The sequence below is a fragment of the Brevundimonas sp. MYb52 genome, from assembly GCF_002979535.1.
Taxonomy (GTDB): domain Bacteria; phylum Pseudomonadota; class Alphaproteobacteria; order Caulobacterales; family Caulobacteraceae; genus Brevundimonas.
In genome coordinates, this window is record NZ_PCPB01000003.1 from 220,553 (window position 1) to 273,866 (window position 53,314).

Sequence of the window (53,314 nt, forward strand, 5' to 3'; positions counted from 1 at the left end):
CTGGCCGACGGCATCCGCCGCTATGGCCATCGTCAGGTCGTCGCGCTGGAAAACGCCGCCGTCCTGCCGCGCGTCATCAAGGACGAGGCCAAGCCTGGCGATCTGGTCGTCCTGCTGGGCGCTGGCGACATCACCAGCTGGGCCTACGCCCTGCCGGCGCAACTGGAGGCCCTAGGCTAGGACTTAGCCTAGGTAGCGCGCGATCATCGCGCCAAAGAAAAAGCAGAACAGGCTGGTCATGGCGAAGGCTGTGACAAAGGCGCCCAGCCACTCGACGCGGCCCTGCAGCCGCAGGGTCTCGCTCGGCTCCAGCAGGCCTGAGCGGACCTTCTTCATGTCGCCTTCCAGCGCCAGCATGACCACGGCCATGCCGCCCAGCAGCGGCAGCCAGGCCGTCAGCAGGGCGGCCAAGGAGCCCGCCGAGGCGCGGCCGGAGCTGAAGCGGGCGATGAAGCCCTGTATGACTTCCTGATGGCCCAGCGGTAGATAGACGAAGAGCAGCAGGCCGATCGCCGCCAGATAGAGCAGGGCGTAAAGGGCCCGCTGGCCCGGGCTGATCGGCACGGCGGGCGGCGGTTCGGTTGGCTCGGAAAAGGCGTCCGGCATGGATGCGCCGCTTAGAAAGTGGCCGGCCTGCCGACGCTTCTCGATGTGCCAGAACCAGCGATAGGTCCCGGCGTGGGCCAGAGGCAGGAAGAAGCAGGCCATCAACACGGCCAGGACACCGTTGAGCGATTGCTCGAACGTCAGGTTGCGGCCCAGGCTTTCGGCGGCGAACAGCAGACCGATGCTCAGGGCGCCGATGCTGATGACGCTGGGCGGCGTGATCACGAGGATCAACAGGATGGAGCGCAGCGGCTCTTGCAGACCGGGGAGGAAGCGCTTCCTCTTGCTTGTCGATGTGGTTCGGGGCATCGCAGCCTTATCGCACACTGGACGCGCGCAAGAGATTTGAATGACGACCTGGACTGAAGCCCTTCCTGACGTGCGCGGCAAGCTGCTGCTGAACGAGCCGCTGGGGCCCTACACCTGGTTCCGCGTCGGCGGGGCGGCGGATGCTCTGTTCATTCCGGCGGACGCCGACGATCTGGCTGACTTCCTGAAGGCCCTGCCGGCGACCGTGCCGGTCACCATCATCGGCGTCGGCTCCAACCTGATCGTGCGCGACGGCGGGGTCGAGGGTGTGGTCATCCGTCTGGCGGGGCGTGCCTTTGCCGCCATCACGACTGAGGGCGAGATCATTACGGCCGGCGCGGGCGCGCTGGACTCGATGGTGGCCAAAGCATCCGCGAAAGCGGGCATCGCAGGGCTGGAGTTCTATGCCGGCATTCCCGGCACCATCGGCGGCGCCCTGACCATGAACGCGGGCTGCTATGGCGCGGAGACCAAGGACGTTCTGGTCTCGGCCTGGGGTCTGACGCGTCAGGGCGAGCGGGTCGAGTTGGCCCTGGCCGACTTCGGCTACACCTATCGCCATTCCAACGCTCCGGCTGACATCATCTGGATGGAGGCGACCTACCGCGGCGCGCCCGACGCGCCTGAAGCCGTCCTGGCGCGCATCAACGAGATCACCAGCCGCCGCGAAACGACACAGCCGATCCGCGAAAAGACCGGCGGCTCGACCTTCAAGAACCCCGAGGGTCATTCCTCGTGGAAGCTGGTCGACGAGGCGGGCTGGCGCGGCAAGCTGCACGCTGAAACCGGCGGTGGCGCCAAGTTCAGCGAGTTGCACTCCAACTTCATGATCAACCCCGGCGAAGCCACCGCCGCCGACATCGAGGGCCTTGGCGAGACGGTCCGCGCCGACGTCCTGAAGAAGACCGGCGTTCAACTGGACTGGGAAATCAAGCGCATCGGCCGGACGTAACCCGCTTCCGGCGGAGCGGAGGCAGTCAGGCCGGGCGGTTGCGCCCCGTCAGCCAGGCGACTACCCAGACGGCGAAGCCGCCCAGCGACAGGGCGACGCCGACCCAGCCAGTCGAGGTCCAGCCCCAGCCCGCCGCCACGGCCATGCCGCCCAGCAAGGGGCCGATGGCGTTGGCGGTGTTGAAGGCCGAATGGTTCAGGGCGGCGGCCAGGGTCTGGGCGTCGCCGGCCACGTCCATCAGTCGCGTCTGCAGGATGGACCCCAGTCCGCCCCCGCCGCCGATCAGGAAGACCACGATCAGCATGGCCCACAGGTGCGGGGCTGCGAAGGGATAGAGGGCCAGGGCCGCGGCGCTCCACAGCAGCAAGCCGCCCGCCGCCGCCATGCCGAACCGGTCGGCGGCCCAGGCCCCCAGCAGGTTGCCGCTCATCATGCCCAAACCGAACATGGCGAAGACCCAGGGCAGGACGTCCGGCCCCACGCCGGTCACGGCGGTCAGGGTCGAGGCCAGATAGGCATAGACCGCGAACATGCCGCCAAAGCCGATGGCCCCGACGCCGAGGGTCAGCCAGACCTGACCGCGTTTCAGGGCGCCCAGCTCGCGCATGGGGCTGGCGTCGGCGTGGGCAGGATCACGTGGCGCGAACAGGGCGACCAGGGCCATGGTGACGACCGCCAATACGCTGACGATGGCGAAGGTCCAGCGCCAGCCGAACTCGTGGCTGACGGCGGTGGCGACCGGCACGCCGATGACGGTGGCGACGGTCAGCCCCAGCAGGATGGTGGAGACGGCGCGGGTGCGCAGGCGCAGCGGCACCAACGAGGCCGCCACCAGGGCCGCCACGCCGAAATAGGCCCCATGCGGAATGCCGCTGAGGAAGCGGAAGGCCAGCATCCACTCATAGGTGGGGGCGAGCGCGCTGAGGCCGTTGCCGACGGCGAACAGGGCCATGAAGCCGATCAGCAGCAACCAGCGCGGCAGGCGGGCCCCCAGCACCGCCAGTATCGGCGCGCCGACGACGACGCCGGCGGCATAGGCGCTGATGACGTGGCCGGCGGTGGGCTCATCGACGCCGAGACCCGCCGCGAAATCGGGCAGGACGCTCATGGCGGCGAACTCGGTCACGCCGATGGCGAACCCGCCCATGGCCAGGGCCAGCAGGACCAGGGCCACCTTGCCGGGGGCGGCGACGGTGTCCAGCGCGGGCGATGCGCACAGATCGTCGTCGATACAGGAGGCGGCGTCGGTGGGGGCCATGAACTATCGCAATGCAACAAACTTTACGTTGCGTCGCAAAATAGGACCTGACCGCCGGGCTTCAACCTCGGGCGGGGCGCAAGTCGATCAACTCTTGTTTTCGTAGGTGGCCGTGATCGAGGCCTTGGCCAGGGTGTGGAAGTGCAGGTTGAAGCCGAAGACGGCGCCGGAATCGTCCGCTGTCACCGGCAGACGGTCCACGTCCACGGCGAAGACGGTGAAGATATAGCGGTGAGGGCCGTGTCCAGCCGGCGGGGCGGCGCCGCCATAGCCGGGCTCGCCGAAGTCGGTGCGCCCCTCGACCGCGCCCGAAGGCAGGGCGGCGCCCGCGGCCAGGTCGGTCAGGTCGGCGGGAATATTGGCGACCGTCCAGTGCCAGAAGCCCGAGCCGGTCGGGGCGTCGGGGTCGTAGCAGGTGATGGCGAAGCTCTTGGTTCCTTCGGGGGCGCCCGACCACGACAACTGCGGCGCGATATTGCCTAGGGCATAGACCTGGGCGTCGGGCAGGACGTCGCCGTCTCGGAAATCGGCGGAGGTCAGGGTGAAGGTCATCGGAGGCGCTCCCTTGCAACTGGTTCGCTGACGGAACGGTCCGGCTTCCACACCGTTGCGCTGCGACAGTCTGTTCCTAGCTAAGCTTGATCGACGTTCAAAGCGCGGAGAGCCGGATGCTGCAATCCCTTCTTGATCGGACGTTTCTGACACGCGCGATCCGCGTGCGTCTGCCGGATGGCCGCGAGTTGACGGCGGGGCCGGGGACGCCGGAACTGACGGCTGTGATTTCGGATGCGAAGACGGCCTTGGCCATCGCCGCCAATCCCGAGTTGGCCCTGGGCGAAGCCTTTATGGATGGACGCTTCCGGATCGAGCACGGCGACATCTACGACTTTCTGCAACTGACCACGTCGCAACTGGCGATGCGGCCGCGTGGAGGACGGCTGAATCTGCTGCAAAGGCTTCGACGGGGCGCCGAGCAGGCCAATGACAGGCTCCATGCGCGCGAGAACGTCCACCATCATTATGATCTGACGGTTGATTTCTACCGGCTGTTTCTGGACGAGGATCTCCAGTATTCCTGCGCCTTCTTCGAGACGCCGGACGCGACCCTGGATCAGGCCCAGGTCGCCAAGAAACGGCGGCTGATCGACAAGCTGGTGCTGTCGCCGGGCCAGACGGCGCTCGACATCGGCTGCGGCTGGGGCGGCCTGGGTCTGTCCATGGCCGAGCGCGGCGCGCGTGTCACCGGCGTCACCTTGTCCACCGAACAGCACCGCACGGCCAACGCGCGGGCATCGGCGCGCGGCCTGTCCGACCAGGCGGATTTCCGGCTGCAGGACTATCGCGATCTGAACCAGACCTACGACCGGATCATCTCGGTCGGCATGTTCGAACACGTCGGGGCGCCCAATTATCAGGAGTATTTCGACACGGTCGCCCGGTTGCTGGATGACGACGGGGTGGCGGTGATCCACGCCATCGGCCGCAAGTCGCCGCCTAGCCGCACCCAGCCCTTCATCCGCAAATACATCTTTCCGGGCGGCTATATCCCGGCCCTGTCAGAGGTTCTGCCCGCCATCGAACGCTCCGGCCTATGGGTCACGGACATGGAGGTGCTGCGCCTGCACTACGCCGAGACGCTGAAGCACTGGCGTCAGCGCTTCCTGGCGCGTCGCGATGAGGCGCTGACAATGTATGACGAACGCTTCTGCCGCATGTGGGAGTTCTACCTCGCGGCCAGCGAAGTCGCCTTTCGTGAACTGGGCCACATGGTCTTCCAGTTGCAACTGGCGAAGAAACAGACGGCCGTCCCGCTGAGCCGGGACTATCTGTGCGAGTAGGGCCTGAGCGCCCTTGAACGGCAAAGGCCGCTTCCGTGAAGGAAGCGGCCTTTATCCTTATCCTTGGGCCTATCGCGCTTTGTGCGACTTGAAGCCGGTCAGTCCCGGTAGCTCTGGATGCGCGTGGTGCGCAGCCCTTGCATGCCCCATTTGTCGATCGCCTGCTGCCAGGCGATGAATTCCTCGGCCGTCAGACGATACTTCGTCAGGGCGTCTTCCAGGCTGATCAGACCGCCGCGAACGGCGGCGACCACTTCGGCCTTGCGGCGGATCACCCAGCGGTTCGTTTCCGCCGGCGGGAGATCCCGCAGGGTCAGCGGCGTGCCCGTCGGGCCGACCACATATTGTTCGCCTCTACTATTTAGGCGTCGCTCTTGCAGCATGGGCTTAAGCCTCTTTCACCACCACCATCGACGCGTACCCTAGGCGCGCCCCCGCTAAGGGGCGTTTAAGCGTCGTGGTGAAGGAATGGCTAAGACGCATCCTCCGTCCCCGGCGCATGGACGGCGCCGGAAACGAAGGATTCATCGAGTCTAACGAAGGCTTACTCACGGATTCCCGTTAAGCGATCAGCGCTTGATGCTGAGCAGTTCGGCCAGCATCTCGTCCGCCGTCGTGATGATCTTGGACGAGGCCGAGTAGGCGCGCTGAGTGGTGATCAGGCTGGTGAACTCGGCCGACAGGTCGACGGTCGAGGATTCCAGTTGCTGGGCCGCGAGCATGCCCGCGCCGCCCGTGCCGGCCGACTTCAGGTTGAAGGTGCCGCTTTCCAGGCTGACGCGGAAGGCGTTGCCGGTCACCTGACGCAGGCTGTCGGGGCTGGGGAAGGTGGCGATGGCGACCTGGGCGATCCGGCGCATGACGCCGTTGTCGAAGATGGCGGTGACGAAGCCGCTTTCATCAATCTTGATCTCGGACAGGTTGCCGAAGGCCGTGCCGTTGGTGACCGTCGACTGCACGATCGAGGCCGTGTTCAACTGGCTGAGGCCGCCGGCCGAGGTGTTCAGGTCCAGGGTCAGGCTTTGGTCGGAAATGCCCAGGCCGTCCGCCCACTTGATTTTGTCGGCGTTGCCCGGAAGGCTCAGGTCGATGTTCGAATCCGAGGCGCCGAAGTCGAGCACGGCGTTGGTCGGGTCGCTGAACAGCGAGTTGGGCATGGTCTGCATCGCCGTGACGTCCAGGCGGCCCGACGGCGTGAAGGCGATCATGCCGGTCTTGATCTGACCATTGGAATAGGCGCCGCCGGTCTCCACGCTGTCGGCGGGTACGGCGACGATTTCAGCATACCACTGGTTAGCCACATCGCTCTTCAGCAGGCGAATTTCGATGTTCCGCTGGCCGCCCTTGGAGTCCGAGACCGGGATGTTGATCTTGAAGTCCGGCTTGATGCCCGTGGGGTTGTCGTCGTCGCCATTGTACATGGCCATCGAGTTCAGGCTGGGATCGTACTTGGTCTTGGCGACCGTGGCGGTGTCCATGGCCAGGTTGGCCAGAGGCACGGTGACGCCGCCGCCCAGGTCGAGCGTCGTCGTCGTCGAGCCTGGGCCGCCGCCGGTGACGCCGGTCAGGCCGGTCAGCGCGCCGGCGGCGTCATAGGTCGCGACGGCGGTGATCGTCTGATTGCCGGTCTTGATGGTGACGTCATACTGGTTCGGCGTGGCGGTGGGGGCGTAGCGGACCGAGAACTCCATCGGGCCCGATGTGGGGGGAACCACGGCGACGCTGGCGTATTTGCTGGGGCTTGCTCCGGCCTGGATGGTCTGACCCGAGAAGAGGTTGGCGTTGATCTGGGCGCGGGTGGTCTTTTCAGCGGTGCCGCCGACGGTGCCGATGTTGATCGAGCGCAGCCGCGTCAGGTCGGAGGGGTCCGTGGCGATGTCGCCGTTGGAATCGACCGGCCAGCCCTGCAGATAGAGGCCTGCGCTGTTCTTCAGATAGCCCAGATCGTCGATGCGGAAGGCGCCTGCGCGGGTGAACAGGCGGCTGTCGGTGGCGCCGACGCCCTCGGCCTTCTCGGTGGTGACGAAGAAGCCCTGACCGTCGATGGCCAGGTCAGTGCTCTCGGTCGTGCGCTGCAGTTGGCCTTCCTGGCTGATGAAGTGACGCGCCGCGGCGATGACGCCGCCGGCCGCGTAGCCGCCAGCGCCCTTGCTCTGGCTGTTCACCAGGGTCTGGAACTCGCCCTGGGTGCGCTTGTAGCCGATGGTGTTCACGTTCGCGATGTTCTGCGAGATCGCGGCCAGGGCGGCGGAGTTGGCGGAAAGACCGGAGACCCCGGCCTGCATGGCGCTGTTGATGCTCATTGTGTCGGCTCCTTAGGCGGAAACTGGGGAAAGGAGAGGGACGCCGTTCAGGCGTCGGTCTCTGGATCTGTGGGCAGCGGCGTCGGGGTCGGGTCCGGCGTCGGTGGGTTCACGCTGGCGTTCTTCTCGTCGAGCGCGATGATGCTGGAGAGCGGCATGACCGAGTTGCCGATCGTGACGTAAGGCTCGTCGGCGTACATCTCGACGCCGGTGATGCGGCCGCGCATCAGGACCTGGGCGTCGATCTTGCCGCCCGAGGCGTCCTTGGCTGTGACCTTCAGCGTATAGACGCTGCCGTCCTGACCTTCGGTCCAGTTGAAGTCGTGGACGCCGGCGCCGGCGTCCAGGGCGGGACCCTTCCAGACGACCTGACCGGTGGCGTTCAGGACCTGAAGCTCGACGTCGGTCGCATTCGACGCCAGTTCATAACTCCACGAGGCCTTGCCGTCGGCGGCCTTGGTGGCGTCCCAGACGGCGGTGGCGTCCTTGCCGATATAGTTCGAGGCCTGGGCCAGACCGTCGCCCTTTTGACCGTTCAGCAGGGCTGTCAGCAGTTGGTTGGACAGCAGTTGCTGCTCCACGCCGGCCATCTGGGTCAGCTGGGCGGTGAACTGGTTGGAGTCCATCGGCGACAAGGGGTCCTGGTTCTTCAACTGTGCGGTCAGCAGCGAAAGAAAGGTCTCGAAGTTCGACGCCAGCATGCCGGAGCTGGTGTTGATCTTGTCGGTTGCGGTGTTGGTATTGACGGCGGTGACCATCGATCAAACCTTCATATCGACGCGGTCGGGCGTCATCGAGAGGGACGCCCAGGCGCCGGGAGAGGGCAGGGCGGCGTCGGCCTCGGCAGCGAGGCGGGCTGCGCCAGCGAAGGCGCGGCGATCGGGGGCGCGGTCAAAAGCGCCGCCGCCGCCGAAGCCAGAGGACGGGTTGCGCTCCGAGAACTCGAGCGAGTCCTGGGTCAGTTGGAAACCGGCGTCCTGAAGCTGGCGACGCAGTTCATCGGCGCGGGCGCGCATGTCCGTGGCCGCCGCCGGATTATCGAAGGCCAGACGCGCGGCCAGGCGACCGTCGGAATCGATCTCCAGACTGACGTCGACACGCCCCAGACCTTCGGGCGAAAGGGCCATGTCGAAGCGGGTCGAGCGCCCTTCGAGCTTCTTGAGAATCTGCGCGGCCAGGTGCGCCGTGGTTTCAACGGTGGCGCGCGCAAGCTGGGACGGGTTTGGATCGCGCGAGGCGGTCGTGGCGGCGGCTTGCGTATCCAGAGTCTGTTGCGACGGAGCGACTTCAGCCGAGGCGTCCAGCGGAGCGGCGTCTGCAGGCAGAACGGGCGCGACGGCTTCGTTCAGGGCTGCTGGGGCCGGCGTCGAGGCCGACGAGGCGACTGTCGGAGCAGCGGCGGGGCCGCCCGAGCGAGCCAGGCTGTCGTTTCTGGCGTCGGTCGAGGTGTCTGTCGAGGTGCCCGTCGTTGGGTTCACTGGCGCGGCGTTGGACCGGCGCTCATCCAGACGGGTCGATCCGTTGCGGGCGGGCGTCGGCGTGGCCGGAGGTGGGGCTTCGGCCTTGGATTCGGCATGGTCGGCGGTCACAGCTGGCGCAGACTCGAGGTCCTGCTCCGGCGAATCCGACGCCTCGACGGGTTGGGCCGTCTGGCCGCTGGGAGCGGGCTGTGTCGCGACTGCCGCCGCAGGGCGGGGCGTCAGGGCGATCGAAACCGTGTCGGGGATCGCGGCCTGGAGGGGGACGGGCGCAGCAGTTGCTTTGACCTCAGCGGCGACCTGGATCGGCTGGGCCTGGACCGCAGGTTGATCGGGCGTATCTGAGGCGGAGGCGGCAGGCGTGATCGCAACGGGCGCCGGCGCCGTGGGCGTCATGATGAGCGGCGCATCCGTCTTGGCGGGGGCTGCTGCGGGAGCGGTGGCCGGAGCGGCTGACGCGTGAGAGGCGGGGGCGGGCGTCGCGGCTGTGCGGATGCGCGATGCGACGCCTGAAACGACCGGGGCGTCAGAGGCCGAGGCCGCAGACACGGGCGCCGCTTCGGCGGGCGCGGAAGCGGCTATCGTCGGGCCGGTCGCGCCTTGATTGCTGTGGACGGCGACGGGGGCGGGCTTGACCGGAGCGGGTATGGCAGCGGGTGTGGCTGCGGATGCGGCCGGTTGTGCTCGCGGCGTCGGCGAAGTCGGCGTCTCAACGACTGGCGAGGTCACCGCAGGGCGAGCTTCAGCCCGTTCGACCTTGGCGGGCGCCATCGCCGGGGCAGGCGCCGTATCGGGCGACGACGTCATGAGCGCAGGAGCCGCGGGGGCGGGTGCGGCCGGCGTAGCCGTGGACAGCGAAGCGGCGTTGGCTTGGGTTTTCGTGTCTGCCGGGGGGGCGACAACGGGCGCGGCTTCTTCAGAGGCGGCGCGCATGATCGGGGCCTGCGGGACGACCGGCGTGGGCGAGGCGGCGGCGTTTGAAGCCGAATTCGGGGTGATCGCCTCGGTCTTTCCCGTTTCGGCGGGTTCAGCATCGGCGCCGGGCGCGGCCGGCGGCGCGACCGGCAGCGGCGACGCAGCAATCAGGGCGACGGGCGGCCAGGCGGGAACAGCATCCGGCGCGGTCTCCAGTGAAGCCGTGTCAGCGGCGACGTCTGGACGTGTGACATCCACCAGCGCCTCGGCGTCGTCGCTCAAGGCCTTGGTTGGGGCGGCGGCGGCGACCAGGCTCGCGAACAGGCTGTCGTCCGCACCCGCGTCTGCGGATGTGGCGGTCGTGCCGGCCGAAATGGTCGGGACGAGCATGGACATGACGCTGAGCGCGGACATGAGCGGCGAGAGGGCTTTCGCTGGGTGGGCGGCGCCTACTGCGCTCGGGCTATTCGAGGGACGCCACGCAAGGTCTGAGCCAAGTCGATATTACGAATTATCATATTGAAATATAACGATATTTATTGAAATTTATTGGCGAAGCGGATCAGTCTCGCCCGGCGCTTCTTGCCGCGCCGCTACGCTTTTTGCCGGGCGGACCGGGCGCCTGACGACGTGGCCTGCGAATTGCGCCGCATCGGGGGAACGCACAGGGGCTGAAAAGCCGATGTTTAATAAATTCAAGGAGTTGGCTAGAATGGCTAACCAGCAAGCCGGGCAAGATTTGCGCGCAGGCCAGCAAGGCTTGCCGGGCGCGGCCCTGTATGGAGCGCGCTTCTGATGTCCCTGAACTCCATCATGAACATCGCCACCTCGGGCATGAACACCGCGCAGCAGCAACTGCGGGTGATTTCCGACAACGTCTCGAACGTCAACACGCCCGGCTATATCCGCAAGATCGCCGACCAGCAGTCCTGGGCCAGCCAGGGCGTTGGCGCGGGCGTGGAGGTGGCGCGCATTCGTCTGGCCACTGATCGTTTCCTTCAGGCCGCCAGCCTGAACGCCGGCGCCGACGCCGGCCGTCAGGCCGTCCGTTATGAGTTGTTCGATCATATCCAGTCGCTGTTCGGCGATCCGGGCGCGGACACGGGCTTCTTCTCGCAGATCGACAAGATCTTCTCGGCCTTCTCGACCTCGGCCGAGAACGCCACCTCGGGGCCGCTGCGTCAGGATGCGATCTGGAAGACCCAGGCCATGTTCGACGAGGCCGCCCGCGTCGCCAAGGAAATCCAGGCGACGCGGGAAGAAGCAGACGGCCGCCTGGCCAGCGCTGTGGATCGCGTCAATGATCTGGTCGAACAGATCGAGAAGCTGAACGTCGACATCGCCAAGGCCAATGTCGTGGGCACGGACTCTACTGGCGCCCAGACCATCCAGGCCAGCCTGATCAATGAGCTGTCCGAACTGATGGACGTGCGGATCACCACCCGGTCGGTCGGCGGGGTCGAGGTGCGGACCGGGGCGGGCATTCTTCTGGCCGGGCAGGGTGCGTCGAAGCTGGAGTATAATCGGGCTGGGGCCGTTTCCTCGGAATCCGTCTTCAACCAGATCATGATCACGGAGCCGAACGGCCAGCGCCGTCCGCTGACCGAAGGTCTGGCCTCGGGCGAGATCAAGGGCCTGCTGGAGTTGCGCGACGTGGATGCGCCGGCGGCGGCGGATCGTCTGGGCGAACTGATGACGCGCCTGGCCGATGAGTTGAACCGCGCGCATAACGCCTCGTCAGCCGTTCCGGCGCCGTCGGTCCTGAACGGCCGCAATGTCGGCCAGACGCTGGAAACGGCTCTGTCGGGCTTTACCGGCACGACCACCATCACCACGGTCAACGACCAGGGCGTCATCCAGAACTCGGCCGAGATCGTCTTCTCGGGCGGGACGATGACGATTAATGGCGTGGCCGCGACGCCCGCGACCTTCCTGGCCACCCTCAACGGCCAACTGGGCGGAGCGACCGCCAGCTTTGTCGATGGTCGCCTGAGCATTCAGGCGCCGGCGGGGCAGGGCGTCGCCATCGCCGATGACGCGACCAATCCCAGCAACAAGGCGGGACGCGGTTTCTCGCATTATTTCGGCCTGAATGATCTGGTCTCGACCGATCGGCCGGCGCTCTACGACACGGGGCTGACGGCGGCCTCGCAGCACGGCTTTACGCCGGGCGAGACGATCAAGTTCCGCTTCACCGACGCCTCGGGTTCGCGCATCCGCGACATTTCCGTGGCCGTGCCGGCGGGCGCCGGGACCATGGCTGAGATGCTGACGGCGCTGAACGACCCCACGACGGGCGTCGGCCAGCATGGCCGGTTCAGCCTCAATGGCGCTGGCGAACTGATCTTCACGGGCCACGGCGCGCCGCCATCCACCATGTCCGTGGTCGAGGATGGCACCCGCCAGGTCCCGTCCGGCGTGTCGATGAGTGACCTGTTCGGCCTGAGCGGCGCCCGCGCCTCGCGCAGCGGCGGCTTTTCGGTGCGCTCCGACATCGTCAAGGACCCGTCCAAACTGGCGCTGGCCCAGTTGAACCTGGGCGTGGCGGCGGGCACGCCGGCGCTGAGCAAGAACGACGGCAGCGGCGGACGCCTCTTGGCCAACGCCGATCAGAACGCGACCTCGTTTTCGGCTGCCGGCGGCGCCGGCGGGGTCAACATGTCCCTGTCGCGTTATGCGGCCGAGTTCTCGGGCGAGATCGGCGGCAAGGCGACGATGGCCAAGAACCGCTCGACCAGCGCGAGCGCCCTCTATCAGGAGGCCTCGGCGCGGCGCAGCTCGGTCGAAGGCGTCAATATGGACGAGGAACTGGTGCTGATGACCACCTATCAGCAAGCCTTTAACGCTTCGGCGCGCCTGATCCAGGCGGCGTCGGAAATGTACGACACCCTGATCGGGATGATGCGATGACCCGCGTTTCGACGTTTGGAAACTATCAGACCGCCCTGCTGCATCTGATGAACGCACAGGCGCGCGGCGAAGAAGCGCAGAACAAGGTCAACACCAAGAAAAACGCCACCGATCTGGTCGGCTTTGGTCGGCAGTCGGAAACCGTCATCGCGCTGAAGTCCAGCCAGACGCGGATTCAGGGCTTCATCGACACCAACAAGACGGTGGCCGACCGGCTGACCATGCAGGACCTGGGCCTGGGGCGGGTCGGCGACGCCGCAACCGCCGGGCGTCAGGCCATCGCCAACGCCATCGCAGCCGGACGGATGGAAGGGCTGATGTCCGAGATGGAGACCATCTTCAAGATGGCTCAGGACGGCCTGAACATGAAGCATCAGGGCAAGTACCTGTTCGCTGGCGGCGACGTGGATCAGCAGGCCGTAGTCCTGCCCTCCACGCCTGTCGGAGCGACGGATCTCGAGAAACTGGCGACCATGCCCGCCACAGCGGACGCCTTCAGGAACGACCAGCTCAAGCAGACGTCCGTGTTGGACGAGACCGTGACCATGGACACGGGCTTCCTCGCCAGCGATGTGGGGCAGGCCCTGTTCGACGTCTTCCGCGACATCCAGATCTTGCATCAGGCCACGCCGCTGAACGGTCAGATGGACGATGCTCAGAAGACCGCCCTGACTGCGTTGATGACGCGGTTCGAAACGGCGGCCAAGGGCGTGGTCGACATCCAGGCCAAGAACGGCTCGATGCAGGCGCGCGTGGATACGCTGCTGGAATCCCAGGAATCGCGAAAGATCTCGGTCGACACCATGCTGTCGGGCAAGACCGACGCCAACATGGCTGAGGCGGTGACTGAACTGGAAATGGCCCAGATCGCGCTTCAGGCCTCGGCCCAGGTGATCAGCCAACTGCGCCAGGTGTCGTTGCTCGACTATCTGCGCTGACGCTTTCGGCGCCATTCGGCGCTGAACGAAACGTCGCGACCGACGTTGATAAAGCTGCGCCGTATCCAGGGAGGGCGAGCTTGCAGGGCAGGGCTAAGGAAAGTCATCGGACGTTGACAGCCGCGATGCGGCTCGGTCTAAGCCTTGCCATGCGCCTTCTTTCGCCAGTGTCGAAGACTGATCAATGAGCCGAACGGCGCAGTATCAAATTCAGGACGGAGAAGGACAGGCGGCGGTTCTGCGTCTGTCCGGCGACTGGTCCACGACCGGCATCGGCCGTCAGGGCGATCGACTGGAGGTCGAACTCGCCGGACGCGCCGTTGGGACGCTGGATCTGACCGAACTGGGGCGCTTCGACACGGCTGGGGCTCTGGCCGTGGCTCAGGCCACGTCGCAGCCGATTCCCGAGGCGGCCTGGGCCGAGCGGCCCGAGGCCGGCCGCATCTACGCCATGGTCGAGAAGCTCGACCGGGAGTCCTGCGCGCCGCCGCGTCGCGCCCACGCCTTTACCCGCACCTTCGCCAAGATCGGCCTGGGGGTTTACGACTTCCTGGCCGAGGCCATGCTGTCGCTGGCCTTCCTGGGGCGGCTGATCGTCGCTGTGGGGTCGGCTTTCCGGCATCCCGGCGCCATTCGTTGGCCCGCCTGGTTCAGTCAGGCGGAACGGTCGGGGCTGGACGCCATCCCCATCATCGCCGTGACCAACTTCTTCATCGGCGCGGTCATTGCCTTCCTGGGGGCCAACCTGCTGACCCAGTTCGGCGCCGGGGTTTTCACCGTGCAACTGGTCGCGGTGTCGGTGCTGCGCGAGTTCGCCGTGGTCATCACCTCGGTCCTGCTGGCGGGCCGTTCGGCCTCGTCCTTCGCCGCCGAGATCGGCTCGATGCGCATGAACCAGGAGGTCGACGCCATGCAGGTCATGGGCGTGAACCCCTTTCAGGCGCTGGTGATCCCGCGCCTGGCGGCCATGGTGCTGATGCTGCCCCTGCTGACCTTCGTCGGCATGATCGCGGGCCTGTTCGGCGGCATGCTGGTGACGTGGAGCGAGCTGGCCTATGGCCCGGCCTTCTTCATCCAGCGCATTACCGAAGACCCGATGATGGACACCCATCTGATGGTCGGTCTGGTCAAGGCGCCGGTCTTCGCCGTCGTCGTGGCCGCCATCGGCTGTCGTCAGGGCATGTCGGTGGCCGGAGATGTAGAAAGCCTCGGGCGCCGGGTCACGGCGGCGGTGGTGCAGGCCATCTTCGCCATCATCTTCCTCGACGCCGTCTTCGCGATGATCTTCCTGGAGCTAAACCTGTGACGGCCCGCGAGGAAAAGCCCAAGCGCGAGAACCTCATTGAGGTGAGCGGCCTGCTGAGCCAGTTCGGGGACCGGGTGATCCATCAGGACCTCGATCTGAACGTGCGGCGCGGTGAAGTCCTCGGCGTCGTCGGGGGCTCAGGCACCGGCAAGACCGTGCTGCTCAACTCCATCATTGGGCTCAAGCAACCCGAAGGCGGCTCGATCAAGCTGTTCGGCTATGAGCGCGACGAGATGACCAAGGCCGAGGCGGCCGAGGTTGAACGGCGCACCGGCGTCCTGTTCCAGCAGGGGGCGCTGTTTTCGTCGCTGACGGTGCTGGACAATGTGGCCTCGCCCCTGGTCGAGCACACGAACCTGCCGCGCAATACGATCCGCGAACTGGCCGAGATGAAGATCGCCATGGTCGGTTTGAAGCCTGAAGCCCTCTATCTGAAACCAGCAGAGTTGTCGGGCGGCATGAGAAAGCGGGTCGGTCTGGCCCGCGCCCTGGCGCTGGACCCGGAGCTGATCTTTCTGGACGAACCGACGGCGGGGCTGGACCCCATCGGGGCCGCCGCCTTCGACCAGTTGATCCGCGACCTGTCGGACGACCTGGACCTGACGGTCTTCATGATCACCCACGACCTCGACAGCCTTTACGCCATCTGTGACGAGGTGGCGGTTCTGGCCGATAAGCACGTCGTCGAGAAAGCCACGGTTCAGGAGCTGGAGCGTTCCGAGCATCCGTGGATCAAGGAATACTTCCTGGGGCCGCGCGGACGCGCCGCTCACCAGAGCGCCGCCTGAGGAGAGCGGGACGAGATGGAAAGAGACGCCCACTACGCTGCCGTCGGCATCGCCACAGTCGCCCTTTTGCTGGCGCTGGCCGTGTTCACGATCTGGCTGGCCCGCCTGCAGTTCAACAACGACTACGATGTCTATGACATCGTCTTCTATGGCCCCGTGCGCGGCCTGTCCGAAGGCGGCGAGGTCCACTTTAACGGCATCCGCGTCGGTGAGGTCACGGCCCTGAACCTGGACCCCAAGAAGGGGGATCAGGTCATTGCGCGCGTCCGCCTGAACGGCACCACGCCGGTGCGAGTCACCTCGCGCGCCCAACTGGAACCGCAGGGCATCACAGGCCTGAACTACATCCAGATCACGGCGGGCGAGGCGAGCAGCGCCCTGTTGAAGGATCAGTATCCCGACAACGTCGTGCCGGTGATTCAGAGCCAGCCCAGTCCGATTGCAGAACTGCTGAGCGGATCGGGCACGGTCCTGGCCCAGACGGTGGATGCTCTGAACCGGATCAACCGGGTCATGTCGGACGACAACATCCGCAGCTTCTCGTCCAGCGTGAAGAACGTGGAGGCTCTGACCGCCGAGTTGGAAGCCCGCAAGGGCATGTTCCAGCAGCTTGAGGAAACCATCACCAAGGCCAACGCCGCCGTCGGCGAGTATCAGGCTCTGGGCGTCAGTGCGCGTCAGATGATCGACGGCGACGGCAAGCAGGCCATCGCCAACATCAACGCCGCCACGCGCGAGGCCCAGGCGGCCATCGCCTCGATCAACCGCTCGGCCACCGGCCTGGAAGGTTCGCTGGGCGACTTCGGCACCCAGACCGTGCCGCAGTTGAACGACACCATCCGTCAACTGGATCAGGCCACGCGCTCGTTGCAGTCCCTGGTCGACAATGTGCGTGAAAGCCCGCGTGACTTCATCGCCAAGGCCCCGTCCAAGGAAATCGAGGTGCAGCCGTGATCCGTTCTTCTCTTCTGATCGCCGCCGCGTCCATTGCGGTTTCCGGCGCCCTGTCCGGCTGCGCCTTGCTGGCGTCGCCTGATCCAGTCCAGCTCTATCGTTTCGGCGGGGCTTCGGCCTATGCCGGGACGGGGGCGACCTCGGCCTGTCCTGACGTCCATGTTGCGATGCGCCGGGTGGATTTCCCCGAAGCCGCGCGTGGAGACCGTATCCTGGCTGTGACCGGCGCCGAGGCCGCCTATATCAAGGGCGCGCGCTGGGTGTCGCCGGCCGAGACCCTGTTCGAGGAAGCCTTGCGCAACGCCTTCGCCGATGGCGGCACCTGCACGGTCCTCAGCGGCGGTCCCCTGACGCGCGACGGTCTGCTCCTGAGCGTGGACGTGCGTCGGTTCGAAGCGGCCTACGCTGCGCCGGGCGCCGTGCCGGAGGCCAATATCGTGGTCCTGCTGCGCCTGATCCGGCCCGGTGACCGAACCATCGTGGCGGAGGACCGCATCACGGTCAGCGAGAACGCCGGCGAGAACCGCCAGTCGGCCATCGTCGCCGCTTTCGATCGCGCCACCGCCGAGGCCAGCCGTCAGATCGTCCTGTGGACCGACCAGCAGGGGTTCCAGGCCACGCGGGACTAGGGTTCATTCAGACCAAGAAAAACCCCGGCGGCCTCGCGGTCGCCGGGGTTTCTGTTTTCAGCGGAGCAGGGCGGTTCAGCCCAGGTTCGCCGCCACCGTGTAATCGGCCTCGGTCTTGGCCGCGACCTCGTCCAGGGTCACGCCCTCGGCCAGTTCGATCAGTTCCAGACCCGAACCGTCCGGTTTGACGTCGAAGACGGCCAGGTCGGTGATGATGCGGCTGACCACGCCCGTGCCGGTCAGCGGCAGGGTGCAGGCCTTCAGGACCTTGGACTGGCCGTGCTTGTTGGCGTGATCCATGACCACGACCACGCGCTTGACGCCCGCGACCAGGTCCATGGCGCCGCCCATGCCCTTCACCAGCTTGCCCGGGATCATCCAGTTGGCGATGTCGCCGTTCTGGGCCACTTCCATCGCGCCCAGGATCGACAGGTTGATGTGGCCGCCGCGGATCATGGCGAAGCTGTCGGCGCTGCTAAAGTAGCTGCTCTCGGGGATCTCGGTGATCGTCTGCTTGCCGGCGTTGATCAGGTCGGGATCTTCCTCGCCCTCATAGGGGAAGGGGCCCATGCCCAGCATGCCGTTCTCCGACTGCAGGGTCACTTCCATACCCTGAGGGATGTAGTTGGCGACCAGGGTCGGGATGCCGATGCCGAGGTTCACATAGAAGCCGTCCTGCAGTTCCTTGGCGGCGCGCTCGGCCAGTTGTTCGCGAGTACGAGCCATTATGCGGTCTCCCGGCTGCGGACGGTGCGCTGTTCGATGCGCTTCTCGGACACGGTCTGGATCAGGCGGTCGACATAGACGCCCGGCGTGTGGATGTGGTCCGGGTCCAGCGAGCCGACGGGGACGATCTCCTCCACCTCAACCAGCGTGACCTTGCCAGCGGTGGCCATCATCGGGTTGAAGTTGCGGGCGGTCTTGCGGAACACCAGATTGCCGCGCTCGTCGGCCTTCCAGGCCTTGATGATGGCCAGGTCGGCGACCAGGCCGGTTTCCATCACATAGTCGCGGCCGTTGAAGTTGCGCACTTCCTTGCCCTCGGCGACCAGGGTGCCGACGCCGGTGGCGGTGAAGAAGGCGGGGATACCCGCGCCGCCCGCGCGGATGCGTTCGGCCAGGGTGCCCTGCGGGTTGAACTCCAACTGCAGTTCACCGGCCAGATACTGGCGCTCGAACTCCTTGTTCTCGCCGACGTAGGACGAGATCATCTTGGCGATCTGCTTGGTCTCCAGCAGTTGGCCCAGGCCGAAGCCGTCCACGCCTGCGTTGTTGGAGATGACGGTCAGTCCCTTGACGCCCGAGGCCTTCAGCCCCGCGATCAGATTTTCAGGAATGCCGCACAGGCCGAAACCACCGGACATGACGGTCATCCCGTCAAAGGTCAGGCCCTCCAGCGCGGACGTGACGTCAGCGTAGATCTTGCGCATCGCTCTCCCTTTTTCACCGTCTGATGAATATTGCGGTCTTATCCGTCCATAAAGCGGGCGAGGGCGGCGGGCAAGCGTCGTCGGCGACCTTGGCGGTTGACCCTGCCCATAATCTTTCGTCAAACCGGAGAAAGCCGCGTTCAAGGCGAAGTTTCGGGGAAGAAACCATGCGCAACACGATCCTGAGAGCCGCCCTGCCGGCGCTTGTCATTCTGGCCGCCGTGCCGGCCTTGGCGCAACCCGCCGCGGCTCAGGCTGTCGGCGCAGCGCCCACCTATCAGCAGCCGCCGCAGCCGATCGCGCAGATTCTGGACTCCAAGCCCAACCCACTCGCAAGCCTGAGTCCGGACCGTCGGACCCTTTTGCTGCAGGACCGTTCCAGTCTGCCGCGCATCGCCGAACTGGCCGAGCCCATGCTGCGTCTGGCCGGGTACCGCTTCAATCCCCAGAACAACGGCCCGGCCAACAGCCGCGTGACCTGGCTGACCGGCCTCAGCTTCCAGACCGTCGAGGGCGCTGCCGCCCGTCCCGTCGCCGGTCTGCCTGCAAACGCCCGCCTGACCAGCGTCAGCTGGGCGCCGAATGGCAAGGCGGTGGCCTTCCTGCTGAACACCCCGACCGGTCTGGAGCTGTGGACCGCCGACGTGGCTTCGGCCCAGGCGCGCCGTCTGACGGGACCGAGCGTCAACGCCGTCGCCGGATCGGGTTACAGCTGGCTGCCCGACGCCTCGGGTCTGCTGGTGCAGGCCGTGCCCGCCGGTCGTCGCGCCGCCCCCGACGTGACCCGTCCGCCTGTGGGTCCGACCGTGGAAGAAACTGGCGGCCGTGCGGCCCCGGTGCGCACCTATCAGGACCTGCTGTCCGACGCGGGCGACGAGGCTCTGTTCGAGCACTATTTCACCAGTCAGTTGACCGTGGTGCCCCTGAACGGCCGCGCACGCACTATCGGCCAGCCGGGGGTCTTCCTGAACGCCTCGGTGTCGCCGGACGGTCGCTACATCCTGCAGACGCGGGTCAAGAAGCCCTATTCCTATGTCGTGCCCGCCAGCCTGTTCCCGGCGGATGTCATCATCACCGACCTGAACGGGCGTGAGGCGCACCGCGTGGCCGACCTGCCGCTGCGCGACAACGTGCCGACGCCGTTCGACGCCGTGGCCCCCGGCCCGCGCTCGGCCCAGTGGCGGGCCGACGCCGACGCCACCCTGGTCTGGGTCGAGGCCCAGGACGGCGGCGATCCGCGCAACGCCGCCGAGGTGCGCGACCGCGTCTTCATACTGCCGGCGCCGTTCAACGACCGTCCGCGCACCCTGGTGGACCTGAAGGAGCGCTATGCCGGCGTGCAGTGGGGCCGCGACGACACCGCCATCGTCAACAGCCGCTGGTTCAACACTCGCCACGAGACCCGCACCCTGGTCGATCCGTCGAACCCCGGCGTGGGCCGCGTCCTGGTCGATCGCAACTATCAGGACCGCTACAATGATCCGGGCTCGGTGGTTCTTGAGCCCAATGCGCGCGGTCGTTCGACCATCCGCTTCACCGCCGACGGGTCCAAGGTCTTCGTCGAGGGCGACGGCGCGACGCGTCAGGGCGAATATCCCTTCCTCGACACCCTCGACCTGAAGACCGGCGCGACGGAACGTGTCTGGCGCTCGGCTCAGGGCGAGTATGAAACCGTCGTCGGCATTCTGGACGACGCGGGCCGCAAGCTGATCACCTATCGCGAGAGCCGCACCGATCCGGCCAACCTGCGCCTGCGCGATCTGGACGGCGGCGTGACCCAGCTGACCCAGTTCCCCGACCCGGCCCCGCAACTGGCTGACGTGAAGAGCCAGCTGATCACCTATACTCGCGATGATGGGGTCCAACTGTCGGGCACCCTCTATCTGCCCGCCGGTTACGACAAGGACCGCGACGGCCCTCTGCCTCTGGTGATGTGGGCCTATCCGGCCGAGTTCACCGACGCCGCCGTGGCCGGTCAGGTGGTCGATACCGAGAACCGCTTCGTGCGTCCGACCGGCATCAGCCATCTGTTCCTGCTGACCCAGGGCTATGCCGTGCTGGACGACCCGACCATGCCCATCATCGGCAAGGACGGGGCCGAGCCGAACGACACCTACATCGAGCAGTTGTCGGCCAGCGCCAAGGCGGCGGTCGATGCGGTGGTGGCCCTGGGCGTCGCGGACCGCGACCGGATCGCCGTGGGCGGCCACTCCTACGGCGCCTTCATGACGGCCAACCTGCTGGCCCACACCGACCTGTTCAAGACGGGCATCGCGCGGTCGGGGGCCTACAACCGCACCCTGACGCCGTTCGGTTTCCAGGCTGAACAGCGCTCCTACTGGGAGGCGACCGAGACCTATACGGAGATGTCGCCCTTCACCTACGCCAACAAGGTCAATGAGCCGATCCTGCTGATCCATGGCGGCGCCGATGACAACTCGGGCACCTTCCCTGTGCAGTCCGAGCGCTTCTATGCCGCGCTGAAGGGCAATGGCGCGACGGTGCGTTACGTCGTTCTGCCGCTGGAAGCCCACGGCTACCGCGCCCGTGAATCGGTCGGTCACACCCAGTGGGAAATGGTGACCTGGCTGGATCGCTACCTGAAGCCGAAGGCGACAGCGGCGGCGCAGTAAGGCGCTTCTTTCCTCCCCACTCTGTGGGGAGGGGGACCACGAAGTGGTGGAGGGGGCGGCACAGTCTTCAACTGTCGAGACGCCCCCTCCGTCACGTCGCTATCGCGACGCGCCACCTCCCCATGGAATGGGGAGGAAAGAGATGGCTACCTGTCCCATACTGGCAGGCCGCCATAGAGGCTGGAGAGGAAGTCGACAAAGGCCCGTACCCGGTTTTCAGCCCGCGCCCGCCCGGCGATCAGGGCGAAGATCGCCACGTCCGAAGCCCCGGCATACTGCGGCAAGACCCGCAGCAGCCGCCCGTCGCGCAACTCATCCCCCACATCCCAGGTCGAGCGCAGGGCGATCCCGGCCCCCGCCAGCACCAGTTCACGCGCCACCTCTGACGAATTGGTCCGCACCCGGCTGCGGGCGCGGAAGGTGACGGGGCCGTCGGGGCCTTCGAGGCACCAGGCGGACTGGTTCTCGGCCGCCAGCTGGGCGTGGGCGCGCAGGTCATCTAGCGTCTGTGGCGCGCCGTGCTCGGCCAGATAGGCGGGCGCGGCGCACAGAACGCGCCGGTTGGGGGCCAGACGGTGCATGGCCGGGTCGCCCGCCTCATAGCTGCCGATGCGGACGGCCACATCTACATCCTCGGCCATCAGGTCGACGAAGGCGTCGGTCAGGTTCAACTCCAACGTCAGTCGCGGATGGGCGTCGAGGAAGGGCGCCAGCAGCGGGGCCAGCCTTCGTCGTCCGAACGAGGTCGGGGCCGAGACGCGCAACAGGCCGCGCGCCTGGGTGGTGCGGCGTGACACCAGGGCCTCCAGGTCCTCGACCCCGTCCAGCAGCTGCATCGCCCGGTCATAGACCAGCCGCCCGGCTTCCGTGGGGGCCAGCCGTCGCGAGGTGCGCTCGATCAGCCGGACCCCCAGCCGGTCCTCCAACCGCGCCAGCCTGCGCGAGGCTACGGCGGGTGACAGGTCCAGCCGGCGCGCGGCGGCGGACAGGCTGCCTTCCTCCAGCGCCCGGACAAGGATCTCATACTCGGCCAGCATGGTGCAGACTCATCATTGCAGTATTGGCAAAGATAACCGTCGATCTTCGCCGTGGCTAGGCGGCGGGCGGGCCGCTAGGATTCAGGCTCAAGGAGAGCCCACCATGAACACCGCCTATGTCCGCCACGGAAGCCTGAGCGTCGCCGCCGAACTGGACGCCTTCGTCCGCGACGAGGCCGCGCCGGGCACAGGTGTGACGCCCGACGCCTTCTGGGCCGGGGTCGAGGGGTTGCTGGCGGACCATGCGCCGAAGAACCGCGCCCTGCTGGCGCGGCGTGACGAACTGCAGGCCAAGTTGGATGACTGGCACCGCGCCCACCCGGGGCAGCCGGACCCCGACGCCTATCAGGCCTTCCTGCGCGAGATCGGCTACATCGAGCCCGAGCGGGCCGACATCCGCGCCGAAACCGCCAATGTCGATCCCGAGATCGCAAGCATGGCGGGGCCGCAACTGGTCGTGCCCCTGACCAACGCCCGCTATCTGCTGAACGCCGCCAATGCGCGCTGGGGCAGCCTGTATGATGCGCTCTACGGCACGGACGCCCTGGGCGAGGCGCCCAAGGGGGATGGCTATGACGCTGAGCGCGGGGCCAGGGTCATCGCCCGTGCCCGCGCCCTGCTGGATCAGGCGGCGCCGCTGACCGAAGGCAGTCACGCCGAGGCGGTGGAATACCGTGTCGAGGCCGGGCGGCTGGTCGTCGCCCTGTCTGGCGGGCGGACGACGGGCTTGGCCGATCCGGCGGTCTTCGTCGGCTATGCGGGCGAGGCGGCGGCGCCCTCGGGCGTTCTGCTGCGCCACAACGGCCTGCATCTGGAGGTCGTCATCGACCGCGCCCATGCGATTGGCCGCACAGACCCGGCGGGCGTCGCCGACGTGGCGGTCGAGGCGGCCCTGTCGGTCATCGCCGACGCCGAGGACAGCGTCGCGGCGGTGGATGCCGAGGACAAGCGGCTGGTCTATTCCAACTGGCTGGGTCTGATGCGCGGCGACCTGTCGGCGGGCTTCGTCAAGGACGGTCAGACGATGCAGCGGCGCATGAACGGCGACCGGGCCTACACGGCGCCGGACGGAACGGCTTTCGCCCTGAAGGGGCGCAGCCTGCTGATGGTCCGCAATGTCGGCCTGCACCTGACGACCGACGCGGTTCTGGACGGGGAGGGGCGCGAGGTCCCTGAGAGCCTGCTGGACATCGCCATGACCGGCCTGATCGGTCTGCACGACCTGAACCGCCCGGCGGATCAGCGCAACAGCCCGGCGGGTTCCATCTATGTGGTGCGACCCAAGATGCATGGCTCGGAAGAGGTGGCCTTCGCAGACGCGGTCTTCGGCGCGGTTGAGGCCATGCTTGGCCTGCCGCCGCTGACGCTGAAGATGGGCATCATGGACGAGGAGCGCCGCTCCAGCGTCAACCTGGCCAACTGCATCGCGGCAGCCAAGGGACGGGTGGCCTTCATCAACACCGGCTTCCTGGATCGCACCGGCGACGAGATCCATTCGGTGATGGAGGGCGGGCCAGTGGTCCGCAAGGAGGCTGTCCGCAACACCGGTTGGATCAAGGCCTATGAGGACCGCAACGTCGATATCGGGCTGAAGGCGGGCCTGTCGGGCAGGGCGCAGATCGGCAAGGGGATGTGGGCCGCGCCGGACCGCATGGGCGAGATGCTGGCGACCAAGGCGGGCCATCCGCGCGCCGGGGCCTCGACCGCCTGGGTCCCGTCGCCGACGGCGGCGACCCTGCACGCCCTGCATTATCATGAGGTCGACGTCTGGAGCCGTCAGGCCGAGATCGCCGAACGTCCCGCCACGGGGCTGACGCCGCTGCTGACCCCGCCGTTTGCGACGCAGGCGCCTTCCGCCGATGAGATCCGGCAGGAGCTGGACAACAACGCCCAGGGCATCCTGGGCTATGTCGTGCGCTGGATCGATCAGGGCGTCGGCTGCTCCAAGGTGCCGGACATCCACGACGTCGGCCTGATGGAGGACCGGGCCACCCTGCGCATCTCCAGCCAGCACCTGGCCAACTGGCTGCGCCACGGCGTGGTCACCGAAGCCGAGGTGAGGGCGGCGCTGGAGCGGATGGCTGTGGTGGTCGATCGTCAGAACGCAGGCGACGCCGCCTATCGTCCACTGGCGCCGGACTTCGACGGCCCGGCGTGGAGCGCCGCCCGCGAACTGGTGTTCAAGGGGCGCGAGCAGGCCAACGGCTATACCGAACACCTGCTGACTGCCTGGCGGCGCAAGGCCAAGGTCGAGCAGAAGCGGGGACAGTAGGCTAGGCCGGCCCAAGAAAAAGGGGCGCGACCGGCAGGTCGCGCCCCTTCGCCATATCCAGCGGCGAGAGCCTCAGGTCTTGGCGCCGGCGCGGCCGCGGCCCAACTCGCGGTTCAGCCACAGGGCCAGCAGGGTGCAGACGGCGCCCGACAGCAGGTAGCCGCCGCCTGCCACCAGGCCGAACTTGCCCGACAGGGCCAGGGCCGCCAGAGGGGCGAAGCCGGCGCCGAACAGCCAGGCCAGGTCCGAGGTCAGGGCCGAGGCGGTATAGCGGTTGCCCAGGCTGAAGCTGGAAGCGATCGACCCCGAAGCCTGACCGAAGGATAGGCCCAGCAGGACGAAGCCCAGGATCATGTAGGCCAACTCGCCGACAGGCCCGCCGTCCAGCATCTGGGGCGCAAAGCCCGAGAAGGCGGCGATGCCGGCGGCGGTGACGGCCAGCAAGGCGCGGCGGCCATAGCGGTCGGCCAGCCAGCCCGAGGCCAGGATGGCGATAAGGCCGAAGACCGCGCCGACCAGCTCGATCATCAGGAAGCGGCTGGGCGATTCCTCCGTGTAGAGGAAGACCCAGGACAGCGGGAAGACGGTCACCATGTGGAACATGGCGAAGCTGGCCAGAGGAGCGAAGGCGCCGATGACGATGCCGCCGCCTTCTTCGCGCACGGCCTTGGTGACCGGGGCGGGGTGAAGCTCCAGCGTCTCGAACGCGGCCTGGAAGGCGGGCGTCACCACGATGCGCAGGCGGGCGAACAGGGCCACGACGTTGATGGCGAAGGCCACGAAGAAGGGATAGCGCCAGCCCCAGTCGAGGAAGTCGGCGGCCGACAGCTTGCTGAGGAAGTAGGCGAACAGGGCGCTGGCCACGATCAGGCCGAAGGGCGCGCCCAGTTGCGGCACCATGGCGTACCAGCCGCGGCGGTTCTCAGGCGCGCTGACGGCCAGCAGGGAGGCCATGCCGTCCCAGGCGCCGCCCAGGGCCACGCCCTGACCGATGCGCAGCACGATCAGCATGACCGCCGCCCAATGCCCGACTTGGGCATAGCTGGGCAGGAAGCCGAGGCAGACAGTCGAAATGCCCATCAGGAAGAGGGCGATGGTCAGCTTGGTCCCCCGTCCGAAGCGCCGGTCGATCTCGATGAACAGGGCCGTGCCGAGGGGCCGGGCGATGAAGGCCACGGCGAAGACGGCGAAGGACAGCAGGGTCCCGCCCAGCGGTCCCGCATAGGGAAAGACCAACTGCGGGAAGACCACGACCGAGGCGATCGCATAGACGAAAAAGTCGAAGAATTCCGACGTGCGACCGATGATCACGCCGATCGCGATTTCTCCGGCGTCGATTTTGCCGTGTCGCGCGTTGATCTGGCTGGCGTCCCGCTCGAGGGACTCTGAAGAAGGCGCGCCGCTGGTGGCGTTCATGACCGATGACGTTCCCTGAACCCGAGCGCGACACGCGCGTCTCTATGGTAAGAATGACGAAAGCCGCCATTTGCTCCCGATCGTCGTCGGGGGGGATAGGACGGATTGTCCAATGTCCCCCCTCGGCGGGCGGCGCTACGGGCCGCGCACAATGATCGTGCCAGAGCCCTCTTCCCGGACAGGAACCGCCGTGCGCCGCCTGCGACCCCTATTGCTGTTGCCCCTCCTGGCCTTGATGTCAGGCTGTGAAGCCGTTGTTCTGTCGCCTGCGGGCGACATCGCGGCGCAGCAGCGCGACCTGCTGGTCTGGTCGGTGGTGCTGATGCTGATCATCGTCATCCCGGTGATGGCCATGATCGTCTTCTTCGCCTGGAAGTACCGGGAGTCGAACAAGGAAGCCCGCTACGAGCCGGACTGGGATCACTCGACCCATCTGGAGTTGGTGATCTGGACGGCCCCGCTGCTGATCATCATCTGCCTGGGCGCCATCACCTGGTCGGGCACCCACCTGCTGGACCCCTATCGGTCGCTGGATCGGGTCAACAAGGGACAGGCGGTCGCCGCCGGGGTTGAGCCGCTTCAGGTCAATGTCGTCGCCATGGATTGGAAGTGGCTGTTCATCTACCCGGAATACGGCATCGCCACGGTCAATGAGCTGGCGGCGCCGGTGGACCGGCCGATCCGCTTCCACATCACCTCGACCGGGGTGATGAACTCCTTCTACATCCCGGCGCTGGCCGGTCAGATCTACGCCATGCCGGGCATGGAGACGAAGCTGCACGCCGTCATCAACCACCCCGGCGAATACGTCGGCTTCTCGGCCAACTATTCCGGCGACGGCTTCTCCAACATGCGTTTCGCCTTCCACGGCCTGGATCAGGCGGGCTTTGACCAGTGGGTCGCCGGCGTGCGCGCCGACAGCAAGAGCCTGGACCGCGAGACCTATCTGGAACTGGAGAAACCCAGCGAGAAGGTGCCGGTCCTGCACTACGCCTCGGTCGATGAAGGCCTGTTCGACGCCGTGCTGAACATGTGCGTCGAGCCGGGCAAGATGTGCATGGGCGAGATGATGGCCATCGACAAGAAGGGCGGTCTGGGTCTGACCGCCGTCCACGCCACCTGGCCTCTGGTCCATGACAAGTATGCCCGTCGCGGGCAGGCTGTCCTGGGCTCGGGCGAATCCTACGTCATGGCCGTCTGCACCCCGCTGGAGGCCGAGAAGGCCGCCGTGGACGCTGCGCGCCGTCGTCAGGAACTGGCCGCCCAGATCACTCGCTCGGCCCCGACCGAACAGATCATGGGCATGGGTCTGGCCCGCCCCGGCCAGGCAGTCCGCACCGAAGTCGCGGCCGCCGGCTGGCCCTTCGCCCCCCGTATTCCTGCGCCGACCGCGGCCGACGCATCCGCGTCGCAATCCTGAGCGCCTGACCGACATGTCTATTGAGCAAATCGCATCCATGATCTTCGGCCGGCTGGATTGGAACGCCCTGCCGTTCCACGAGCCGATCCTGGTCGCCACCTTCACCGTCGTCGTGCTCGGCGGTCTGGCGACCCTGGGCCTGATCACCCGTTACAAGCTGTGGGGCTATCTCTGGACCGAGTGGTTCACGACGGTGGACCACAAGAAGATCGGCATCATGTACATGATCCTGGGGATCGTGATGCTGCTGCGCGGCTTCGCCGATGCGGTCATGATGCGCCTGCAACAGGCCATGGCCTTTGGCGGGGCCGAGGGCTACCTCAACGCCCACCACTATGACCAGATCTTCACCGCCCACGGCGTGATCATGATCTTCTTCGTGGCCATGCCCCTGATCACCGGCCTGATGAACTATCTGGTGCCGTTGCAGATCGGGGCGCGCGACGTCTCCTTCCCCTTCCTGAACAATTTCAGCTTCTGGATGACGACGGCGGGCGCGGTGCTGGTCATGGCTTCGCTGTTCATCGGCGAGTTCGCGCGCACCGGCTGGCTGGCCTATCCGCCGCTGTCGGGCATTGGCTACAGTCCGGGCGTCGGCGTCGACTATTACATCTGGGCCCTGCAGATCGCTGGGGTGGGGACCACCCTGTCCGGCATCAACCTGATTGCGACCATCGTGAAGATGCGCGCGCCGGGCATGGGCCTGATGAAGATGCCGGTCTTCACCTGGACGTCGCTGTGCGCCAACGTCCTGATCGTGGCCTCCTTCCCGGTGCTGACCGCTGTTCTGGCCCTGCTGACGGCTGACCGCTACATCGGCACCAACTTCTTCACGAACGACTTCGGCGGCAATCCGATGATGTACGTGAACCTGATCTGGATCTGGGGTCACCCCGAGGTCTACATCCTGGTGCTGCCGCTGTTCGGCGTCTTCTCGGAAGTCACCTCGACCTTCTCGAGCAAGAAGCTCTTTGGCTATACGTCCATGGTCTATGCCACGGTGGTCATCACCATCCTGTCCTACCTGGTGTGGCTGCACCACTTCTTCACCATGGGCTCGGGCGCATCCGTGAACTCCTTCTTCGGGATCACGACGATGATCATCTCGATCCCGACCGGGGCCAAGCTGTTCAACTGGCTGTTCACCATGTATCGCGGCCGCATCCGGTTCGAGCTGCCGATGATGTGGACGGTCGCCTTCATGCTGACCTTCGTGGTCGGCGGCATGACAGGCGTCATGCTGGCGGTGCCGCCGGCTGACTTTGTGCTGCACAACTCGCTGTTCCTGATCGCCCACTTCCACAACGTCATCATCGCCGGCGTGCTGTTCGGCCTGTTCGCGGCCATCAACTTCTGGTGGCCCAAGGCCTTCGGCTTCAAGCTGGACAAGACCTGGGGTCTGGTCAGCTTCTGGTGCTGGGTGATCGGTTTCTGGGTCGCCTTCGCCCCGCTCTACGTCCTGGGCTTCATGGGCGTGACGCGGCGGATGCGGGTCTTTGACGATCCGTCCTACCAGATCTGGTTCATCATCGCGGCGGTCGGCGTCGGCATCATCGCCGTCGGCATCCTGGCCATGCTGATCCAGTTCGCCGTCTCGATCCTCAACCGCGACAAGCTGCGCGACGAGACGGGCGACCCCTGGCACGGCCGCACCCTGGAGTGGGCCACGTCGTCGCCGCCGCCGGACTACAACTTCGCCAAGACGCCGATCATCCATGACTCGGACGCCTGGTGGGACATGAAGACGCGCGGCTATGAGCGTCCGACCGACGGCTACAAGCCCATCCACATGCCGTCCAATACGGGCGCGGGGGTGATCCTGGCCGGCCTGTCGACGGTCATGGGCTTCGCCTTGATCTGGTACATGTGGTGGCTGGCGGCGCTGAGCTTCTTCGCCCTGATCGCCTACGCCATCTTCCACACCTTCAACTACAAGCGCGACTACTACATCCCGGCCGAGACGGTGCAGGCGACCGAGGACGCGCACACCAAGGCCCTGGCGGCCGCAGCGGCGAAGGGTTGATCTGATGAGTCACGCAGCTTCCCTGAACCCTGACTACGTCGACGAGGCCGGGCGGCCGATCTACCACCCGGTCGAGGAGCCGCATCACCCGGAAGGCCACAGCACCATGCTGGGCTTCTGGATGTATCTGATGAGCGACTGTCTCATCTTTGCGATGCTGTTCGCTGTCTATGCGGTGGTCGGCGCCAACTACGCCGCCGGCCCTGCGCCCAAGGACCTGTTCGACCTGCCGCTGGTGGCGCTGAACACGTCCATGCTGCTGCTGTCGTCGATCACCTACGGCTTCGCCATGCTGGCCATGGTCAAGAACCGCACGGCCCAGATGCAGACCTGGCTGGCGATCACCGGCGTCTTCGGCCTCTGCTTCCTGGGGATCGAGCTCTATGAGTTCGCCCACATGATCCACCTGGGCGCCACGCCCCAGCGCAGCGCCTTCCTGTCGGCCTTCTTCGTTCTGGTCGGCACCCATGGCCTGCACGTCACCTTCGGCTGCATCTGGCTGGTCACCCTGATGGTGCAGGTCTGGCGCAAGGGCCTGATCCCGGCCAACAAGCGCCGGTTGATGTGCCTCAGCCTGTTCTGGCACTTCCTGGACGTCATCTGGATCGGCGTCTTCACCTTCGTCTATCTGTTCGGGATGCTGCGATGAGCGCCGAGGCCCACAACGACCATGCGGTCGATCATCATCACGACGACCACCACGGCGACGACCACGATCACGGCTCGTTCAAGACCTATCTGCTTGGTTTCTTCTTGTCGGTGGTGCTGACGGCGATCCCGTTCTGGCTGGTCATGACCGGCGCCCTGCCGGCGGCGACCACGGGGTTGATCATCACGGCCTTCGCCGTGGTGCAGATCGTGGTGCACATGATCTTCTTCCTGCACATGAACCACAAGTCCGAGGGCGGGTGGAACATGCTGGCGCTGATCTTCACCATCGTGGTGGTGGTGATCGCCGTCGCGGGTTCGGTCTGGGTGATGTATCACCTGAACGTCAACATGATGCCCACCCACGACATGCAGACCATGGGCTGAAGCCGACAGGGCGAGGCAGGGGAGAAGCGCCATAGAGCCGTCGTCGCGACCCGCCCGGCCGCCGCGCAGCATGACTGCCCTGGTCCTGGGTGCGGTCATGTTCGCCCTTCTGTTCGCGGGCTTCTCGGCCCTGGGCGTCTGGCAGGTGCAACGGCTGGCCTGGAAGCAGGACCTGATCCATCAGGTCGACGCCCGCATCCACGCCGCGCCCGTCGCCGCGCCGCCGCCGGGCCAGACCATCACGCGCCGGGCGGACCAGTATCGTCGGGTCGTCGTCAGCGGCCGCTTCGATCACTCACGCGAGGCCCTGGTGAAGGCGGTGACCGACCTCGGTCCCGGCTACTGGGTCGTCACACCCCTGATGACAGATCAAGGCTTCACCGTCCTGGTCAACCGGGGCTTCGTTCCGTCCGAGCGCCAGAGGCCGTCGGATCGCGCGGCGGGTCAGGTCGAGGGTCAGGCCCGCGTCGTGGGCTTGCTGCGCCTCAGCGAACCCGACGGCGGTTTCCTGCGCGCCAATGATCCGGCGGGCGACCGCTGGTTCTCGCGCGACGTGGCGGGGATCGCGAAGGCGAGGGGGCCATCCGGGCCGGTCGCGTCCTACTTCATCGACGCCGACGCCACGCCCAATCCCGGGGGCTGGCCGCACGGCGGCTTGACCGTGGTGCGTTTCGCCAACAGCCATCTGATCTACGCCCTGACTTGGTTCGGCCTGGCTTTGATGTCGGCGGCGGGCTTCATCCTTTTCGCGCGCGAGGAAAAGCGCCGGAGGGCGGCGCGATGAGCGCGGTGAGTTTCGCACGCAGCCTGCTGGGCCTGGACGACCGAGCCGAGGCGCCAGTATCGCCGGGTGCAGCCGGGCGGCGCAACATGCTGCTGCTGATCCAACTGCGTTGGCTGGCGGTGATCGGGCAGGTGGTGACCATCGCCGTGGTCCACTGGGGGCTGAAGATCCCGCTGCCGCTGGGCATGTTGCTGCTGGCCCCGACCGGGCTGGCGGTGATGAACCTGGCCAGCGCCCCGGTCACCCTGCGTCGTCACAGCGTGACCGATCCGGAGCTGATCCTGGCCCTGTTCGTCGATGTGGCGGCCCTGACCTGGCTATTGTTCTTCAGCGGCGGGACCAGCAATCCCTTCGCGGCCCTCTATCTGATGCAGATCGTGCTGGCGGCGGTGCTGCTGAGGCCGCCCTACGCCTGGGGCTTTGTTCTGGTCACCAGCGCCTGTCTGGCCTGGCTGGCGGTCTGGCATCAGCCGCTGCTGCTGCCGCCGGACACCGACGCCCACATGGGGTTGATCCAGGCCGGGGCCCTGGTCAACTTCATCCTGATCGCCGTGCTGCTGGTCGCCTTTGTCACGCGCACGACCCAGAACGTGCGTGCTCGCGACGCCTATCTGGCGGACGCCCGGCAACAGGCGGCGGAACAGGACCACATCGTGCGCATGGGGCTGCTGGCGTCCGGCGCCGCCCATGAGTTGGGCACGCCCTTGGCCTCGCTGTCGGTCATCCTCAGCGACTGGAAGCGGATGCCGGAACTCAAGGCCAATGCCGACCTGACCTCCGACATCGCCGAAATGCAGGCCGAGGTCGAGCGCTGCAAGACCATCGTGACCGGCATCCTGATGTCGGCGGGCGAGGCGCGCGGCGAGGCGCCGACCATCGCCACCCTGGGCGGCTTCCTGTCCGAGATCGTGGCGGAGTGGCGCGAGAAGTCGAACGACGCCATCGCCGTGGTGCTGAAGGACCCGGCGCCGCGTGACCCGCGCATCATCGCCGATCCGGCGCTGAAACAGGTCTTCAGCGCCCTGCTGGACAATGCCCATGAGGCCGGGGCCGAGCGCATGGTGGTTTCGGCGACTCTGGACGACGACCTGCTGGCTGTGGAGTTCAACGACGACGGCCCCGGTTTCACGCCTGACATTCTGGAGCGCCTGGGCCAGCCCTATCAGTCGACCAAGGGCCGGGCGGGGGCCGGGCTGGGCCTCTTCCTTCTGGTCAATGTGATGCGCAAACTGGGCGGCGGCGTCGCGGCCCGCAACCGACGCGACGGCGGCGCCTGCGTTCGTCTGACCCTGCCTCTGGAGGCCTTGGCTCCGAAATGACCGAACCGACCGGCGCATCCCGCCAACTGCTGATCGTCGAGGACGACGAGGCCTTCGCCAAGACGCTGCGCAAATCCTTCGAGCGACGCGGCTATGAGGTGATTTCGGCCCGCAGCCATGAGCAGTTGCTGGAACTGCTGCAGGTGCATCGCCCGCGCTACGCCGTGGTGGACCTGAAGCTGGGTGCGGCTTCGGGCCTGACCTGCGTTCAGACCCTGAACGCTTTTGACCCTGAACTCGACATCGTGGTCCTGACCGGTTTCGCCAGCATCGCGACCGCCGTCGAGGCCATTAAGCTGGGCGCGCGGCACTACCTGGCCAAGCCCGCCGGGACGGACGAGATCGAGGCCGCCTTCGCCCGGCAGGAGGGGGACCCCGACGCCGTCCTCAGCGCCCGCCCGACTTCGATCAAGACCCTAGAGTGGGAACGCATCCACGAGGTCCTGGCCGAGACCAATTTCAACATCTCGGAGACCGCGCGCCGCCTGGGCATGCACCGTCGCACCCTGGCCCGGAAGCTGGAGAAGCGTCAGGTCACCTGACGCTGCCGTCAGTGCGCGCCGCGTCCGAACAGTCGCAGGACCTGATGCAGCACAACGGCGAGAACGCCGCCGACGATCAGACCCAGTAGGCCCGACAACAGGGCTGTGGTGATCCAGCCGCCTGCGCCGCCCAGCGGCCCGGCCAGACCGGCGACCGCATGGGCCAGGCGGTCGACCGGTTCGGCCGGCCAGGCCAGGCCGAGCGTATGCGTGCCGTGCAGCAGGATGCCGCCGCCGACCCATAGCATGGCCACGGTGCCGATGACGGACAGGGACGAGAAGACGCCCGGCATGGCCTTGACCAGGCCGCGACCGATGGCCCGGCTGGTCTTGGAAGCGCGCCCGGCCATGTGCAGGCCGATGTCGTCCAGCTTCACCAGCAGGCCGACGGCGCCATAGACCGCCACGGTCATGGCCAAGCCGACCACGATCAGCACGCCCGCCTGAGTCGCCAGCGGCGCGTCGGAGACGTCGGCCAGGGCGATGGTCATGATCTCGGCGGACAGGATCAGGTCCGTCCGCACGGCGCCGGATACGGTGGCCTTCTCCAGATGGGCGGGGTCGTCGCTGACCGGCTTTTCTTCAGCCTCATGCCCGCCGAACATCTCCATGACCTTCTCCGCCCCCTCGAAACAGAGGTAGGCGCCGCCGCACATCAGCAGGGGGGTGATGGCCCAGGGCGCGAAGGCGGTCAGCAGCAGGGCGACGGGCAGGATCAGCAGCAGCTTGTTGCGGATGGAGCCCACGGCGATCTTGCCGATGATCGGCAACTCGCGACTGGGCGACAGGCCGGTGACGTATTTGGGCGTCACGGCGGCGTCGTCGATCACCACGCCCGCCGCCTTGCTCGCGGCCTTGCCGGAGGCGGCGCCGACGTCGTCGATCGAGGCTGCAGCCAATTTGGCGATGCCTGCGACATCGTCGATCAGGGCCATAAGTCCAGAGGGCATGGGGCGCACCAGAAGGGGAGGGAGAAACGCAGAGCTTTCTTCCTGCCTGCGACAAAGCGTCTTGGAAAGAGGCCGCGCCAGCCTTCGCACAGAACACAGCGAACCGCGCCCTGGGGTTCCCTTGGAGGGGATGCTGGTTTTCTGGAGATACTAGAAGAGACGATGGTGGGTGATCACAGGTTCGAACTGTGGACCCGCTGATTAAGAGTCAGCTGCTCTACCAACTGAGCTAATCACCCGTACCGTCGTCTGCGCCCTTGGTGTGGCGCCGGTTCTTCGTGGCGACCCGCTGGGTTGCCCGAAGGGCCGTCCTATTACTCAGGAAGCGGGGGGCGCGCAAGGGCTGATTGCGGGATTTTCTAAAGTTTGTTCCGCGCGCTAAGGTCGCGGCCGGAATCAGCCGCCGGCAGAGCGGCCTTGGGGAAATTGAGCATATGGCGTTCTGGAACCGTCGGCGGTCGATCGATGCGATGTTGGCCCCGCACGAGGGGCCGGCGCTGAAGAAAACCCTCAGTTGGCCGCATCTGATGGCTCTGGGCGTCGGCGCCATCGTCGGCACAGGAATCCTGACCCTGATCGGCGTCGGCGCCGGTCTGGCGGGGCCGGCTGTGCTGATCAGCTTCGCCCTGGCCGGTCTGGTCTGCGCCTGCGCCGCTCTGGCCTACGCCGAGCTGTCGACCATCATGCCCGCCTCTGGCAGCGCCTATACCTACTCCTATGCGTCGCTAGGCGAGATCTTCGCCTGGGTCGTGGGGTGGAGCCTGATCCTGGAATACTCGCTGGTCGTCTCGGCGGTGGCCGTGGGCTGGTCGGGATACGCCATTCCCTTCCTGGCCGGGCTGGGCATCGACCTGCCGCTGGCCCTGACGGTCGGCCCCCACGTCGAGGGCGGTCTGATCAACCTGCCCGCCGTCTTCATCATCGCCGTGGTGACCGGCCTGCTGCTGATGGGCACCAAGGAAAGCGCCACGCTGAACGCCGTGCTGGTGCTGGTGAAGATCGCCGCCCTGGTGGCCTTTGTCGCCATCGCCCTGCCGCACTTCGACGCCGCCAACTTCACCCCCTTCATGCCCAACGGTTTCGGCGCCCCCTTCGTCCAGACGGGCGTCATGGCGGCGGCGGCCATCATCTTCTTCGCCTTCTACGGTTTTGACGCCATCGCCACGGCGGCCGAGGAAACCAAGAAGCCCGAGCGCGATCTGGCCATCGGCATCATCGGTTCGATGGTGGTCTGCACCGTCCTCTATATCGTCGTCGCCGCCGCTGCGATCGGTGCCGCCCCGGTCGCCAGCTTCGCCGATAGTCCGGAGCCCCTATCGCTGATCATGCGCGGCTTGGGCCAGGGCGTCGCCGCCCAGTGGATCGCCGCCGCCGCCGTCATCGCCCTGCCGACCGTGCTGCTGGCCTTCCTGTTCGGCCAGAGCCGCATCTTCCTGGGCATGGCCCGCGACGGCCTTCTGCCCAATCGCCTGGCCAAGATTTCGACGCGCGGCGTGCCGGTCGTCGTCACCGTCTTCACGGCGATTGTTGTGGCCTTCCTGGCCGGGATCATGCGCCTGGACGAACTGGCCTCGCTGGCTAACGCCGGCACCCTGATGGCCTTCATGGCCGTGGGGATCAGCCTGATCGTCCTACGGGTGCGTGAGCCGAACCGTGAGCGCAAGTTCAAGGCGCCCCTGTGGTGGCTGGTCGGCGGCGTCGCCATTGTCGGCTGCATCATCTTCTTCTTCAGCCTGAAGACCTCGACCCAGCTCTACTTCCTGCTGTGGAACCTGTTCGGCCTGGCCATCTATCTGCTGTGGTCGTCCAAGAACGCGCGGCTGGCCAAGACCCCTGAAGCCTGATGGCGCGGCGTGACCTGACGGGGGCGGTGGACTTCACGGTCTTGGAAGCCATGACTGGCGGTATGGACGACGTCACCGAAGAGGTGCTGGGCCTGTTCGTGCAACAGGCGGCGCTGTGGTCGCCCCTGTTGGACGCGTCGTCCGAGGGCTGGCGCGATGCCGTTCACACCATTCGCGGTGCAGGTGCAGGGATCGGCGCGGCCGAGCTGGCTGCGGTCTGCGCCGAGGTCGAGCACGGCGAGCAGGCGCTGGCCCCGGCGGGGCTGGAGCGGGTGAAGACGGCGCTGGACGTCGCCCTGGGCGACATTGCCGCCTATCGCCACGAACTGATGCTGAGAAGCCTGAAGGGCTGAGGTTCGCCTCAGCCCCGCGTGGCGTCGTACTTGGCGAACTCGTGGGCGATGCAGCGGTCGATCAGCAGGCGCCAGACCGGCTCGGCGATGTCGGCGGACAGGCCGGCGGGCTCGGCGGCGGTCAGGACCTTGGCCACCACGTCGTCGATGCGGGCCTGGTCGAAGACGGCGTCGCGGTTCGGCTTGATACGGGCGGCGGCGTCCATGTAGCGCTGGCGCTCGGCCAACAGGGTGACGAGGGCGCGGTCCAGCGCATCCACGCCCTGACGCACATCGACCATGGTGGCGCAATCCTCAGGGGCCTTGCGGTCGTCGATGGCGACGGTGCGGGGGGCGGTCATCAGGTCAGCCGACAAAGGCGCGCTCCAGAACATAGTCGCCGGGTTCGGCGTTCGAGCCTTCTTTCAGGCCGTAGGATTCCAGCAGCTCGCCGGTCTCCTTGATCATGGCCATCGAGCCGCACAGCATGACGCGGTCGCTGTTGGGCGAGAAGCCGATGGGCAGTTGCAGGTCGGCGAAGACATCCCCCGACTTGATGCGGTCGGTGATCCGGCCCGGCGTCTCGAAACGCTCGCGGGTCACGGTGGGGTAATAGGTCAGTTGCGCCTTGGCCTCGTCGCCGATCAGCGGATCGTCGTGGATCTCGTGGCTGAAGAAGTCGCGATAGGCCAGGTCGGCGACATTGCGCACCGTGTGGCAGACGATGACCTGCTTGAAGCGCGAATAGGTCTCGGGATCGCGCGCGACCGACAGCCAGGGCGCCAGGCCGGTGCCCGTGCCGATCAGCCACAGACGCTCGCCGCCGGTCAGGGCGTCCAGCACCAGGGTGCCGGTCGGCTTCTTGCCCATCAGGACGCTGTCGCCCGCGACGATCTTCTGCAGGCGCGAGGTCAGGGGACCGTCCTCGACCTTGATCGAGAAGAACTCCAGTTCTTCGGCCCAGAAGGGGCTGGCGATGGAATAGGCGCGCAGAACAGGCTTGCCGCCGTCCTCGCCCGGCAGGCCGATCATCACGAACTCGCCGGAACGGAAACGGAAATCCTCGGGGCGTTTCACGCCGAAGCTGAACAGTTGGTCGTTCCAGTGGCGGACCCACAGGACTTCCAGACTATGGAACGGGCTGGCCTTGACGGGCGGCGCGGCGGTGGAGGCGTCGGACATGGCGACTACCTAGGCCGTCGTGGGCGGTTGCGAAAGAGTGCTGCGACGATCCTTCTCCCCTTGTGGGAGAAGGTGGCAGGCGAAGCCTGACGGATGAGGGGTCTTGCAACCGGTCTTGCCAAGCAGCTTTTGTCTCTGCTGGAGAAACCCCTCATCCGACCCGCTGCGCGGGCCACCTTCTCCCACAAGGGGAGAAGGGAGAAAGGGGGGATGACGGCGGAAGATTCCGCCTCTAGCTTCCCCGCCATGCGCACATTTCTTCTTGCTTCGACGATCCTGATGGCTGCGACCTCGGCCTTTGCTCAATCTGCTCCGCAGCCGACGACGCCCCCGGCCGCGACCGCGCCAGCCTCGTCGATCCTGACGGTCGAGCGGGTCTTCGCCAATCCTTCGCTGGCTGGACCGGTGGCCAAGGGCGTCAGCCTGTCGCCGGACGGTGATCTGGTCGCCTTCTTGCGTTCGCGCGAGGACGACGTGGATGTGCTGGACCTGTGGGCCGCGCCGGTGAAGGGCGGCGAGCCGTTCAAGCTGATCGACGCCCGCGCCCTGGTCCCTGACGCGGGCGAACTGTCCGAGGCCGAGAAGGCGCGGCGCGAGCGGATGCGGATTTCGCAGCGCGGCGTGGTCGAATATTCCTGGGATGAACAGGGCCGCTACATCCTGGCCCCGCTGGAAGGCGACATCTTCCTGGCCAACCGCGCGGACGGCGCCGTGCGCCGCCTGACGGAAACCACGGCGGATGAGATCGACGCCAAGGTCTCGCCCAAGGGCTCTTTTGTCAGCTTCGTGCGCGATCAGGATCTGGTGGTGCTGAACCTGGCTTCGGGCGCCGAACAGGCGATCACCACGGACGGCGACGGCCTGATCACCTGGGCCACGGCGGAGTTCATCGCTCAGGAAGAGCTGGATCGCGACACCGGCTACTGGTGGAGCCCGGACGAGCGCTTCATCGCCCTGCAACGCACGGACGAGACGCAGGTGGACATCATTCCGCGCCTCGACATCACCGGCGGCGGCGCCTCGGTGACCGAGCAGCGCTACCCGCGCGCCGGGCGTCCCAACGCTGTGGTCGAGCTCTATGTGCAGGATATTCAGGCCGGTCAGCGGGTCAAGGTCGACCTGGGCGCCGACGCCGACATCTATCTGGCCCGCGTCAACTGGGCCAAGGACGGACGGACCCTCTATGTCCAGCGCCTGTCGCGCGACCAGAAGGCGCTGGACCTGCTGAGCGTTGATCCGACGACCGGCGTCAGCCGCGTCATCGCCACCCAACGCTCTGACGCCTGGGTGCCGCTGAACCATGACTTCAAGCCTCTGACGAACGGCGACTTCATCTGGGCCTCGGAAGAGAGCGGCTGGAAACACCTCTACCTCTACAACCGCGACGGTCGCCGTCTGCGCGCGATTACGCGCGGCGACTATCCGGTCAAGGCGCTGGAAGGCGTCAACGAGGCGACGGGCGAAGTCTTCTTCACCGCCTCGATGCGCGACGGGAAGGAATATCCCATCGAGCAGCAGCTGTTCCGCGCCAGCCTGAAGCGGACGACGACGCCTACGGAAATCACCCCGCGCGGCGGCTGGTGGAGCGCCTCGGTCAACCGGACCGGCACGGCCTATGTCGGCAACTATACCGACGTGAACACGCCGTCGCAGTCGGCGCTGTATTCGATCGACGGCCAGCGCGTGCGCTGGATCGAGGAGAATAAGCTGCAACCCGGCCACCCGTTCTGGCCCTATGCCGCGCGCCAGCAGAAGCCGACCTTCGGCACGCTGCAGAGCCACGGCGAGAGCCTGATGTGGCAGATGACGACGCCGCCGGACTTTGATCCGTCGAAGACCTATCCGGTGGTGATGCAGGTTTACGGCGGCCCGTCGGGCGGCGGGGTCAAGAACGCCTGGCAGGGCGCGACCAATCAGCTTCTGACCGAGGCCGGTTATATCGTCTTCCGCCTGGACAACCGGGGCGAGGGCGACCGTTCGGCGGCCTTCAAGCAGGCCCTCTATCTGAAGATGGGTCAGCCCGAGATCGAGGATCAGGTCATCGCCGCTGACTATCTACGGTCGCTGCCCTATGTCGACGACAGCCGCATCGCCATGATGGGCTGGTCCTACGGCGGCTTCATGAGCCTGATGGCCCTGACCGAGCCCAAGATGGGTCTGGCCTCGGCCCTGGCCGGCGCCCCGCCAACCGAGTGGGGCCTCTACGACACCGCCTACACCGAGCGCTACATGTCGACGCCGCAGGCCAACGTCGAGGGTTATGCCGCTTCGGACGTTCTGGGGCGTCTGGATCACCTGACGGGGCGTCTGCTGCTGCTTCACGGCATGGCCGACGACAACGTCATCTTCGAGAACACCACGCGGGTGCTGAACGCGCTGCAGGAAAAGAGCATCCCCTTCGAGACCATGCTCTATCCCGGACAGCGCCACGGCGTGCGCGGCAACGAGAGGCAGCTTCACCTATGGCGCACCTACCTCGACTTCCTGGACCGCACCATCGGCACGCGGGCGCCCGCAAAGGCGGACTGATCGCGGGGGTCGCGCTGGTTCTGGCCTGTGCGACCCCGACATCAGCTGAAGTTCAGGCGGCGTCGGCTGGGCCTCTTGTTGAGGTCACCCGACGTCCCTTGTTCGGAATTCCCATTCGACCGCCGCTATCGGCGGAGAATCTGATGCGGCAACACGTTGAGCATGATGCTCGCGCTGCACGGAGCGTTGTTCAGTGGGCTGACCCTTCTGTTCTCGGCCCCCTGCTTCCGGGCAGCGAGATGCATGCAACGCCGGATGCCCCGCTCACCCTGCTGTCGGGCCTGCCTATCCTGCTGAAGGACAATGTCGAGACCCGCGACATGCCGACGACGGCGGGCTCGCTGGCCCTGGCGGCCAATGCGCCGGGTCGCGACGCGCCTCTGGTCGCGCGCTTGCGCGACGCCGGCGCGATAATCCTTGGCAAGACCAATCTGTCGGAGTGGGCGAACATCCGCTCGTCGGACTCCATCAGCGGCTGGAGCGCGGTCGATGGCCAGACGCGCAACCCCTATGACCCAACCCGGACACCTTGCGGCTCTTCATCGGGCAGCGCCGTGGCCGTCGCTATCGGCCTGGCGCCGGTGGCCATCGGCACCGAGACGGACGGCTCGATCACCTGTCCCGCCTCGGTCAACGGCGTGGTCGGGTTCAAGCCGACCGTGGGCCTGGTCAGCCGCACCCATATCGTGCCGATCAGCCATTCCCAGGACACCGCCGGTCCCATCGCCACGACGGTCGAGGACGCCGCCATCGTCCTGAGCGTCATCGCCGGCAGTGATCCCGCTGATCCGGCCACGCTTGAGGCCGACGCGCGCAAGGTCGACTATCGCGCGGCCCTGGACGCGAACAGTCTGCGGGGCGCCCGCATCGGGGTGATGCGCTTCCTGCTGGCTTCCTATTCCGCCGCGACCCGCGCCGAGTTCGAGCGGGCCCTGACCGCCCTGCGCGCCGCCGGGGCTGAGGTGGTCGAGATTGAGCAGGCCCCGTCTGATCTGCGCGCCATCGGCGGCTGGGAGATGACGGTCCTGATGACGGAACTGAAACACGACCTGAACGCCTATCTGGCCTCGACGGACCCGGCGCAGGTCAAGACGCGGACCCTGGCCGACGTCATCGCCTTCAACGCCGCAGAACCGCGCGAGACGGTGCTGTTCGGTCAGGACCTGTTCGAACGCGCCCAGGCGACCGGCGGTCTGAGCGACCCCGCCTATGTCGAGGCGCGGGCCAAATCCCTGCAGGCGGCGGGGCCCGAGGGCATCGACCGCATGATGGCCGAGCATCGCGTCGTCGCCCTGATCGCGCCGACCACCTCGCGGGCCTGGACCAACGACCCCAAGGACGACGACGAAATGCAGGGCTCGGCCAGTCGGCTGGCGGCGGTGGCCGGCTATCCGCATCTGAGCGTGCCCATGGGCTTTGACCGGGGGATGCCGGTGGGGCTGAGCTTCATTGGCGGCAAGTGGGACGACGCCCGAATCCTGTCGCTGGGTCATGCCTATGAACGGGCGACGCGGGAGCGCCGACCGCCGCCAAGGCCCTGAGCAACCTCGGCCGTTTCGGCGGGTTAAACGGCGATGGAAAAGCTGTTCAACCATTTCGCCAATACGACGGCCAAGGTGGCGGGTCGTCCGTGGACCTTCATCCTGTGCCTGCTGCTGGTCCTGGTCTGGGCGGCGACGGGGCCGGTCTTCAAGTTCAGCGAGACCTGGCAGTTGGTGATCAACACCGGCACGACCATCATCACCTTCCTGATGGTCTTCCTGATCCAGAACACACAGAACCGCGACGCGGCGGCCATGCACGCCAAGATGGACGAGCTGATCTATGCGGTGAAGAAGGCCGACGCGGGCTTCATCGGCATCGAGCACCTGACCGACAAGGAACTGGCGGTCATCCTCAAGGAGGTCGAGCGGCGCGGGCGCGACATCCATGCGGGTCAGCCGGCCCGGGCGGTCCGGGGACGGCCGGCCTCTCGTGTCGAGGAGGAGGGCGCGGTCGAGGGCTCGACGAAAAAATAGAGTCTAATTCGTCTGAATAGTCTGAAATCCGTCCGGGGCGCTGGTAGGCCGCTCATCATGACGCAGGGAGGGGAGGCGGCAGGCCAATGGGCCTGAGATGCGCGCAATCGTCGTGATTTTCCGGGGTTGGAGTCTCAGATTAGGCGCGCTGGCGCGACGTCGCGCGAGTTTCGCGTGGCAGACGTCGCGCCGACACCCCTCATCCGGCCCTGACGGGCCACCTTCTCTTACAAGGGGAGAAGGGGCGCGGGTCCTTAGTCGCGGTAGTTGAGGGCCGGGGGGCGGTCGCCGAGGAGGGCCTCGTATCTGAAGTCGGGGCCGCGACGGCGCTCGAACTCGGCCTTGGCCGTGGCGATGGTCTCGGGGCTCTGGAACAGTTCGGCGGTGGTCAGGGCCAGGGTCTTGGCGGCCAGATGGGCGCCCTTCAGGCCGATGGTCGAGCCGGCGGCCACCACGTTCTGCCAGGAGTGGCCGGCCGAGCCGGGGACGAAGGTGGCGGTGGACAGGCCCACGGTGGGGGCAACCCAAGAGACATCCGACACATCGGTGGAGCCGCCGAAATCGCCGCCGATCACCGCCGGTTCGATCGTGCCGACGCTGGCCAGGTCGGGCCGGGTCGGCAGGGTCTTCTGGATCTCGGTCGCCAAGGCGATTTCATCCGGTGTCCAGGTGATGCCGCCGACATGGCGCAGGTTGCGGTCCATGACATTCATCAGGGCCTCGTTCGGCAGCATGGAATAGACGCCGCCGATGGCCTCGAACTCGACGCGGGTGCCGGTGCCCAGCGCTGCGCCCTCAGCCGCCTTCTTCACCCGCTCCAGCACGTCGCGGACGATCTGCGGGTCGTTGTGGCGGACGTAGTAATAGCTCTCGGCGAAGGCGGGGACGACGTTCGGCGCCTTGGCGCCGTCGGTGATGGCGTAGTGGATGCGGGTGCGGTCGGGCACATGCTCGCGCATCAGGTTGACCATGGCGTTCATGGCCTCGACCCCATCCAGGGCCGAGCGGCCGCGATCCGGCGCAGCGGCGGCATGGGCGGCCGTGCCGTAGAAGCGGAACTTGCCCGAGACATTGGACATGGTGTCGCCCTGGCGGGCGCTGTTGACGTTGCCGGGGTGCCAGTGGACGGCGACGTCGACATCGTTGAACAGGCCGTCGCGGACCATATAGACCTTGCCCGAACCGCCTTCCTCGGCGGGGGTGCCATAGACGCGCAGTTCGCCCTTGATGTTGTTGGCGACCATCCAGTCCTTGACGGCGATGGCGGCGTGAACCGAGGCGGCGCCGAACAGGTTGTGGCCGCAGCCGTGACCGGCGTGGCCGCCAGCGGATTCCTGCACAGGGTTCAGGGTCTGCGACAGGCCGGGCAGGGCGTCGTATTCGGCCAGGACGGCGATAACCGGGCCGTCGCCGTTCTTGAAGCTGGCCAGGAAGGCCGTCGGTTCATTGGCGATGCCGGGGGTGACGTTGAAGCCAGCCTCGGTCAGTTGGCCCTGCAGCAGGGTCGAGCTCTGGGTTTCCTGATAGCCCAGCTCGGCGAACTTCCAGATTTCCAGGGCGGCGTGGTCCAGAGCGGGCTGGTTGCGCTCGACCGTGCCGGTGATCTGGCTGCGGGCCTGGGGCGACAGTTCGGCGGCGAAGGCTGGGACGCCGAGGCCGGTCAGGGCGGCGGCGAGCGCCAGGGCGCGCATCGAGACGGGTTTCATCGGGAACTCCACAACAGGCATCGAAACGGAAAAGGGCGGGAGACGATGTCGCCTCCCGCCCGAAAGACCTCAAGACCGGATCAGAAGGTCTTGCGGAAGCTGGCGTACCAATAGCGGCCATAGGGCTGATAGACGGTGCCGACAAAGCCCGCGGCCGAGAGGGGCGGTTCCTCGTCGGTCAGGTTGCGCACGCCCACGCGCACGGCCGTTCCGGCCAGACGGCCTTCGTCGAACTGATACTCGCCATAGAGGTTGGCGGTGATGGTCGCGTCCACCGTCCAGTAGTCACCCGCCGAGTTGGTCAGGCTGTCGTCATAGAGCGACGAGATGTACTGGGTGAAGGCGCCGACGGTCCAGGCGTCCTTGCGCCAGGTTCCGGCCAGGGACCACTTCCATTCGGGACGGCCCAAGTCGCGGATCATGTCGCCCATGCTGCCGCCCAGCGAGATCGACGAGGCGATGTCGCCGTTCTCCTTGGCGTCGACTAGGGCCTGAGCGCCCGGCGCCAGCTCGAGGTAGTATTTCAGCAGGTGCGAGACGTTCAGGTTCAGGCTGAAGTCGCCGTAAGCCGTGCCGCGCAGGCTCCACATGGCGCCCAGGTCCAGACCCTCGACGGTCTGGGGCTGCTGGTTGGTGTAGGCGTCGGTGATGTATTGCACCTCGCCCACGGCGGTCAGGCCGGTGCCGGCGAAGATGGCCTGATCAGCCGCCGTCGCATCGGCGCGCACGACGTTGGGGTTGGAGCTTCCCTGCTTGCGCAGCAGGTAGTCGAGGATCAGGGCGTTCTGGCCGCGGAACAGACCGACCATGCCGGTCTGCTCGACCCGCCACCAGTCGGCGGTGAAGGTGAGGTCGCCGAACTGTTCGGGGACGAAGCGGGGCTGGACGACCAATCCGAAGGACAGGGTTTCGGATTCTTCGGGCTGCAGGTCGGGGTTGCCGGAGCGGCGCTCGGCCGTGAGCTTGCGGACGTGAGTCTGGTTGGCGTTGGCCTTGTCCGCGAAACTGTTGGGAATGTTGGAGACGGTGCTGGCGCCGCACTGGTTCATGTCGGTGATGGCGCCACGACGCAGTAGGGCCTCGCAGTAGATGTAGTCGTTCGAGCTGTTGGAGCGGGTGATCACCGTGGCGTTGATCTGCTCCAGGTTGGGGGCGCGGAAGCCCTGGGCCCAGGAGCCGCGAACACGGAAGCCGTCCACGATGTCCCAGGCGGCGGCGACCTTGGGCTTGGCCACGTCGCCGAAGTCCGAATAGTTCTCGAAGCGGCCCGCGACCTGAACCTCCAGGTTGTGAACCAGGGGGATGTTCATTTCCGGCGACACCAGGGGGGCGGCGAACTCCAGATAGGCCGAGAAGACGTCGCGCTCGCCGTAGGTGTCGGGGTTTTCGGACGAGTTGATGAGGTCGCTGTAGGTCGCGCCCGACTTGTCGGTGTAGCGGATCGTGCCGTCGATGCGGCTGTCGCGATCGTCCAGCTGGGTTTCGGTGCGCGCCTCGATGCCGGCGGCCATGCCGACGGGACCGCCGGGCAGGGTGAAGAGGTCCGGGCGAGAGATCTTGAAGTCCCACAGGCCCAACTCGGTCTTGGTCTTGCGAACCATGTCGACGCGAATGGCGTCCAGCGCCGCCTGGTTGGACGGAGTGGCGTCGCCGAAGCGCGGATTGGCCGGGTCGCCGCCGTTGAAGAAGTTATAGGCGTCAGGCGTCGACTTGGCCGTCCACTCGGCCAGCTTGGTGGTCGAGATGTTGTCGGACACGTCCTTGGCCGTGGCTTCGGACCAGAGCAGGGCCGATTCCCAGTTCCAACCGCGCCATTCGCCGCGCAGGCCGCCGAGGGCGCGATACTGCTGGTTCGTCACCTCGACATTGATCGGCCCCATGTCGTTGAAGCGATAGCCGGTCAGGCGCAGGTCCCGCCCGAACGGGTTGTAGTAGTTCGTGCCGGCGATGGTCATGGCGACCGACGACAGGGTGTTGATCGGGGCCTGGCGGGCGTTGGATTGGGCATAATAGACGCCCAGTTCGCCGAAGGCCTCGACCGCATCGTTGATTTTATAGCGGCCGGTCAGGAAGAGGTTGAAGCGATCGACCTCGGGCACGACGGTGAGGTCTTCCTTGGCCGTGTCCGCCAGCAGGGAGGCGTCGACATTGGTCGTCTTCTTCAGGCACAGGCCGTCAGCCAGGGCGGCGGCGCATCCGGCCAGGGTGTCGGGCTGGATGGTGAAGGTGGTGAAACTCTGGCCGCCATAGGTGGCGGCGCTGGGCAGGGTGAACTGTCCCCAGGGCGTCAGCGACGACAGACCGTTCAGGGCCGATCCTGTGAAGCCAGTGCCGTCGAACAGCGGGCGCTTGTCGTCGGAGGCGGTGAAGGACTGATCCAGCGTCGAAAGCTCGTCGCGGTGGTCATAGTTGAAGAAGGCCGAGATGTTGCCGCGGCCGTCCTGGATGTCCTTGCCGCCATAGGCGGAGAAGTTGGTCTCCCACATGTCTGTGCCCTCGGCGAAGCCGTACTGGGCCGAGATGGTCAGGTCGGTCATGTCGTCGCGCAGGACGGTGTTGATGACCCCCGCCACGGCGTCGGCGCCATAGATGGCCGCGGCGCCGTCGCGCAGGACTTCCAGCCGCTTCAGGCCCGACACCGGGATGGCGTTGGTGTTGTAGGTCAGGACCGGCACCAGGTGCTCGTTGGCCTGAGAGGTGGGGTGGCCGACGACGCGGCGCCCGTTCAGCAGGACGAGGGTGTTGCCGATGCCCAGGCTGCGCAGGTTGACCGAGCCGGTGTCGCCGCGCGCCGAGTTGGAGCTGGCCGGCAGATAGGAGGAGTTGAAGGTCACGTCGCCCATCTGGGGAATGGTGCGCAGCAGTTCGTCGCCTGAGGTGGCGGCTGCGGCCAGGATCTGCTCCTCGCCGACCACGGTCACGGGCAGGGCGGCGGTGACCTTGGCGCCGCGAATCTGCGATCCGACGACGATGATCTCATCGACCTGGGTGGCCTCCTGTTCGGGGGCGTCCTGGGCGGCGGCGGCGCCGGCCAGGCCAAACAGAGCGGTCGTGGCCAGCATGGCCGTCTTGAGGTTTCGGCGGGTGAAGACTGCAGGCATGACTCGGTATCCCCTCTGAAGCTTTATCGAACCCGGTATCCCCCCGGGCCCGCCCGGCGGCGGCCGGTTCTGTCGATCAAGGCGGCCTCTTCGCCTCGGTTCGTCGCCCCGGAAAGATGCGACGTCGGAGGGTTCGCCTTGCCTGGGACTAGAAACTGACACATTCGACGCGTCAACCATTTCGGGTTAAATATTGCTGTTATTCAATATAATGAGCAAACTAATCACTAGAATTGACCGTTGAGTTCCGTGTTTGAGCAATGCTATCGCTGTCAAAGGGCGTTCTGGTGTGGGCGCGCGTGAAATTTCAGAGCCAATTGTGACGGGGTGGCCATGCGTTCTCATCTGAAGATTTTGGCGATTGCGGCGGCGGCCCTGTTGGCGGCGCCGGCGATGGCGCAGCAAGCGCCGGTCCAGACGCGGCCGGCGGTCGGCAGCGGCGGCGACATCGTCAACTATGGCCAGATCCACAGCCCGACGATCGGGCGCGGCGGCATGGTGGTGAGCCAGAGCGCCCTGGCGACCCAGGTCGGCGTCGACATCCTGAAGCAGGGCGGCAACGCGGTGGACGCGGCCGTGGCCGTGGCCTTCGCCGAGGCCGTGACCCTGCCGCGCGCCGGCAATATCGGCGGCGGCGGCTATATGATCGTCCACATGGCGGCGACAGCGGATCGCCCGGCGGCGGACATCGCCATCAACTATTACGGCACGGCGCCGCGTGCTGTGACGCCGGACTTCCTGCTGGACGACAGCGGCAAGTTCGACCGCCGCGCCCCCTCCAGCTTCCGCAATGTCTCGGTGCCCGGCACGGTCGCGGGCATGTGGGAGGCGCACAGGCGCTTCGGCGCCCTGACCTGGGCCCAGGTCGTGGCCCCTTCGGTCACGCTGGCTGAGGACGGGGTGATCCTGTCGGACGGCGAGGCGGACGCCACGGCGGGTCGCGCCACGGTCCTGGCCACCGATCCCGGCGCGCGCGAAGCCTATCTGAAGGCCGATGGCACGCCTTACCGCGCGGGTGAACGGTTCAAGCAGCCGCAACTGGCCTGGAGCCTGCGTCAGGTGCAGCAGGGCGGGGCCGACGCCTTCTATCGCGGCGACCTGGCCAAGAAGATCGTCGAGGGCGTGCAGGCGCGCGGCGGCATCATGGACGCGCAGGATCTGGCCGATTACCGCGCCGACGTGACGGCCCCGATCTGGTCCACCTATCGCGATCACCGCATCGCCTACATGCCGCCGACCGCGTCTGGCGTCAGCGTGGCCGAGGGGCTGAACCTGCTGGAGCACTTCCCCATGCGCGAACTGCGCTGGGGCAGCGTGGACAGCCTGCATCTGATTTCCGAGGCGATGAAGATCGTCTCCTCGGACCGCCGCCTGATCGGCGGGGCGCCCCAGTGGACGACCCCGGCGCAGGGCCTCGCCAGCAAGGAATTCGCCGCTGAGCGGGTCAAGCTGATCGCGATGGATCGCTCGCTGGCCGCTGCCGACATCCCGGAGGGCAACCCCTATCCCTATGAGAGCCAGGACACGACCCACTTCTCGGTGGCCGACGCCCACGGCAATGCGGTGTCGAACACCTATACCCTGTCCAACTCCTACGGCGCCCACGTCGCCCCGGTGGGGACGGGCATCCTGCTGAACAACTCGCTCGACAACTTCTCGTGGGGGACGCGAGGCGAGCCGAACTCGCCTGCGCCGGGCAAGCGCCTGGGCTCGACCATCACGCCGATGATCGTCTTTGACGACGACAAGCCCTGGCTGGTCACCGGCACGCCCGGCGGCGGCTACATCATCGCCACCATGGTCCAGTTGATCTCCAACGTCATCGACCACCAGTTGAACATCGCCGAGGCGGCCATGCGTCCACGCTTGAACCAGGGCGGCGGCGACAGCCCGCTGGAGCTGGAAGGCGGCTTCTCGCCCGATGTCGAGCGCCTGCTGCGCGAGCGCGGCCACACGGTTCGGCCGTCCATGACAATGGGCAGCACCCAGTCCATCATGATCGAGGGCGATCGATTCCTGGGGGCGGCGGACACGCGGCGGCCCGACGCCCTGGCGCTCGGCGTCCAGTAAATCTCAGTCACCGCGGGGGGCGGCTCATGTTGCGCAAGGTTCTGCTGGCGAGTGTCGCCGGATTGGTCGTGGTCGCAGGGGCGGCGCCGGTTCTGGCTCAGGCTCAGGCGGGGGCGTCGGCTGCAGCGGCCTCAGCGGCTTCGGCCTGGCAGGATGGCCTGTTCGGCGTGAAGCTGGACCGGCAGAAGGGCAAGGCAAGCGTGCGCCTGCCGGCGCCCGGCGCGGACGGGGTGCTGGGGCGCTACCTCTATCAGCCTGGTCTGTCGGCAGGGCTGGGCATGGACGGAGCAGGGCTGGACCGCTCGGGTCTGGGCCAGGCCCAGGTCGTGGTTTTCCGCAAGGTCGGCAATCGCGTCTTCGCTGCGTTCGAGAACACCCGCTTTCGCGCCGTGGACGCCGACGCCGACCAGGTGAACGCGGTCGCCGCCTCCTTCTCGCCCTCGGTGGTCTGGTCCGGCGAGGTGGTCGAGACGGGCGCGGACGGATCGGTCAGCGTGGACCTGTCGGGCTTCCTCGAACGCGACGCGATCAACGCCGTGGGTCGCCTGAAGCGGGCGCGGTTGGGCACGTTCAAGGCCGCGCCGACCCTGGGCTATCTCGACGCCGACCAGACCCTGGTCTTCCCTGACAATGTCGAGTTCCAGACGGTCCAGACCTTCACCAGCGATGAGCCGGGGGCCGAGCTGTCGCGCGTCTCGCCGGAATCGCGCTCGGTCACCCTGACGGTGCGCCATTCCTTCATCCGCCTGCCCGACGACGGCTTCCAGACGGTGCTGCACGACCCGCGCTCGGGCACTTCGGCCCAGATCATGGTGACGGACTTCGCCGCCGATCTGGATCAGCCGGTGGTCAGCCGTCTGGCCCGCCGCTTCCGGCTGGAGAAGACCGATCCGAGCGCAGCGCGCTCGACGGTGAAGAAGCCCATCGTCTTCTATGTGGATCGCGCCGCCCCGCCCGCCATCCGTCAGGCCCTGATCGAGGGCGGCGACTGGTGGGCGCAAGCCTTTGACAAGGCCGGCTATATCGACGCCTTCCGCGTCGAGTTGCTGCCCGAGGGGGCGCATCCGATGGACGCGCGCTACAACATCGTCTCCTGGGTTCACCGCGAGACGCGCGGCTGGTCCACCGGCACCAGCGTCAACGATCCGCGCACCGGCGAGATCGTGCGCGGCGTGGTGCAACTGGGCTCCCTGCGCGACCGGCAGGACAAGATGATCTTCGAGGGGCTGGTCGGCGCCGCCAAGAGCGGCACGGGCGGCGAAGACGATCCCGACCGTCTGGCCTATCAGCGCCTGCGCCACCTGTCGGCGCACGAGATCGGCCACGCCCTGGGCATCGCCCACAACTTCGCCGCCTCGACCTTCGAGGATCGGGCCTCGGTCATGGACTATCCGGCGCCCTGGGTGATCGCGGACGGCGAGCGTCTGGACTTCAGCCGCGCCTATACGACCGGCGTCGGCGCCTGGGACCGCTATGTGGTGGACTGGCTCTATGGCGATGCGCCGGGGCAGGACCCGGTCGCGCGCCGCGCCGGGCTGGCCGCCGAGACGCAGGCCAAGGGCTATCGCTTCGTCAACGACACGGACACCCGGCCTCTGGGCAGTCTGCAGCCCTACGCCGCCATGTGGGACAACGGGACTGATCCGGTCGCCGAGTTCGCCAATGTCTTGGCGGTGCGGCGTATCGCTCTGTCGCGCTTCGGCCTAGCCAACCTGCCGGCGGGCGCGCCAGCGGCGGACCTGCGACGCGTCATCGTGCCCATCTACCTCTATCACCGCTATCAGAGCACGGCGGTCGGGCGGCAGATCGGCGGCGTGAACTATGGCTACGCCATCAGCGGCGACGGCCATGAGCGGGCCGCGGTCGTGCCGGCGGACAAGCAGCGTGCGGCGCTGGAGGCCCTGATGCAGGCCCTGTCGCCGGCCGAACTGGATCTGCGCGACGACCTGATCGATCTGTTGTCTTCGGCCCAGTCGGGCAATGGCGACCGACAGACGGAGATCGAACTGTTCGAAGGCAAGACCGATGCCGTGTTCGATCCCTCATCGGCAGCGGCGGCGGCGGCTCAGGTGGTGTTCGAGACCCTGTTGGCGCCTGAGCGGCTGAATCGTCTGGTCGAGCAGCAGCGTCTTGATGCGGGGCAGTTGGGCCTGATCGAGGTGCTGGACCGGACAGCGACGGCGGTGGGGCCGGGCGGGAGTCTCAGCCCGCGTCAGGCCGAGCTGCGCCGAGTCGTTCGCGCCCGCTACGCCGCCTATCTGGCCGCCCTGATCCAGGGCAAGGACCTGTCGTCGACGGCGCAGGGTGCGGTGCGTGACAGCGCGCGCCGCTTTGGCGAACAGTTGAAGCGTTGCCGCGGCGATCGGCTGGAAACGGCCCAGTGCGCCTGGCTGGCGGAAGTCCTTACCGGGCCGTCAGAGGGCCTGAAGGCGCTCAGCGAAACCCTGCCGGTCGCCCAGGCCGTGCCTCCGGGCGCGCCGATCGGCGGCGGCGAATGGCATTGAACCACCGGCTGGCGGGAGCTTAACGCTCCCGCCAGGTCTTGCCGGTGACGCCCTCATAGTTGGTCGCGTGATAGACGCCGCGCGCGACGGCTCGCGCCAGGACGTCGGCGGCGACATTGCCCAACTGGGCCACCGCGACCTGACGCAGGGCCGGGTTGTCGATGACCTTCTTGCCGGTGGACAGGCTGAACAGGGTGTCGCCGTCGAAGGGCGCATGGGCGGGGCGGATGGCGCGGGCCATGCCGTCCTGCGCCATGATGGCCACGCGTTGAAGCTCGACGCGGGTCAGGGCGACGTCGGTGGCGATGCAGGCGATGGTGGTGTTCTCGCGCGGTTGGGGCCGGAACTTGGACGCCCCCCAGTCCTCGGCCGAGGCGTGCAGGCCCGATGAGCCGAGGCCGCCGAACTCGTCGCCGATCTCATAGGGGGCGGCCCAGAAGCTCTTGCCGCCCGGCGCGATGACCGAGCCGACGCTGTTGACCGCCACGATGGCGCCGACCGTCCAGCCCGAAGCCATGACCGCCGAGGCCGAGCCGATGCCGCCCTTCAGCGCGCCCGCTTCGGCGCCATAGCCCGCGCCGGCGGTGCCGAGGTCGAAGCGGTCGCTGGCGGCCTCCAGCGCCTGAACCGACAGGCGGCGATAGGGGGGCTCCATCTCCCACTTCTTGTCGCCGCCGTTGGCCAGATCATAGAGGCAGGCGGTGGGGATGATGGGCGAGGGGGGTACGCCGGGCGCGCCGCCCATGCCGTAGCCGCGACCGCGCATCCCCATCCAGGCGGCGACGCTGTCGGCCGAACCGAGGCCATAGACCGACCCGCCCGACAGGATGATGGCGTCCACCTCCTGCACCAGGTTTTCGGGGCGCAGTACGTCGGTCTCGCGACCGGCGGGACCGCCGCCGCGCACGTCCACGGCGGCCACGGCGGGTTTTTCGGCCAGGATGACGGTGACGCCGGTACGGACGCCTGCGTCATGGGCCTGACCGATCTTGATGCCCTCGACATCGGTGATCAGGTTCAGCGGGCCGGTGCGGCCCGAGGCGCGAGCGGCGGACTGAGCGGCCGGTTTGGCGCTGGCGGCGGCGCCGGCGGCGGAGGCGGCGGCGCCGATCAGGGCCGAGCCGAGGACGGTTCTGCGGTTCATCCGACGGTTTCCTTTTCCAGAGCGTGATTGCGAACCAGATCCGGCGTCGCCGCCAGAAGTTTCTGCGTATAGGGGTGCGAAGGGGCGGCGAAGACGGCGGCGGTGTCGCCTTGTTCGACGATCTTTCCGGCCTGCATGACCAAGAGGCGATCCGTCACCGTCCGTACCACGCTTAGGTCGTGGGTGACGAAGAGGTAGGACAGGCCGAGGCGGTCCGACAGGTCGGCCAGCAGGTCCAGCACCTGGGCTCGCACCGAGACGTCCAGCGCCGACACCGCCTCGTCCAGGCAGATGACCGAGGGTTCGGTGATCAGGGCGCGGGCGATGGCGATGCGCTGGCGCTGGCCGCCGGAGAACTCGTGCGGGTAACGGTCGGCGGCGGCGCTGGTCAGGCCGACGCGTTCCAGCATCTGATCGACGCGGCGGCGGGCCTCGGCGGGCGAGGGCTGGGCGTCCAGCAGGTGGAAGTTTTCGGCCACCAGATCGCTGACCTTCCAGCGCGGATCGAAGCTGCCGTAGGGGTCCTGGAACACCACCTGGATGTCGCGGCGGATGGCTTTGAGCGCGGCGCCTCGGGCGGCGGTGATGTCGCGGCCCCGGACCAGAACCCGCCCGGCCTGCGGCGTTTCCAGCGCGAGGATGGCGCGCAGCAGGGTGGATTTGCCGCAACCGCTTTCGCCGACCAGGCCGACGCTCTCGCCGGGCTGGATGGTCAGGCTGACATTGTCCACGGCCCGGAAGGCGTCAGCCTTGCCGAACAGGCGGCGGGCGCCGGCGTATTCGCGCACCAGGCCCTCGACCTGAAGCACGGGGGCGGCGTCGGCCTGGGGGCGGCTGCG

At 66.9% G+C, this 53,314-nt stretch carries 43 protein-coding genes and 1 tRNA gene (1 of these 44 only partly in view); 25 read left to right on the forward strand and 19 right to left on the reverse strand.

All coding sequences use genetic code 11. The features are described from left to right. On the forward strand, positions 1 to 180 hold the final stretch of the coding sequence (gene murC, locus CQ039_RS06480) for a UDP-N-acetylmuramate--L-alanine ligase (protein WP_105563113.1). It extends 1,266 nt beyond the left edge of the window; the window shows 180 of its 1,446 coding nt (coding positions 1,267-1,446); its start codon lies beyond the left edge, outside the window; the stop codon is at positions 178 to 180. Between the two features lie 3 nt (positions 181 to 183). On the opposite strand, the gene CQ039_RS06485 is transcribed toward murC, so the two are convergent. Beyond that, positions 184 to 915 carry a hypothetical protein gene (locus tag CQ039_RS06485; RefSeq protein ID WP_105563038.1) on the reverse strand — a complete coding sequence of 244 codons (732 nt, stop codon included), beginning with the start codon at positions 913 to 915 and terminating at the stop codon, positions 184 to 186. Positions 916 to 955: 40 nt separating this feature from the next. Here CQ039_RS06485 and murB point away from each other — a divergent pair, with 40 nt between their 5' ends. Beyond that, a complete protein-coding gene (murB, locus tag CQ039_RS06490) occupies positions 956 to 1,867 on the forward strand; it encodes a UDP-N-acetylmuramate dehydrogenase (RefSeq protein ID WP_105563037.1) in 912 nt (303 codons plus the stop codon). A 25-nt stretch (positions 1,868 to 1,892) separates the two neighbouring features. On the opposite strand, the gene CQ039_RS06495 is transcribed toward murB, so the two are convergent. Together CQ039_RS06495 and CQ039_RS06500 are read right to left on the reverse strand one after the other, a co-directional pair. Further along, entirely contained in the window at positions 1,893 to 3,125 is a 1,233-nt protein-coding gene (locus CQ039_RS06495) for an MFS transporter (RefSeq protein ID WP_105563036.1), read from the reverse strand. Between the two features lie 87 nt (positions 3,126 to 3,212). Beyond that, positions 3,213 to 3,677 carry a YbhB/YbcL family Raf kinase inhibitor-like protein gene (locus CQ039_RS06500; RefSeq protein WP_105563035.1) on the reverse strand — a complete coding sequence of 155 codons (465 nt, stop codon included), beginning with the start codon at positions 3,675 to 3,677 and terminating at the stop codon, positions 3,213 to 3,215. A gap of 116 nt (positions 3,678 to 3,793) precedes the next feature. Here CQ039_RS06500 and CQ039_RS06505 point away from each other — a divergent pair, with 116 nt between their 5' ends. Beyond that, the gene (locus tag CQ039_RS06505) at positions 3,794 to 4,963 is read left to right on the forward strand and encodes a cyclopropane-fatty-acyl-phospholipid synthase family protein (protein ID WP_105563034.1); all 1,170 of its coding nucleotides are present in this window, start codon (positions 3,794 to 3,796) and stop codon (positions 4,961 to 4,963) included. 98 nt (positions 4,964 to 5,061) lie between these two features. Here CQ039_RS06505 and CQ039_RS06510 read toward each other — a convergent pair whose 3' ends face one another. The 4 genes from CQ039_RS06510 to CQ039_RS16820 all read right to left on the reverse strand — a co-directional run bounded on the left by CQ039_RS06510 (position 5,062) and on the right by CQ039_RS16820 (position 10,055). Continuing rightward, entirely contained in the window at positions 5,062 to 5,346 is a 285-nt protein-coding gene (locus CQ039_RS06510; protein WP_105563033.1) for a DUF1153 domain-containing protein, read from the reverse strand. A 186-nt stretch (positions 5,347 to 5,532) separates the two neighbouring features. Next, entirely contained in the window at positions 5,533 to 7,266 is a 1,734-nt protein-coding gene (gene flgE, locus CQ039_RS06515; RefSeq protein ID WP_199183621.1) for a flagellar hook protein FlgE, read from the reverse strand. A gap of 47 nt (positions 7,267 to 7,313) precedes the next feature. Continuing rightward, positions 7,314 to 8,024: a flagellar hook assembly protein FlgD gene (locus CQ039_RS06520; RefSeq protein WP_105563032.1), complete on the reverse strand. Its 711-nt coding sequence runs from the start codon at positions 8,022 to 8,024 to the stop codon at positions 7,314 to 7,316. A gap of 3 nt (positions 8,025 to 8,027) precedes the next feature. Then, positions 8,028 to 10,055: a flagellar hook-length control protein FliK gene (locus CQ039_RS16820; protein ID WP_233190179.1), complete on the reverse strand. Its 2,028-nt coding sequence runs from the start codon at positions 10,053 to 10,055 to the stop codon at positions 8,028 to 8,030. A gap of 399 nt (positions 10,056 to 10,454) precedes the next feature. Between CQ039_RS16820 and flgK the strand changes: the two genes are divergently transcribed. The 6 genes from flgK (at position 10,455) to CQ039_RS06555 (ending at position 17,184) form a co-directional block, all read left to right on the forward strand. Further along, positions 10,455 to 12,569, forward strand: a complete 2,115-nt coding sequence (gene flgK / locus CQ039_RS06530; RefSeq protein ID WP_105563031.1) for a flagellar hook-associated protein FlgK — start codon at positions 10,455 to 10,457, stop codon at positions 12,567 to 12,569. Further along, the gene (locus CQ039_RS06535; RefSeq protein ID WP_105563030.1) at positions 12,566 to 13,507 is read left to right on the forward strand and encodes a flagellin; all 942 of its coding nucleotides are present in this window, start codon (positions 12,566 to 12,568) and stop codon (positions 13,505 to 13,507) included. Before flgK ends, CQ039_RS06535 begins: the two co-directional genes overlap by 4 nt. Before the next feature lie 184 nt (positions 13,508 to 13,691). After that, complete coding sequence (locus CQ039_RS06540; protein WP_105563029.1) at positions 13,692 to 14,813, forward strand: ABC transporter permease; 1,122 nt, start codon at positions 13,692 to 13,694, stop codon at positions 14,811 to 14,813. Beyond that, a complete protein-coding gene (locus CQ039_RS06545) occupies positions 14,810 to 15,601 on the forward strand; it encodes an ABC transporter ATP-binding protein (RefSeq protein ID WP_105563028.1) in 792 nt (263 codons plus the stop codon). Before CQ039_RS06540 ends, CQ039_RS06545 begins: the two co-directional genes overlap by 4 nt. A 15-nt stretch (positions 15,602 to 15,616) precedes the next feature. Beyond that, the gene (locus tag CQ039_RS06550; protein ID WP_105563027.1) at positions 15,617 to 16,555 is read left to right on the forward strand and encodes an MlaD family protein; all 939 of its coding nucleotides are present in this window, start codon (positions 15,617 to 15,619) and stop codon (positions 16,553 to 16,555) included. After that, positions 16,552 to 17,184 (forward strand): ABC-type transport auxiliary lipoprotein family protein, encoded by a 633-nt coding sequence (locus CQ039_RS06555; protein ID WP_199183622.1) that lies wholly within the window; start codon positions 16,552 to 16,554, stop codon positions 17,182 to 17,184. Before CQ039_RS06550 ends, CQ039_RS06555 begins: the two co-directional genes overlap by 4 nt. 75 nt (positions 17,185 to 17,259) lie before the next feature. On the opposite strand, the gene CQ039_RS06560 is transcribed toward CQ039_RS06555, so the two are convergent. Beyond that, positions 17,260 to 17,910, reverse strand: a complete 651-nt coding sequence (locus CQ039_RS06560) for a 3-oxoacid CoA-transferase subunit B (RefSeq protein ID WP_105563026.1) — start codon at positions 17,908 to 17,910, stop codon at positions 17,260 to 17,262. Further along, on the reverse strand, positions 17,910 to 18,614 hold the full coding sequence (locus tag CQ039_RS06565) for a CoA transferase subunit A (RefSeq protein ID WP_105563025.1): 705 nt from the start codon (positions 18,612 to 18,614) through the stop codon (positions 17,910 to 17,912). The genes CQ039_RS06560 and CQ039_RS06565 overlap by 1 nt, the downstream gene beginning before the upstream one ends. A 167-nt stretch (positions 18,615 to 18,781) precedes the next feature. Between CQ039_RS06565 and CQ039_RS06570 the strand changes: the two genes are divergently transcribed. After that, a complete protein-coding gene (locus CQ039_RS06570) occupies positions 18,782 to 21,247 on the forward strand; it encodes a prolyl oligopeptidase family serine peptidase (protein ID WP_105563024.1) in 2,466 nt (821 codons plus the stop codon). Positions 21,248 to 21,393: 146 nt separating this feature from the next. On the opposite strand, the gene CQ039_RS06575 is transcribed toward CQ039_RS06570, so the two are convergent. Next, positions 21,394 to 22,284 carry a LysR family transcriptional regulator gene (locus CQ039_RS06575; RefSeq protein WP_105563023.1) on the reverse strand — a complete coding sequence of 297 codons (891 nt, stop codon included), beginning with the start codon at positions 22,282 to 22,284 and terminating at the stop codon, positions 21,394 to 21,396. 103 nt (positions 22,285 to 22,387) lie between these two features. Between CQ039_RS06575 and CQ039_RS06580 the strand changes: the two genes are divergently transcribed. Continuing rightward, positions 22,388 to 24,556, forward strand: coding sequence for a malate synthase G (locus tag CQ039_RS06580; RefSeq protein WP_105563022.1), 2,169 nt, complete (start codon positions 22,388 to 22,390; stop codon positions 24,554 to 24,556). A 72-nt stretch (positions 24,557 to 24,628) separates the two neighbouring features. Here CQ039_RS06580 and CQ039_RS06585 read toward each other — a convergent pair whose 3' ends face one another. Beyond that, on the reverse strand, positions 24,629 to 25,972 hold the full coding sequence (locus CQ039_RS06585; RefSeq protein WP_105563021.1) for an MFS transporter: 1,344 nt from the start codon (positions 25,970 to 25,972) through the stop codon (positions 24,629 to 24,631). A gap of 190 nt (positions 25,973 to 26,162) precedes the next feature. Here CQ039_RS06585 and cyoA point away from each other — a divergent pair, with 190 nt between their 5' ends. The 7 genes from cyoA to CQ039_RS06620 all read left to right on the forward strand — a co-directional run bounded on the left by cyoA (position 26,163) and on the right by CQ039_RS06620 (position 33,095). After that, the gene (gene cyoA / locus CQ039_RS06590; RefSeq protein ID WP_233190178.1) at positions 26,163 to 27,392 is read left to right on the forward strand and encodes a ubiquinol oxidase subunit II; all 1,230 of its coding nucleotides are present in this window, start codon (positions 26,163 to 26,165) and stop codon (positions 27,390 to 27,392) included. Between the two features lie 13 nt (positions 27,393 to 27,405). Further along, positions 27,406 to 29,415 (forward strand): cytochrome o ubiquinol oxidase subunit I, encoded by a 2,010-nt coding sequence (cyoB, locus tag CQ039_RS06595; RefSeq protein ID WP_105563019.1) that lies wholly within the window; start codon positions 27,406 to 27,408, stop codon positions 29,413 to 29,415. 4 nt (positions 29,416 to 29,419) lie between these two features. Next, positions 29,420 to 30,064, forward strand: coding sequence for a cytochrome o ubiquinol oxidase subunit III (gene cyoC, locus CQ039_RS06600; RefSeq protein WP_105563018.1), 645 nt, complete (start codon positions 29,420 to 29,422; stop codon positions 30,062 to 30,064). Next, positions 30,061 to 30,450: a cytochrome o ubiquinol oxidase subunit IV gene (cyoD, locus tag CQ039_RS06605; protein WP_105563017.1), complete on the forward strand. Its 390-nt coding sequence runs from the start codon at positions 30,061 to 30,063 to the stop codon at positions 30,448 to 30,450. The genes cyoC and cyoD overlap by 4 nt, the downstream gene beginning before the upstream one ends. 70 nt (positions 30,451 to 30,520) lie before the next feature. Next, positions 30,521 to 31,234, forward strand: a complete 714-nt coding sequence (locus CQ039_RS06610) for an SURF1 family protein (protein WP_105563016.1) — start codon at positions 30,521 to 30,523, stop codon at positions 31,232 to 31,234. Then, positions 31,231 to 32,553 (forward strand): ATP-binding protein, encoded by a 1,323-nt coding sequence (locus tag CQ039_RS06615; RefSeq protein ID WP_105563015.1) that lies wholly within the window; start codon positions 31,231 to 31,233, stop codon positions 32,551 to 32,553. Before CQ039_RS06610 ends, CQ039_RS06615 begins: the two co-directional genes overlap by 4 nt. Then, a complete protein-coding gene (locus CQ039_RS06620) occupies positions 32,550 to 33,095 on the forward strand; it encodes a response regulator transcription factor (protein WP_105563014.1) in 546 nt (181 codons plus the stop codon). The genes CQ039_RS06615 and CQ039_RS06620 overlap by 4 nt, the downstream gene beginning before the upstream one ends. A gap of 8 nt (positions 33,096 to 33,103) precedes the next feature. Here CQ039_RS06620 and CQ039_RS06625 read toward each other — a convergent pair whose 3' ends face one another. After that, positions 33,104 to 34,045, reverse strand: a complete 942-nt coding sequence (locus CQ039_RS06625; protein WP_105563013.1) for a DUF808 domain-containing protein — start codon at positions 34,043 to 34,045, stop codon at positions 33,104 to 33,106. Positions 34,046 to 34,208: 163 nt separating this feature from the next. Then, a tRNA-Lys gene (locus tag CQ039_RS06630) sits at positions 34,209 to 34,284 on the reverse strand. A 195-nt stretch (positions 34,285 to 34,479) separates the two neighbouring features. Here CQ039_RS06630 and CQ039_RS06635 point away from each other — a divergent pair. Next, positions 34,480 to 35,889: an amino acid permease gene (locus CQ039_RS06635; protein WP_105563012.1), complete on the forward strand. Its 1,410-nt coding sequence runs from the start codon at positions 34,480 to 34,482 to the stop codon at positions 35,887 to 35,889. Then, positions 35,889 to 36,242, forward strand: coding sequence for an Hpt domain-containing protein (locus tag CQ039_RS06640; RefSeq protein ID WP_105563011.1), 354 nt, complete (start codon positions 35,889 to 35,891; stop codon positions 36,240 to 36,242). Before CQ039_RS06635 ends, CQ039_RS06640 begins: the two co-directional genes overlap by 1 nt. An 8-nt stretch (positions 36,243 to 36,250) precedes the next feature. On the opposite strand, the gene CQ039_RS06645 is transcribed toward CQ039_RS06640, so the two are convergent. Together CQ039_RS06645 and CQ039_RS06650 are read right to left on the reverse strand one after the other, a co-directional pair. Continuing rightward, positions 36,251 to 36,583 (reverse strand): chorismate mutase, encoded by a 333-nt coding sequence (locus CQ039_RS06645; protein WP_105563109.1) that lies wholly within the window; start codon positions 36,581 to 36,583, stop codon positions 36,251 to 36,253. Positions 36,584 to 36,587: 4 nt separating this feature from the next. After that, a complete protein-coding gene (locus tag CQ039_RS06650; RefSeq protein WP_105563010.1) occupies positions 36,588 to 37,403 on the reverse strand; it encodes a ferredoxin--NADP reductase in 816 nt (271 codons plus the stop codon). A 279-nt stretch (positions 37,404 to 37,682) separates the two neighbouring features. On the opposite strand from CQ039_RS06650, the gene CQ039_RS06655 reads away from it, so the two are divergent. The 3 genes from CQ039_RS06655 (at position 37,683) to CQ039_RS06665 (ending at position 41,950) form a co-directional block, all read left to right on the forward strand. After that, the gene (locus CQ039_RS06655) at positions 37,683 to 39,932 is read left to right on the forward strand and encodes a S9 family peptidase (RefSeq protein ID WP_233190177.1); all 2,250 of its coding nucleotides are present in this window, start codon (positions 37,683 to 37,685) and stop codon (positions 39,930 to 39,932) included. Positions 39,933 to 40,075: 143 nt separating this feature from the next. Continuing rightward, positions 40,076 to 41,473, forward strand: a complete 1,398-nt coding sequence (locus tag CQ039_RS06660; RefSeq protein ID WP_105563008.1) for an amidase — start codon at positions 40,076 to 40,078, stop codon at positions 41,471 to 41,473. 33 nt (positions 41,474 to 41,506) lie between these two features. Then, positions 41,507 to 41,950, forward strand: a complete 444-nt coding sequence (locus CQ039_RS06665) for a low affinity iron permease family protein (RefSeq protein ID WP_105563007.1) — start codon at positions 41,507 to 41,509, stop codon at positions 41,948 to 41,950. Between the two features lie 254 nt (positions 41,951 to 42,204). On the opposite strand, the gene CQ039_RS06670 is transcribed toward CQ039_RS06665, so the two are convergent. Then, on the reverse strand, positions 42,205 to 43,656 hold the full coding sequence (locus CQ039_RS06670; RefSeq protein ID WP_105563006.1) for an amidohydrolase: 1,452 nt from the start codon (positions 43,654 to 43,656) through the stop codon (positions 42,205 to 42,207). 80 nt (positions 43,657 to 43,736) lie between these two features. After that, positions 43,737 to 46,757 carry a TonB-dependent receptor domain-containing protein gene (locus CQ039_RS06675; RefSeq protein WP_105563005.1) on the reverse strand — a complete coding sequence of 1,007 codons (3,021 nt, stop codon included), beginning with the start codon at positions 46,755 to 46,757 and terminating at the stop codon, positions 43,737 to 43,739. 333 nt (positions 46,758 to 47,090) lie between these two features. Between CQ039_RS06675 and ggt the strand changes: the two genes are divergently transcribed. Further along, positions 47,091 to 48,827 carry a gamma-glutamyltransferase gene (gene ggt / locus CQ039_RS06680; protein ID WP_199183623.1) on the forward strand — a complete coding sequence of 579 codons (1,737 nt, stop codon included), beginning with the start codon at positions 47,091 to 47,093 and terminating at the stop codon, positions 48,825 to 48,827. A 26-nt stretch (positions 48,828 to 48,853) separates the two neighbouring features. Beyond that, positions 48,854 to 51,331 (forward strand): zinc-dependent metalloprotease, encoded by a 2,478-nt coding sequence (locus CQ039_RS06685; RefSeq protein ID WP_105563004.1) that lies wholly within the window; start codon positions 48,854 to 48,856, stop codon positions 51,329 to 51,331. A gap of 19 nt (positions 51,332 to 51,350) precedes the next feature. Here CQ039_RS06685 and CQ039_RS06690 read toward each other — a convergent pair whose 3' ends face one another. Together CQ039_RS06690 and CQ039_RS06695 are read right to left on the reverse strand one after the other, a co-directional pair. After that, positions 51,351 to 52,475, reverse strand: a complete 1,125-nt coding sequence (locus CQ039_RS06690; RefSeq protein WP_105563003.1) for a P1 family peptidase — start codon at positions 52,473 to 52,475, stop codon at positions 51,351 to 51,353. Next, on the reverse strand, positions 52,472 to 53,314 hold an 843-nt coding region (locus tag CQ039_RS06695; protein WP_146113542.1), incomplete at its 5' end, for an ATP-binding cassette domain-containing protein. The genes CQ039_RS06690 and CQ039_RS06695, both read right to left, overlap by 4 nt.

Bases quoted from the DNA above. Each gene is read 5' to 3' on its own strand.
- CQ039_RS06485 (WP_105563038.1), bottom strand. From the start codon at position 915: ATGCCCCGAACCACATCGACAAGCAAGAGGAAGCGCTTCCTCCCCGGT.
- murB (WP_105563037.1), top strand. From the start codon at position 956: ATGACGACCTGGACTGAAGCCCTTCCTGACGTGCGCGGCAAGCTGCTG.
- CQ039_RS06495 (WP_105563036.1), bottom strand. From the start codon at position 3,125: ATGGCCCCCACCGACGCCGCCTCCTGTATCGACGACGATCTGTGCGCA.
- CQ039_RS06500 (WP_105563035.1), bottom strand. From the start codon at position 3,677: ATGACCTTCACCCTGACCTCCGCCGATTTCCGAGACGGCGACGTCCTG.
- CQ039_RS06505 (WP_105563034.1), top strand. From the start codon at position 3,794: ATGCTGCAATCCCTTCTTGATCGGACGTTTCTGACACGCGCGATCCGC.
- CQ039_RS06510 (WP_105563033.1), bottom strand. From the start codon at position 5,346: ATGCTGCAAGAGCGACGCCTAAATAGTAGAGGCGAACAATATGTGGTC.
- flgE (WP_199183621.1), bottom strand. From the start codon at position 7,266: ATGAGCATCAACAGCGCCATGCAGGCCGGGGTCTCCGGTCTTTCCGCC.
- CQ039_RS06520 (WP_105563032.1), bottom strand. From the start codon at position 8,024: ATGGTCACCGCCGTCAATACCAACACCGCAACCGACAAGATCAACACC.
- CQ039_RS16820 (WP_233190179.1), bottom strand. From the start codon at position 10,055: ATGTCCATGCTCGTCCCGACCATTTCGGCCGGCACGACCGCCACATCC.
- flgK (WP_105563031.1), top strand. From the start codon at position 10,455: ATGTCCCTGAACTCCATCATGAACATCGCCACCTCGGGCATGAACACC.
- CQ039_RS06535 (WP_105563030.1), top strand. From the start codon at position 12,566: ATGACCCGCGTTTCGACGTTTGGAAACTATCAGACCGCCCTGCTGCAT.
- CQ039_RS06540 (WP_105563029.1), top strand. From the start codon at position 13,692: ATGAGCCGAACGGCGCAGTATCAAATTCAGGACGGAGAAGGACAGGCG.
- CQ039_RS06550 (WP_105563027.1), top strand. From the start codon at position 15,617: ATGGAAAGAGACGCCCACTACGCTGCCGTCGGCATCGCCACAGTCGCC.
- CQ039_RS06560 (WP_105563026.1), bottom strand. From the start codon at position 17,910: ATGGCTCGTACTCGCGAACAACTGGCCGAGCGCGCCGCCAAGGAACTG.
- CQ039_RS06565 (WP_105563025.1), bottom strand. From the start codon at position 18,614: ATGCGCAAGATCTACGCTGACGTCACGTCCGCGCTGGAGGGCCTGACC.
- CQ039_RS06570 (WP_105563024.1), top strand. From the start codon at position 18,782: ATGCGCAACACGATCCTGAGAGCCGCCCTGCCGGCGCTTGTCATTCTG.
- CQ039_RS06575 (WP_105563023.1), bottom strand. From the start codon at position 22,284: ATGCTGGCCGAGTATGAGATCCTTGTCCGGGCGCTGGAGGAAGGCAGC.
- CQ039_RS06580 (WP_105563022.1), top strand. From the start codon at position 22,388: ATGAACACCGCCTATGTCCGCCACGGAAGCCTGAGCGTCGCCGCCGAA.
- CQ039_RS06585 (WP_105563021.1), bottom strand. From the start codon at position 25,972: ATGAACGCCACCAGCGGCGCGCCTTCTTCAGAGTCCCTCGAGCGGGAC.
- cyoB (WP_105563019.1), top strand. From the start codon at position 27,406: ATGTCTATTGAGCAAATCGCATCCATGATCTTCGGCCGGCTGGATTGG.
- cyoC (WP_105563018.1), top strand. From the start codon at position 29,420: ATGAGTCACGCAGCTTCCCTGAACCCTGACTACGTCGACGAGGCCGGG.
- cyoD (WP_105563017.1), top strand. From the start codon at position 30,061: ATGAGCGCCGAGGCCCACAACGACCATGCGGTCGATCATCATCACGAC.
- CQ039_RS06610 (WP_105563016.1), top strand. From the start codon at position 30,521: ATGACTGCCCTGGTCCTGGGTGCGGTCATGTTCGCCCTTCTGTTCGCG.
- CQ039_RS06615 (WP_105563015.1), top strand. From the start codon at position 31,231: ATGAGCGCGGTGAGTTTCGCACGCAGCCTGCTGGGCCTGGACGACCGA.
- CQ039_RS06620 (WP_105563014.1), top strand. From the start codon at position 32,550: ATGACCGAACCGACCGGCGCATCCCGCCAACTGCTGATCGTCGAGGAC.
- CQ039_RS06625 (WP_105563013.1), bottom strand. From the start codon at position 34,045: ATGCCCTCTGGACTTATGGCCCTGATCGACGATGTCGCAGGCATCGCC.
- CQ039_RS06635 (WP_105563012.1), top strand. From the start codon at position 34,480: ATGGCGTTCTGGAACCGTCGGCGGTCGATCGATGCGATGTTGGCCCCG.
- CQ039_RS06640 (WP_105563011.1), top strand. From the start codon at position 35,889: ATGGCGCGGCGTGACCTGACGGGGGCGGTGGACTTCACGGTCTTGGAA.
- CQ039_RS06645 (WP_105563109.1), bottom strand. From the start codon at position 36,583: ATGACCGCCCCCCGCACCGTCGCCATCGACGACCGCAAGGCCCCTGAG.
- CQ039_RS06650 (WP_105563010.1), bottom strand. From the start codon at position 37,403: ATGTCCGACGCCTCCACCGCCGCGCCGCCCGTCAAGGCCAGCCCGTTC.
- CQ039_RS06655 (WP_233190177.1), top strand. From the start codon at position 37,683: ATGGCTGCGACCTCGGCCTTTGCTCAATCTGCTCCGCAGCCGACGACG.
- CQ039_RS06660 (WP_105563008.1), top strand. From the start codon at position 40,076: ATGCGGCAACACGTTGAGCATGATGCTCGCGCTGCACGGAGCGTTGTT.
- CQ039_RS06665 (WP_105563007.1), top strand. From the start codon at position 41,507: ATGGAAAAGCTGTTCAACCATTTCGCCAATACGACGGCCAAGGTGGCG.
- CQ039_RS06670 (WP_105563006.1), bottom strand. From the start codon at position 43,656: ATGAAACCCGTCTCGATGCGCGCCCTGGCGCTCGCCGCCGCCCTGACC.
- CQ039_RS06675 (WP_105563005.1), bottom strand. From the start codon at position 46,757: ATGCCTGCAGTCTTCACCCGCCGAAACCTCAAGACGGCCATGCTGGCC.
- ggt (WP_199183623.1), top strand. From the start codon at position 47,091: ATGCGTTCTCATCTGAAGATTTTGGCGATTGCGGCGGCGGCCCTGTTG.
- CQ039_RS06685 (WP_105563004.1), top strand. From the start codon at position 48,854: ATGTTGCGCAAGGTTCTGCTGGCGAGTGTCGCCGGATTGGTCGTGGTC.
- CQ039_RS06690 (WP_105563003.1), bottom strand. From the start codon at position 52,475: ATGAACCGCAGAACCGTCCTCGGCTCGGCCCTGATCGGCGCCGCCGCC.